Origin of the sequence: Pseudarthrobacter sp. PS3-L1 (assembly GCF_030063285.1) — a bacterium.
Lineage (GTDB): Bacteria > Actinomycetota > Actinomycetes > Actinomycetales > Micrococcaceae > Arthrobacter.
On sequence record NZ_JASISU010000001.1, the window covers coordinates 57,672 to 114,460 of the forward strand.

Annotated in this window: 53 protein-coding genes, 1 tRNA gene and 1 pseudogene (2 of these 55 cut by a window edge); 27 read left to right on the plus strand and 28 right to left on the minus strand. The window is 61.1% G+C overall.

Going from position 1 to position 56,789, the window contains the following annotated elements:
- Nucleotides 1-258, plus strand: partial view of a helix-turn-helix domain-containing protein gene (locus tag QMG79_RS00285; RefSeq protein ID WP_283536575.1) — the 3' portion only. 432 nt of this gene lie to the left of the window's left edge; 258 of the gene's 690 nt are visible here — the last part of the coding sequence; its start codon lies beyond the left edge, outside the window; its stop codon occupies nt 256-258.
- 531 nt (nt 259-789) lie between these two features.
- Here QMG79_RS00285 and QMG79_RS00290 read toward each other — a convergent pair.
- Together QMG79_RS00290 and QMG79_RS00295 are read right to left on the minus strand one after the other, a co-directional pair.
- Nucleotides 790-1,383: a DUF6036 family nucleotidyltransferase gene (locus QMG79_RS00290; protein WP_283536576.1), complete on the minus strand. Its 594-nt coding sequence runs from the start codon at nt 1,381-1,383 to the stop codon at nt 790-792.
- Nucleotides 1,370-1,915 (minus strand): hypothetical protein, encoded by a 546-nt coding sequence (locus QMG79_RS00295; RefSeq protein WP_283536577.1) that lies wholly within the window; start codon nt 1,913-1,915, stop codon nt 1,370-1,372. Before QMG79_RS00295 ends, QMG79_RS00290 begins: the two co-directional genes overlap by 14 nt.
- A 6-nt stretch (nt 1,916-1,921) precedes the next feature.
- Here QMG79_RS00295 and QMG79_RS00300 point away from each other — a divergent pair, with 6 nt between their 5' ends.
- Nucleotides 1,922-2,206, plus strand: coding sequence for a MerR family transcriptional regulator (locus QMG79_RS00300; RefSeq protein WP_283536578.1), 285 nt, complete (start codon nt 1,922-1,924; stop codon nt 2,204-2,206).
- Between the two features lie 382 nt (nt 2,207-2,588).
- Here the strand turns inward: QMG79_RS00300 and QMG79_RS00305 are convergent, their stop codons facing one another.
- Nucleotides 2,589-3,194, minus strand: coding sequence for a DUF6036 family nucleotidyltransferase (locus QMG79_RS00305; RefSeq protein ID WP_283536579.1), 606 nt, complete (start codon nt 3,192-3,194; stop codon nt 2,589-2,591).
- Entirely contained in the window at nt 3,191-3,769 is a 579-nt protein-coding gene (locus QMG79_RS00310) for a helix-turn-helix domain-containing protein (RefSeq protein WP_283536580.1), read from the minus strand. Before QMG79_RS00310 ends, QMG79_RS00305 begins: the two co-directional genes overlap by 4 nt.
- 126 nt (nt 3,770-3,895) lie before the next feature.
- Here QMG79_RS00310 and QMG79_RS00315 point away from each other — a divergent pair, with 126 nt between their 5' ends.
- The 7 genes and pseudogenes from QMG79_RS00315 (at nt 3,896) to QMG79_RS00345 (ending at nt 9,210) form a co-directional block, all read left to right on the plus strand.
- Nucleotides 3,896-5,008, plus strand: a complete 1,113-nt coding sequence (locus QMG79_RS00315) for a GTP-binding protein (RefSeq protein WP_283536581.1) — start codon at nt 3,896-3,898, stop codon at nt 5,006-5,008.
- 63 nt (nt 5,009-5,071) lie between these two features.
- Entirely contained in the window at nt 5,072-5,194 is a 123-nt protein-coding gene (gene ykgO / locus QMG79_RS00320; protein WP_283536582.1) for a type B 50S ribosomal protein L36, read from the plus strand.
- 2,158 nt (nt 5,195-7,352) lie between these two features.
- Nucleotides 7,353-7,625, plus strand: coding sequence for a glutaredoxin family protein (locus tag QMG79_RS00325; protein WP_283536583.1), 273 nt, complete (start codon nt 7,353-7,355; stop codon nt 7,623-7,625).
- Nucleotides 7,622-7,846 (plus strand): hypothetical protein, encoded by a 225-nt coding sequence (locus QMG79_RS00330; protein ID WP_283536584.1) that lies wholly within the window; start codon nt 7,622-7,624, stop codon nt 7,844-7,846. Before QMG79_RS00325 ends, QMG79_RS00330 begins: the two co-directional genes overlap by 4 nt.
- A gap of 63 nt (nt 7,847-7,909) precedes the next feature.
- Nucleotides 7,910-8,268 (plus strand): annotated as a pseudogene (gene ssb, locus QMG79_RS00335) (single-stranded DNA-binding protein); the annotation flags it as partial.
- Between the two features lie 300 nt (nt 8,269-8,568).
- Nucleotides 8,569-8,904, plus strand: coding sequence for a hypothetical protein (locus QMG79_RS00340; protein WP_283536585.1), 336 nt, complete (start codon nt 8,569-8,571; stop codon nt 8,902-8,904).
- A gap of 45 nt (nt 8,905-8,949) precedes the next feature.
- Nucleotides 8,950-9,210 (plus strand): ParB family protein, encoded by a 261-nt coding sequence (locus QMG79_RS00345; protein WP_283536586.1) that lies wholly within the window; start codon nt 8,950-8,952, stop codon nt 9,208-9,210.
- A gap of 405 nt (nt 9,211-9,615) precedes the next feature.
- On the opposite strand, the gene QMG79_RS00350 is transcribed toward QMG79_RS00345, so the two are convergent.
- Complete coding sequence (locus QMG79_RS00350; protein WP_283536587.1) at nt 9,616-9,900, minus strand: PDDEXK nuclease domain-containing protein; 285 nt, start codon at nt 9,898-9,900, stop codon at nt 9,616-9,618.
- 614 nt (nt 9,901-10,514) lie between these two features.
- On the opposite strand from QMG79_RS00350, the gene QMG79_RS00355 reads away from it, so the two are divergent.
- The 5 genes from QMG79_RS00355 to QMG79_RS00375 all read left to right on the plus strand — a co-directional run bounded on the left by QMG79_RS00355 (nt 10,515) and on the right by QMG79_RS00375 (nt 19,699).
- The gene (locus QMG79_RS00355) at nt 10,515-13,814 is read left to right on the plus strand and encodes a DUF5107 domain-containing protein (protein ID WP_283536588.1); all 3,300 of its coding nucleotides are present in this window, start codon (nt 10,515-10,517) and stop codon (nt 13,812-13,814) included.
- On the plus strand, nt 13,811-15,166 hold the full coding sequence (locus QMG79_RS00360) for a cellulase-like family protein (RefSeq protein ID WP_283536589.1): 1,356 nt from the start codon (nt 13,811-13,813) through the stop codon (nt 15,164-15,166). The genes QMG79_RS00355 and QMG79_RS00360 overlap by 4 nt, the downstream gene beginning before the upstream one ends.
- A 105-nt stretch (nt 15,167-15,271) precedes the next feature.
- On the plus strand, nt 15,272-17,530 hold the full coding sequence (locus QMG79_RS00365) for a beta-galactosidase (RefSeq protein WP_283536590.1): 2,259 nt from the start codon (nt 15,272-15,274) through the stop codon (nt 17,528-17,530).
- A 31-nt stretch (nt 17,531-17,561) separates the two neighbouring features.
- Nucleotides 17,562-18,449: a helix-turn-helix domain-containing protein gene (locus QMG79_RS00370; RefSeq protein ID WP_283536591.1), complete on the plus strand. Its 888-nt coding sequence runs from the start codon at nt 17,562-17,564 to the stop codon at nt 18,447-18,449.
- Between the two features lie 305 nt (nt 18,450-18,754).
- On the plus strand, nt 18,755-19,699 hold the full coding sequence (locus QMG79_RS00375; RefSeq protein WP_283536592.1) for an oxygenase MpaB family protein: 945 nt from the start codon (nt 18,755-18,757) through the stop codon (nt 19,697-19,699).
- 329 nt (nt 19,700-20,028) lie between these two features.
- On the opposite strand, the gene QMG79_RS00380 is transcribed toward QMG79_RS00375, so the two are convergent.
- On the minus strand, nt 20,029-20,514 hold the full coding sequence (locus QMG79_RS00380; RefSeq protein WP_283536593.1) for a MarR family winged helix-turn-helix transcriptional regulator: 486 nt from the start codon (nt 20,512-20,514) through the stop codon (nt 20,029-20,031).
- Between the two features lie 93 nt (nt 20,515-20,607).
- Here QMG79_RS00380 and QMG79_RS00385 point away from each other — a divergent pair, with 93 nt between their 5' ends.
- Together QMG79_RS00385 and QMG79_RS00390 are read left to right on the plus strand one after the other, a co-directional pair.
- On the plus strand, nt 20,608-21,183 hold the full coding sequence (locus QMG79_RS00385) for an NADPH-dependent F420 reductase (protein WP_283536594.1): 576 nt from the start codon (nt 20,608-20,610) through the stop codon (nt 21,181-21,183).
- Between the two features lie 129 nt (nt 21,184-21,312).
- On the plus strand, nt 21,313-22,254 hold the full coding sequence (locus QMG79_RS00390) for an aromatic alcohol reductase (protein ID WP_283536595.1): 942 nt from the start codon (nt 21,313-21,315) through the stop codon (nt 22,252-22,254).
- A gap of 147 nt (nt 22,255-22,401) precedes the next feature.
- Here the strand turns inward: QMG79_RS00390 and QMG79_RS00395 are convergent, their stop codons facing one another.
- From QMG79_RS00395 to QMG79_RS00455, 13 genes are all read right to left on the minus strand, one after another.
- The gene (locus tag QMG79_RS00395; RefSeq protein WP_283536596.1) at nt 22,402-23,910 is read right to left on the minus strand and encodes a glycoside hydrolase family 32 protein; all 1,509 of its coding nucleotides are present in this window, start codon (nt 23,908-23,910) and stop codon (nt 22,402-22,404) included.
- Nucleotides 23,911-23,974: 64 nt separating this feature from the next.
- Nucleotides 23,975-25,561, minus strand: coding sequence for a glycoside hydrolase family 32 protein (locus tag QMG79_RS00400; protein ID WP_283536597.1), 1,587 nt, complete (start codon nt 25,559-25,561; stop codon nt 23,975-23,977).
- Nucleotides 25,558-26,643 (minus strand): ATP-binding cassette domain-containing protein, encoded by a 1,086-nt coding sequence (locus QMG79_RS00405; protein WP_283536598.1) that lies wholly within the window; start codon nt 26,641-26,643, stop codon nt 25,558-25,560. Before QMG79_RS00405 ends, QMG79_RS00400 begins: the two co-directional genes overlap by 4 nt.
- Nucleotides 26,640-27,602, minus strand: coding sequence for an ABC transporter ATP-binding protein (locus QMG79_RS00410; RefSeq protein ID WP_283536599.1), 963 nt, complete (start codon nt 27,600-27,602; stop codon nt 26,640-26,642). Before QMG79_RS00410 ends, QMG79_RS00405 begins: the two co-directional genes overlap by 4 nt.
- Nucleotides 27,599-28,525 carry an ABC transporter permease gene (locus tag QMG79_RS00415; protein ID WP_283536600.1) on the minus strand — a complete coding sequence of 309 codons (927 nt, stop codon included), beginning with the start codon at nt 28,523-28,525 and terminating at the stop codon, nt 27,599-27,601. Before QMG79_RS00415 ends, QMG79_RS00410 begins: the two co-directional genes overlap by 4 nt.
- 10 nt (nt 28,526-28,535) lie before the next feature.
- Nucleotides 28,536-29,513 carry an ABC transporter permease gene (locus QMG79_RS00420; RefSeq protein ID WP_283536601.1) on the minus strand — a complete coding sequence of 326 codons (978 nt, stop codon included), beginning with the start codon at nt 29,511-29,513 and terminating at the stop codon, nt 28,536-28,538.
- Between the two features lie 138 nt (nt 29,514-29,651).
- A complete protein-coding gene (locus QMG79_RS00425) occupies nt 29,652-31,319 on the minus strand; it encodes an ABC transporter substrate-binding protein (RefSeq protein ID WP_283536602.1) in 1,668 nt (555 codons plus the stop codon).
- A gap of 79 nt (nt 31,320-31,398) precedes the next feature.
- Complete coding sequence (locus QMG79_RS00430; protein ID WP_283536603.1) at nt 31,399-32,469, minus strand: LacI family DNA-binding transcriptional regulator; 1,071 nt, start codon at nt 32,467-32,469, stop codon at nt 31,399-31,401.
- Between the two features lie 272 nt (nt 32,470-32,741).
- A complete protein-coding gene (locus tag QMG79_RS00435; protein ID WP_283536604.1) occupies nt 32,742-33,107 on the minus strand; it encodes a hypothetical protein in 366 nt (121 codons plus the stop codon).
- 153 nt (nt 33,108-33,260) lie between these two features.
- Complete coding sequence (locus QMG79_RS00440; protein WP_283536605.1) at nt 33,261-33,899, minus strand: isochorismatase family protein; 639 nt, start codon at nt 33,897-33,899, stop codon at nt 33,261-33,263.
- Nucleotides 33,900-34,188: 289 nt separating this feature from the next.
- Nucleotides 34,189-35,349 carry a N(5)-(carboxyethyl)ornithine synthase gene (locus tag QMG79_RS00445; RefSeq protein WP_283536606.1) on the minus strand — a complete coding sequence of 387 codons (1,161 nt, stop codon included), beginning with the start codon at nt 35,347-35,349 and terminating at the stop codon, nt 34,189-34,191.
- Complete coding sequence (locus QMG79_RS00450) at nt 35,346-35,486, minus strand: hypothetical protein (protein ID WP_283536607.1); 141 nt, start codon at nt 35,484-35,486, stop codon at nt 35,346-35,348. The genes QMG79_RS00445 and QMG79_RS00450 overlap by 4 nt, the downstream gene beginning before the upstream one ends.
- A 158-nt stretch (nt 35,487-35,644) precedes the next feature.
- Nucleotides 35,645-35,718, minus strand: a tRNA-Gly gene (locus tag QMG79_RS00455).
- Nucleotides 35,719-36,075: 357 nt separating this feature from the next.
- On the opposite strand from QMG79_RS00455, the gene QMG79_RS00460 reads away from it, so the two are divergent.
- On the plus strand, nt 36,076-36,513 hold the full coding sequence (locus QMG79_RS00460; RefSeq protein WP_349357238.1) for an SRPBCC family protein: 438 nt from the start codon (nt 36,076-36,078) through the stop codon (nt 36,511-36,513).
- 66 nt (nt 36,514-36,579) lie between these two features.
- On the opposite strand, the gene QMG79_RS00465 is transcribed toward QMG79_RS00460, so the two are convergent.
- Complete coding sequence (locus QMG79_RS00465) at nt 36,580-38,472, minus strand: CAP domain-containing protein (RefSeq protein WP_283536609.1); 1,893 nt, start codon at nt 38,470-38,472, stop codon at nt 36,580-36,582.
- A gap of 147 nt (nt 38,473-38,619) precedes the next feature.
- On the opposite strand from QMG79_RS00465, the gene dcd reads away from it, so the two are divergent.
- Nucleotides 38,620-39,195 (plus strand): dCTP deaminase, encoded by a 576-nt coding sequence (dcd, locus tag QMG79_RS00470; protein WP_283536610.1) that lies wholly within the window; start codon nt 38,620-38,622, stop codon nt 39,193-39,195.
- A gap of 18 nt (nt 39,196-39,213) precedes the next feature.
- On the opposite strand, the gene QMG79_RS00475 is transcribed toward dcd, so the two are convergent.
- The 3 genes from QMG79_RS00475 to QMG79_RS00485 all read right to left on the minus strand — a co-directional run bounded on the left by QMG79_RS00475 (nt 39,214) and on the right by QMG79_RS00485 (nt 42,370).
- Nucleotides 39,214-40,398, minus strand: a complete 1,185-nt coding sequence (locus QMG79_RS00475) for a cation:proton antiporter (RefSeq protein ID WP_283536611.1) — start codon at nt 40,396-40,398, stop codon at nt 39,214-39,216.
- A 4-nt stretch (nt 40,399-40,402) separates the two neighbouring features.
- The gene (locus tag QMG79_RS00480) at nt 40,403-40,885 is read right to left on the minus strand and encodes a cation:proton antiporter regulatory subunit (protein ID WP_283536612.1); all 483 of its coding nucleotides are present in this window, start codon (nt 40,883-40,885) and stop codon (nt 40,403-40,405) included.
- Between the two features lie 81 nt (nt 40,886-40,966).
- A complete protein-coding gene (locus QMG79_RS00485; RefSeq protein ID WP_283536613.1) occupies nt 40,967-42,370 on the minus strand; it encodes an MFS transporter in 1,404 nt (467 codons plus the stop codon).
- A gap of 192 nt (nt 42,371-42,562) precedes the next feature.
- Here QMG79_RS00485 and QMG79_RS00490 point away from each other — a divergent pair, with 192 nt between their 5' ends.
- From QMG79_RS00490 to mnhG, 6 genes are read left to right on the plus strand one after another with little or no spacing between them, the layout of a single operon-like run.
- Nucleotides 42,563-45,649: a Na+/H+ antiporter subunit A gene (locus QMG79_RS00490; RefSeq protein WP_283536614.1), complete on the plus strand. Its 3,087-nt coding sequence runs from the start codon at nt 42,563-42,565 to the stop codon at nt 45,647-45,649.
- Nucleotides 45,646-46,236: a Na(+)/H(+) antiporter subunit C gene (locus tag QMG79_RS00495; protein WP_283536615.1), complete on the plus strand. Its 591-nt coding sequence runs from the start codon at nt 45,646-45,648 to the stop codon at nt 46,234-46,236. The genes QMG79_RS00490 and QMG79_RS00495 overlap by 4 nt, the downstream gene beginning before the upstream one ends.
- The gene (locus tag QMG79_RS00500; protein ID WP_283536616.1) at nt 46,233-47,933 is read left to right on the plus strand and encodes a Na+/H+ antiporter subunit D; all 1,701 of its coding nucleotides are present in this window, start codon (nt 46,233-46,235) and stop codon (nt 47,931-47,933) included. Before QMG79_RS00495 ends, QMG79_RS00500 begins: the two co-directional genes overlap by 4 nt.
- Nucleotides 47,930-48,478: a Na+/H+ antiporter subunit E gene (locus QMG79_RS00505; protein WP_283536617.1), complete on the plus strand. Its 549-nt coding sequence runs from the start codon at nt 47,930-47,932 to the stop codon at nt 48,476-48,478. Before QMG79_RS00500 ends, QMG79_RS00505 begins: the two co-directional genes overlap by 4 nt.
- Nucleotides 48,475-48,753, plus strand: coding sequence for an MrpF/PhaF family protein (locus QMG79_RS00510; protein WP_283536618.1), 279 nt, complete (start codon nt 48,475-48,477; stop codon nt 48,751-48,753). The genes QMG79_RS00505 and QMG79_RS00510 overlap by 4 nt, the downstream gene beginning before the upstream one ends.
- Entirely contained in the window at nt 48,734-49,141 is a 408-nt protein-coding gene (mnhG, locus tag QMG79_RS00515) for a monovalent cation/H(+) antiporter subunit G (protein ID WP_502934678.1), read from the plus strand. Before QMG79_RS00510 ends, mnhG begins: the two co-directional genes overlap by 20 nt.
- 78 nt (nt 49,142-49,219) lie before the next feature.
- Here the strand turns inward: mnhG and QMG79_RS00520 are convergent, their stop codons facing one another.
- The 3 genes from QMG79_RS00520 to QMG79_RS00530 form a co-directional block, all read right to left on the minus strand.
- Nucleotides 49,220-49,477 (minus strand): DUF4235 domain-containing protein, encoded by a 258-nt coding sequence (locus QMG79_RS00520; protein WP_283536619.1) that lies wholly within the window; start codon nt 49,475-49,477, stop codon nt 49,220-49,222.
- Between the two features lie 93 nt (nt 49,478-49,570).
- Nucleotides 49,571-50,653, minus strand: coding sequence for a Gfo/Idh/MocA family protein (locus QMG79_RS00525; RefSeq protein ID WP_283536620.1), 1,083 nt, complete (start codon nt 50,651-50,653; stop codon nt 49,571-49,573).
- Complete coding sequence (locus tag QMG79_RS00530; protein WP_283536621.1) at nt 50,638-51,339, minus strand: ThuA domain-containing protein; 702 nt, start codon at nt 51,337-51,339, stop codon at nt 50,638-50,640. The genes QMG79_RS00525 and QMG79_RS00530 overlap by 16 nt, the downstream gene beginning before the upstream one ends.
- A 310-nt stretch (nt 51,340-51,649) precedes the next feature.
- Here QMG79_RS00530 and QMG79_RS00535 point away from each other — a divergent pair, with 310 nt between their 5' ends.
- Nucleotides 51,650-52,720, plus strand: coding sequence for a LacI family DNA-binding transcriptional regulator (locus QMG79_RS00535; protein ID WP_349357239.1), 1,071 nt, complete (start codon nt 51,650-51,652; stop codon nt 52,718-52,720).
- 40 nt (nt 52,721-52,760) lie between these two features.
- On the opposite strand, the gene QMG79_RS00540 is transcribed toward QMG79_RS00535, so the two are convergent.
- The gene (locus tag QMG79_RS00540; RefSeq protein WP_283536622.1) at nt 52,761-54,977 is read right to left on the minus strand and encodes a hypothetical protein; all 2,217 of its coding nucleotides are present in this window, start codon (nt 54,975-54,977) and stop codon (nt 52,761-52,763) included.
- A 146-nt stretch (nt 54,978-55,123) separates the two neighbouring features.
- Nucleotides 55,124-55,795 carry an NUDIX hydrolase gene (locus QMG79_RS00545; RefSeq protein ID WP_283536623.1) on the minus strand — a complete coding sequence of 224 codons (672 nt, stop codon included), beginning with the start codon at nt 55,793-55,795 and terminating at the stop codon, nt 55,124-55,126.
- A 143-nt stretch (nt 55,796-55,938) separates the two neighbouring features.
- Between QMG79_RS00545 and QMG79_RS00550 the strand changes: the two genes are divergently transcribed.
- Together QMG79_RS00550 and QMG79_RS00555 are read left to right on the plus strand one after the other, a co-directional pair.
- A complete protein-coding gene (locus QMG79_RS00550; protein WP_283536624.1) occupies nt 55,939-56,700 on the plus strand; it encodes an ATP-binding cassette domain-containing protein in 762 nt (253 codons plus the stop codon).
- Nucleotides 56,697-56,789 carry the 5' end (the start) of an ABC transporter ATP-binding protein gene (locus QMG79_RS00555; RefSeq protein ID WP_283536625.1) on the plus strand. Its footprint extends 702 nt past the window's final position, so the window shows 93 of its 795 coding nt (coding positions 1-93); its start codon is at nt 56,697-56,699; the stop codon falls past the right edge of the window. Before QMG79_RS00550 ends, QMG79_RS00555 begins: the two co-directional genes overlap by 4 nt.

Consider the following 56,789-nt stretch of genomic DNA (forward strand, 5'->3'; position numbering starts at 1 on the left):
GAAACCTTTGGCATGTCCGGCGGCGGCGGGATCGCCGAGGGTTACGTCATGTCCGGCGACGCGGCCGCGCTGGCCAATGCCTTCGGCCTGGTCGAAGACCCCGACGGCAACGCCATCATCCACGAGGTCGAGCTGGCCGAGCCTTTCACCGAAGGCCGGGCACCGGTCGCCGCGGTCGCGGTGGACCTGATGAGATCTTTGGCCACCCGCGAACGCAGCGCTGGCCGACGCGTCGTCGATGAGCTCCTCCACGTCTGAGCCGGCCATGGCTGAGGTGGCCACGATGTCCCAATAGCGCTCGATCATTGCCGTGTTGACGGTCTGCTGCGCTCGGTACTGCGCGTCCCGGACAAGGTGCTTCAGCCCCGACAGGACAGCGGCATAGTCTCCGGGAGATCGGGCTCAAGCTGGCTCATGAATCCACCCTAGCCCGCGGTCATTCAACCGAAGTGTCCAGAGACCGTCTGGACACTTTCCGCGACCCGGGGGTTTCCTACTGCGAGCCAGCTACTTCTCCCCGCGGACGCAAGGTTCGAACGCAGCCGCTCAGCAAGCGGGCCGCTCGGCTCTACCGGTCATCTGCCGCACCGGGCATCCAGGTTGGGTCCGCAAGAAGGTTCCCTGTAAATCTTATGAACTCCATGAGTTTCCGCAGCGACTGCCCGACTTCGGCGGCATCTAGTGAACCGAAACGATGGTTCCAAAAATGCCGAGCAGGAGGCTCCGGAGGCCAGGGGTCAGAAGGCCACCGTGTATTAACAGGCTCCCACACAGAGCCACGGCGCTCAGTTACTGGTTCTGCCCGGGATCAGGCGGGAGGACACCTGCAAGCCAGATGATGGACTGGCGCTGCCGGTATTCCAGCACATCTACATCCTGATCGCTTTCAACCACGCTTATGTCGATGGAGGCCAGCCGCTCTTTAAGGATGGCCGGATCGATCAGGCGCGCCAGCATCAGCGCCCGAACAAATTCAAAGTCCTTTTCACGGTGCGCCATCAGCTTCGCCGTGCACAGGTCGTGGGGTTCTAGGCACAAGCCTGTGGCGTTGTTTGTCGCTTCGTTGCGCACCCCGACTAGCCGGTACTCCCAGTCCGGGGGCAGTATTGCTGTTCTCTTACCCACCCCTTCGATATAAAAGCCGTAGGTGGCGTGGAACTCCGACCACTCCCCTGCGTCAAAGCTCAGTTGATCACTCAAAGCATCGGCATCAGCATCTCGCATCGGAGCGATGTCGACCTCCGGTGACATCGTCGCAGCTGCCGGCAGCTGGTCCTCACTGTAGGAACCTAAGATCGACTGGCTGCCGATGATAATGACCTGGTCGTCCCGGATGATTTGGGTTGCGGCACGGATAGCGTGCTCGAGTTCAACCCTTCGCAAGGAACTGCGCTTTTTTCATGGCAACTAGCCTATCTTCGCCACTCAAAGCTCCGGCGAAGGGACTGATCTGGCGCAGATCCCGGCCCTTTTCATCGTTAGCGAGCATTGCCTTTTCTAGTGATTCATCGGGCAGTTCGAGAAGTTCGTCCCACTCCTCAAGCCAACGTTCAGCGACGGCAGCACGCGGGGTGCTACGCATTCTTTCAAGGTTGCTGCGTGCCAGGTTGCGCAGCCGCAATGGCTCCTCATGCAAGCGCATACCAAGCATGACGTGCAGCTCATAAGGGAACCGTTCTTCGCGCCGGGCCTGTGGGTGCCGGGCTTTCGCCGTGCGGAGGGCATCCTGAATCACCGACGGGCTGCTTCCAAGCCGCGCAGCAATGGCCCGCACGGATAGCCCTGAGGCGCTGAGGCCCAGGATGCACTCCTGACGCCGACGTGCGCTCAGCAGCATTTGCTTCCGGGCATCTTCCGTCTCGGAGGCGGAGGCAGCCGCCTCGGTCGTCAAACGGTCGATAATGCTCTGATCCATTACTGTATGGTACCCCCATACAGTTTACAGGCAAACCTTGATGCCGCCGAACTCGTGGGGACCGGCCAGCAGAACCTCCAGCTGTATGAGCTCAAAGGCCTACTGGAACCCGGGCGGACTGTCGGAGGAACGCGTCGTTACAGTGAGCAGGACCTGGATACCCTGCGCCGGATCAGCTCATTGCTCGCGGACGGGTTGAATCTAGCCGGCATCCGCGTTGTCCTTGACCTTGAATCGGCCAATAAGCTCCTGCACAAGCAGCTGGCTGCAGCCCGGCACCACCGAGACTAGGCATCGGCGGCCCCCACCAGGCCATGGGAACCGGAGGCATGCGCGTCAGGCGGTGACATCCCTTCCGAAGCGGGTCGGCCAAGGGCGTTTAGGATCTGCCCCGCGCTGAAACCGCAACCGTACCTAACCGACCCACCCTATATCTCTCGCTCGTAGCACCTCAGTGGTTCGGAATCTGGGCGCAGCAACCTGGCCATACTCGGCGCAAGCCCTGAGAGGGCCCGACCTCATTGCCTCGGTAAACCACAGAACCGAGGCCACTCCCCCGGGCCGCTTTACGACAAGAAAAACACCAGAATCAGAAGCACATTTAGGGGTATGGGCCACGGTGCTGGATTGTTTTCCATCGTCAGCAAGCACTGAGAGCATCAGCTGGGCCGGGTTAGGCGTGAGGAGGGTGGTCGCGGACCTGACTGGCGGACTCGTGGTTGCGTCGGCGTAGGAGTATGGCGTCAGCGGCGGCCATCGCTTCTTCCGCGACGATCTCATAGTTGTCTGCTGGTGCACTCAGGGCGATGGAATTTTCGCCGTACTTGTCGAAGGCGAGTCGCACGAGGTCCTCGGCTCGTTCGATTCTCAGGGCGAGCACTATGTGCCCGAGGTCCTCGATGTCTTTGGCCCGTTCCGCAGCCATTTTCATGGCAGCCAAGGTGGGCAGGTCAGCGAGCCTGACGCCAGAGGAGGTTCCCGCGGGGCCCGCGATCCACTGAGCCTCATCGGGGAGAAATGCTGCAGCGTTACGGTTCAGCCAGTTCGGGGGAAGTCCGTATTCTGCGGCCATGCCCGCAGCGACCTCTTCGACAATGTCGCTAGAAGCGTACTGGGCATCAATGTCTCCAGTGGCTCGATCTAGCACGCCATGGAGCAGGAGCGCGGCCCCACCGACAATTTGAATATCTAGCGCAACGCCTCGCGTCGTGCGCCGAGCCTCAACCTCGCGGAGTAACTGTACGACGTCCTCGCACCGAAAATCACGTCCCGCGGTCAAAGCGTCGCCAGATCTCGTTCGCGGATCCACACGTTCAATGCAGCGATCTCGCGAGGAGTCTCAGCCCGGATGAGATCCTTCATTCGCTCGCTTACCGGATGAAGCTTTTCAGCTAAAAAGACCGGCTCCGAGGATACCTTAGCCCGCAGGGCCCATCCAGGGGTGGGAGTGTGCGTTTTCGCAGCCACCCAGCGAGTGACTGCTCCAAGGGCTGCCCGGTAGGCATCATCATCCATGGTCGGGGCGACAGGCATGAGTGCCCGACCGGCTGAGAGTGATGCGCTGGCGTACTCACCCATTAACCGGAGGGCGAAATGAAAGTCACCCTCACGGATTGTCCTGGCGAAGTCTTCGGCGAACTCACGTGTCTGTGGATCGTTTGTAGCTATGTCTAGGTTGAGGGCATGCATCACCTTTAAGGCCAAGCCGAAAGACGCTCCATCTTTTCCGGCTTCCAAGTCCACGATGAACTTCCGCGATGCCCCGATAGTGTCGGCCAGCGACTGTTGCGTAAAGCCTTGAGCTTTCCGTCGCTCGCGCAGTACACGACCAACGGCCTCAACGTTCATGTCCATAGCGCAAGTATGACACCATACGGTTACATTCACTGCCAAACGTGTCCAGCCATAGGGCGAGCCCTCTCGCGGAAAACGCACTGTCACTCATTGCAAATGAGAACAATTCTCATTAGTATCGTTTGCATGCGTCTTACTGTTCTCAGTTCCCTTGATGTCTTGTGTCGGCAGCAGGCGTGTGAGGTCCTTGCAGCCCAATACCCGGCGGCTGTCGTGGTTCTCCACGACCTCCTCGAAGACGGCGTGGTAATCCGCCGCATTTTTGGCCGGTCTGGGCCGATCGGGCGGGAGGAAACCTTGCTAGAACACGGCTGTTTGAGCTGCACGGTCCGCTTGGATGTGGTTCCCACGATCGAAGGCCTCCTGGCTGAGGGTGCGGAGCACATTATTATCGGTCTGCCCCCGGCGGTCCCTGCGTCCATGGCCGTTGATGCGCTCAAGAGCGGCCTTATAGCCCCGGTTGTTATCGATTCGGTGGTGTTGGCGTGTGCACCGGATGCTCTTGAAGACCACATTTGGGACCATCACACCATCTTCGAATCGGGGTTCACTGCGGCCCCTGATGATCAGCGGACTCCTGGGGAATTCATGATTGGTGAACTCGCCTTCAGCGACACCGTCCTCTTGAGCGAGCCTGAGTTGGTTCCTGTGGATCCGCGGGAGCGCGCCCGCGGCGTGCAGCTCCTTGGGCACCTGGCCCCGCACGCCCTCATCACCGAAAACGCCTGCGACATGGGTCCTGGCAGACACGACTATGAAGAGGCAACGGCCAGGATGGTTCCCGGCGTGGTGCGGGTTCCGGCCGGGTCGTCCGCGTCTGCTTTCATGACTGTCGCCCGAGAGCTCCAGCGCCCACTCCATCCCGAGCGGTTCCGCCACGCGTTATCTACCTTGGCGCAGGGCTGTTGCTGGCTCCGCGGCAGGCTATGGATCGCTGCGGTACCCGAACACCGGATCGTTATCCAAGGCATCGGACCGCGCATTTGGCTGGAGAACACCGGACCGTGGCTCGCCGGCCAGAGACCCGTTCCGGCCTCGAACCGGGCGAACAAGGATGGCATGGCACTGGACAGACGCTATGACTCTTTTGACCGAGGAACAGTCCTCGCAGTCACCGGCGAAAACATCGACGCCGCGGAGATCACCCGGCTACTCGCAGAATGCGAACTCACCGACGCGGAACTAGCTAACGGCCTTACCAGCCTGCAAGACCCCTTCGACCTCACCACAGCCCACTGACCACAACACCCTGACCACAACACCCTGACCACAACACCCTGACCCCTACTCAAGGAGCACCACATGAAAGTACGAAACTCGCTACGGGCACTGAAGAACATGCCGGGAGCGCAGGTAGTTCGCCGCCGTGGCAGAACCTTCGTCATCAACAAGAAAAACCCTCGCATGAAAGCCCGCCAGGGCTAACTGTTTCTGATAGTCCCGGCCGGGACCCTTCACCGTGCCCGGGCCTAGACATTTAAGCGGGTGAACACCGGATCTTGGGCCCGGAACAAGGACCCAAGAAACTGACCAGGTGATCGACCCCTTAACGGGCGAGGAAAGGTGACTGCAATGCGCAAGAAACGCACACCGACTAGCGGTACTGAACCCGACGGTCTCCTCATCGCCGTATGTGAAGGTCATCGATGCAATGCACTCCACCGGCTCGCCGACGCTCAAAAAGGTGCCGATCGGTTACGACCGGCCATCACGAGTAGTAGGGGCGCGGTACTAGTCTCTGCACAGTGTCTCGGCGCTTGCGCCAGCGGGGCCGTTGCAGCTGTCGCCCGCCGCGACGGAGCAACAGGCTCAACCGGCCCATCCTTATGGTTGGGCGGCATAGATCAACCAAGCGTCCTTGACGCCCTTCTAGGATGGATCACAACCGAGAGCACCAACAGCAGCGCCGACGCCCGCGAGACGCTGCCGCCGGCACTACACAACACAGTCATCGGAGTCGGCAACCCGATCCGTACTCACAGCCACAATTGAGTACACCCACCCGCATCCGGGCCCTGGCATTCTTGAGTCCAATAGTCCAAAGATCTTTGGACTATTGGACTCAAGCCAGAATCTAGCTAGACACCCACACCACAGAGATCTCGAAAACACCATCTGGGACTGCCCAAGTGAGACCGAAAAGATCATCATCGACAGCGACAAGTAACACCCACCGAGCATAGAAAAAGCCCGGACCCTAGATATCTGAAGTATCTAGGCTCCGGGCTTTCTCGTCCCGATATTCTACCGGCATCATCCGGCGAACCCCCAAGATTCACCGGGCCGGGAAAACGAGGGCACCGGAACCGCTGAAAATGCGGGCGGTCCGCCGCACCAAGGCTCACCTCACGTGCGGGCTCACCAGCGCCGGACCGCCAATAAACCGCGACACATCCTTAGCCTCACCCCGGGTACAGCGCAGCAGTTACCGCCACAGAGTCGTATAGGCGTAACTGTTTCCATTTGGAACACAGCCCTGAACTAAGCGCACGAAAGAACCAAAACCTGGGCGCAGCATTCAATCCTGCTTCACAGTTGGCCTTCGTGTTAAACGCATACAAGTGATACGTCGCAGCTTGCGCAGGTGCGGCCAAAGCGACGCCTCCCCCCACAATCATGGACGTGGCAACAGCAGCGGACGTGAGCTTCCTCTTCAGAGTCATCATTTCGTTAGACTAATTGCCGACAAAGGAAGGGTCAATGCGCTTGTCTGCTCCGGCCCTCGCGTGGGCTGCGCGCCCGGTCTCACCCCGGGGACAGTGCAGCAGCCTCATGGAACTGAACTACATCATCAAAACTTCGTACTCGTACCCGTTTCCGTTCCGCTCACAGCCATGAATCAGCCGCACAAAAGACCCAAAGCCGGGCATAGCAGCGGCTAGATTCGCCTCACACGTCGATTGATAACCTGACCAATAATGCTTGGACGTCGCAGCCTGAGCCGGCGCAGCCAAAGCAATACCCCCACCGGCCAACAATGATGTAGCAACAACAGCGGACGCGAGCTTCCTCTTCAGATTCATCATTTCCTCAAACTATGCGCCGCTACAGGAACGGGCAATGGGTACAACTCCCCACCACACCTCCAACCCCTCGCCCACCTGGGCACGGCAAAAGCTCACCCCTACGGGCTTTTCCCGCACACACCTGGACGACGGGACCCAAAAGGCCGGCTGACCACAACCACCAGGTCACCACCACCGAAGGACCTCACCACAGGTATGCCGGCGATCATGGACAGCCTCCCAAAATGCTCGGATACAAAACCCCAGACCTCAAAGATCCAACGATCAAAAGATGCCTGGACCATCCACCGGAGCCGCCATGGCTACGAACGCGCCAACGGTCAGGTTTGGGTGCGCGGTGCGGTCTTCACGATGCTCTCTTCCGAGGACCACGAACGGGACGGCTCACGCCACAAAAACGACGGACCCACCACCCAAAATTGTCGCCGAAAAATCAGATAGAAACTCCTAGAATACAAGTCCAAACCCTGTTTATTCAGGTCAATGATTGCTAGAATAGAAGTATCAAGTCAAGCAGTCGAACGCAACTAAAACTCATACGAAACCAGGTACTGACAATGACTTCCCCAACCACCGATTACACGGTCTACACCAAGCCGGCCTGCCCCAACTGCGAGAAGACCCGCGCGTACTTCGAGGCCAAGGGCATCACCTACACGGCCATCGACATCACCGAGAACCCTGCCGTCCTTGAATACATCACCGCCGGCCTTGGCTACTCACAGGCACCGGTCATTGTGAACAACACCGATGAGGCGGACCACTGGGCAGGGCTACGGATGAACAAGCTCGTCTCGGCAACCCTGAACATCAGGAAAGTCTCGGCATGAACAACCACACCAACACCACAGATCACACGGCATTCTTTGACACCTTCGGCGTCCCGGTCGAACACCGCACCGATCCGCAGATCCTTGCAGCCGCTGATGCAATCGCCGTGATCGCGGACAGCGTTGATCCAGAAGATCACCAGCACGCCGTGGCCACCAGAAACATCATCATCACCGACTATGTCGCACGTATCGGTGACCGGCTCGCGGAACTCTCCTAATCCACCCCCCCCACAGCCGCCGCTACTCACCGGGCGGGGCTCAATGGTAAGGAATTGATCATCATGACCGGCGAAACAACCATCACCCTCATCGGGAACCTCACTAGTGACCCCGAGCTGCGGTTCACCCCCAGCAGGGGCAGCGGTAGCAAACTTCACCATCGCCTCCACGAACCTTTGACCGCCAGACCAGTGAGTGGAGAGACGGCGACACGCTCTTTCTGCGCTCTAGCGTTTGGCGAGAAGCAGCCGAACACGCAGCAGCGTCGCTGACAAAGGGCACCCGCGTGATCGCCTCGGGGATCCTCAAACCCCGCACTTACGAAACGAAAACCAAAGAAACACGCACCGTCATCGAATTCGAGATCGAAGAAATCGGCGCATCCCTGCGCTACACCGACCTCGGCATCAACCGCACCCAAAGCAAAACAACCCGGACCCCAGAACCGATCAATGAAGAGACCAGCACCAACGCCGGTACGCACATGCTGGCCCCTGCCATCATCGATGAGTTTCCTCCCGGGGATCCATGGTTCGGGCAAACCGCGAACCCGTCCGGCCGCATCACGCCGAGGAATTAAAGAAGCCAGGTCGCCGGTACCTCACGGACCGGCACAAACATTTTTTGAAGACCCATGAAGGAGACACGCGATGACCGAAACAACTATCCACCCTGACGGACTTGGCATCATCCGAGGCGCCCATCCTGGATCGCTCCATGGATGGCCACAAGAGCAGCTGGCATCATGAACTGGTGGTTTACAGCGGGGATAGCCGCTGCTGCCACAGCGTCTTTATTCGCTGTAATAAGAATGTGGATCGAAACGCTTCGCAGTGGCCGCAGAACAATCCCCAATGAAATGCTCCCCAAGTACTACCCCGCCGGCATCACCCTAGGGTTCAGTATTTTGGGGTGGTTTTTCTGGATTCCCCATTCAGAACTCAGCCAAGCGGCAATCCTTTGGGCAGGTATTTCAGGCGTAGGAATCGGAACGCTAGTGATCTATGGAACCTACGTCGCAGCCACGTGGCGAACGAAGCGAGAGGCGAATAGGTGAGTTTCCTCAACCAAGAACTTCTGCGACTATTCATCACTTTCGACCATGACTAGGCCCACCGCGCATATCACCCCTTACTTCACTGCGGCGCAGGCAGACCAAGTCCGTGCAGCACTCCAAGCTACTGGGGCAGTGGAGGGTTACGCGTCAATATCTGATCTTGTTGTTGCCGCGACGATGCGTGAGGTCAAACGACTCCAACGCAAACACAACGCAGGCAGAGTTTGGGACGGCGTACCAGCCGGAGCACTGCGCCCCGGAATGCGGACCCGCGCCGAAACCGCAGCATCCGAGGACCGCAACTAGATTGCTATAAAACCACACCCTTATCGGTGATTTCGTGCACGAGGTTCAATTCCTCCGGTACGTGTGGCCTCTGATTTCTTGTCCACGTGTAACGAAGTTCAGGTGCCATGCCCGCAACGGCTAAGTCGTTCATCTGCCGGGTTAGATCCCTTTTGCTGTCAAGTGGCGCGCGGAGCCAATATCTATTGCTGCGTCGTCCCCAAAACATGTTCCACGCGGAGTTTTGCGACGGGTTTTTTGGATTAGATTTTGGGCCGATCACATGACGCGGAATCTAGCGTTTCTCCGGCGGGGGAGTGGCTCGGTTGGGAGTGTTCCAGTTCGAAGGACCTGAAACACAGCTGGTATCCTCGCAGTTCCCGGGACTTGAAATAGTTCTCAGTGAGGCTCCGAACCGGTGAGTAGCTAAGTATTCCCGGGGTCATTGGTGTAGTCGAGGATTGGTTCGCCGCGATCGTCGTAGAAGATGGTGGGGCTTGGGCGCTTCCCGAGGTGTTTCTGTTCGGCGGTGGGAATTTTGTTGTAGATAGAGGCGGCCGCAGCTACGGCCATGGACGAGGTATAGGTTCCATTGTGGTGGGCCCGGCGCAGGGCGTCATCGACGAGGGCGATGTAGAAGTTGAGTTTGCCGGCATGCGGCGGCTGAAATTTGCCGGTTTTGAGTTCGGTGACAACGTATCTGTTTTTCATCCAAGTGGAAGAAGTGCACCCGAGAAGCTCAGGAATTCAAGGTTGCAGGGCTCTTCCGCGATCTATTGTGCCAACTCGGAATCCTGCGCGGCAAGGTGTTGGTCTAGGCTCGATGGTGCCTTGCCGGTTCTTTCCAGCGTCCGATCCATGGTCATGTTCAGAAGAACCTTTCTTCACCGTTCGCCAGCGAACGTGGTCGTGTACTGCACGTTGCGCGGTGATAGACCATTTAACTCTGAAAATTCTCCCTGCAGGTCAGTGTGGAAACACTTGGTGATCCTGCTCCTCAGCCGTGGTGTTTCTGCTGGTGCCTTACGTCATTTCCAGTGGTCCAGTACAGCTCGATCAACTCTGTACTGACCGTGCGTAGGGCCTTAAATCGCGCAGTCCTACCGGTGGTTTTCAGATCGTCAACGAGTTCGGCAGAGCTTCGGCCCTCGGTAGCGGCTGATTTTCCGGGTCGGGCGGTGACTAAAGTACGGACGCGCCGGCGCTTACCGGGTTGGGAAACCTGCCGTGGAGAGGAGAAGCCAGGGGAAGCTTCTAGAAGAATGTTCATATAGTGGCTTTTTTCTGCCATGGGAAGCTGCGTCAGCAGTTCGTAGCCTTTAGAGGTGAGTGATACCAATAAGGACGACAGCCGGATATCCCTGCCAGATGCGCCGCCCGATCAACAAAGGATGCTTGATTCTGGGCGGGTCGCGTGCTGGAGTGAGCCCGTTGTCATCGATACCTATGCCCCGGGCGAGCCTGACAGGTATCCGCTGTTTTTAGACCGCCGGGTGTATCAGGGGTCGAAGGGCAAGGTGTACCCAATGCCCTTTATTGACAGCATCGCCACTTCGAAGGAACCACGGCTTTGGCAGGCAATCCATCTGGAGAACGAGTTTGTTCGGCTCATGTTGCTGCCGGAGATTGGGGGCAGGATTCATATCGGGTTCGATAAAAAAGCCGGTTATGACTTCTTCTACCGGAACAACGTGATCAAACCGGGCTTGGTAGGACTTGCCGGACCCTGGATTTCAGGAGGAGTTGAGTTCAACTGGCCCCAGCATCACCGTCCTGCTACCTTCCTGCCGGTGGAAACCGCGATTGAGCGCGGTGACAATGGCGATGTCACGGTGTGGCACAGCGATCTCGATCCTCTGCAGCGGATGCGCGGCACGCATGGCGTTCGTCTCCGTCCCGGGAACTCCCTCCTTGAAGTCGAAGCGCGGCTCTACAACTGCACGGACGTGCCGCAGACGTTCCTGTGGTGGGCAAACGTGGCAGCCCGGGTGCACGAGAAGTACCAGTCGTTCTTCCCCACCGATGTTCGCTTTGTAGCGGATCACGCACGGCGAGCCGTCACGGCGTTCCCGCGGGCCGACCGCCCCTACTATGGTGTGGACTACCCTGCTCTGGCCGGTCAGGGCCAGACGGACGCGGACCGCATCGATTTCTATTCCAACATTCCCGTCCCCACCTCCTACATGATTACCGACACGGAGGATAGCTTTTTTGGGGGCTACGACCATGAATCCGACGCCGGGTTCATCCATTGGGCTGACCGGTCCATTTCGCCGGGTAAGAAGCAGTGGACGTGGGGAGACGGTCCAGTGGGCAAAGCCTGGGACGCGCACCTCACGGATACCGACGGCCCGTACATCGAGCTTATGTCCGGTGTCTTCACCGATAACCAGCCTGACTTTAGCTACCTTGCTCCCGGGGAGACCCGAACGTTCAGCGAGTTTTGGTACCCGATCCGGAACATCGGACCGGCGCATCAAGCGAACCTGGACCTTGCGGTTTCACTTCAGTTGAACGGGGCCAAGTGCGAGGTCAATGTCGGGGTTTCCAGCACGGCCACCCACGAGCAGGTTACAGTCTTGCTCAAAGTCCAGGGCACGGTTGTTCACTCCTGGAACGTGGGGATCTCGCCAGCGGAACCCTTCACGGAAGTCGTCCAGTTGACGGCACCTGCGGACGAAGTTGACCTGACCCTGCAGGTCCTGGAGGGGTCCGACGAACTGATCTCATGGACTCCTCGTGAATCCTCCGCAAGCCACGAGGAACCCTGTGCTGCGACCGAGCCCTTAATGCCGGAGGCCATCGGGAGCCAGGACGAGCTCTACGTCACGGGCATCCACTTGACTCAGAATCGGCACCCGACCCGGTCGCCGCTTCCTTATTTCGAGGAAATGCTCCGCCGGGATCCATTGGACTCGCGCGCATCAGTCGCGCTGGGTTCGGCGCACTACACCACTGGCCGGTACGCCTTGGCGAAGGAGTTGTTGGAAAACGCACTGGCCCGGCTAACCCGTCGCAACTTGAATCCCCCCAGCGGCGAAGCGAGTTACCGGCTCGGGCTCGTGTTGGAGCGTAGCGGCCATTTGAAGGACGCCATGGAACGGTACGGAAAAGCAGCCTGGGATAAGGGCTGGGCGCATCCCGCGAACCTGGCGATGGCGCGAATGACACTCAGGTCAGGAAGTCCGTCCAAGGCGTTGCGGCACGCAGAATCCGCGCTGCGGCTTGACCCTGGAAGCCCCGAGGCGAAGCACCTGTTGTTCCTGGCACTTACGGGGTTGGGGCGCGGGGACGAAGGGTCCCGGCTGCTGGGGAGCATCCTCTCCTCCGATCCCTTGGATCCTGTGGCGTTGGCACTTGAGGGTTCATTGGACACTGCAGACCCCAAGACTTCTCTGACCGTTGGGTGCTGGCTTGCCCGAGCAGGGCAATGGCAGCTCGCGCTTGACCTTACCGAAAGGGACGCCTCTCCGGGCGCCAACAAAGCGTTCGGCAACCCGGAGCCTTTGCGCCGCTACCTCCGGGCTGCTTGGTTGGAGGAGCTTGGCAATAGAGAAGCGGCTTCAAGGGAACGGTCTGCGGCGCGGACCAGCGACACTACGTATGCGTTCCCATACGGGCTTGATGATGTCGATGCCCTCAACCGGGCGCTGAAAGCCGATCCCCGCGACACTCTGGCACACGGACTGGCTGGGTGCTGGCTGCTGGACGCTGGACGCACGAATGATGCGCTCGCCCATCTGGAAATATCGCTCTCGCTTGGTTCCGCAGACCCTGTGGTGTGGCGGAACGCTGCCATCGCCACGGTACGTACCGGAGGAGATTCCGCGCGAGCTGACTCATACTTTGCGCGCGCCCTCGCATTGAGCCCAGACGACGCCCGGCTGCTCTTTGAGCGGACCATCCTTTCCAGCCTTCGCGGAGTGCCTGCGGCGGAACAGCTTGCTGCCATTGAACGCCATGACCGTTCCGTCCTTGACCGTGATGATCTCGCGCTTGTCTATGTAAACCTCCTCCTCGACGCCGGCAGGGACAAGGACGCATGGCAGATCATGACGACGCGCCACTTCCAGCCGTTCGAAGGGGGCGAGGGGATGGCTTTAGCCGCGTACGACCGGGCAGTGGTCCAGCGCGCACGGAGGCTGATGGAGCAGAATCCCTCGGCAGCTGTCATGCTTCTGCGCGAAGGCATCGACGCACCAGCTAACCTCGGGGAGGGCCGGCACCCGGCCCACAGCATGGCGGAACGGCTCGTCGCCCTTGGTGACGCCTTAAAGCTGTCTGGGGACCGGACGAAAGCTGAAGCCGCCTGGAATCGGGCCTGTGGGGAGAGAACACCGCTTGCCGTAGATGCGGAATCAACCGGTCCAGTCGACTACTGGAGAGGCATCGCCTACACCAGACTCGGCAGACACGCGGAGGCTGAACTCGTTTGGCAGGACATCGAAACTCGGGCCGGTGAGCTGGAATCAGCTCCCGACGGCCCGGACTACTTCGCAACCTCGCTCCCCAAGTTACTGCTCTTCGACACCGATACCGCAACAACCCGGGCCAAACGGGCCAAAGCGCTGCGCGACGTGGCCGCACAAGGCCGAGAACACCAGAAAGAGACGGCAAACCTGTGACTGAAACCCCGAGGTACCTGGGCTCCGGAACGACCGACAGCGATACTGCCGGCCTGACAGGCGCACCGCCACGGCATCTTCCGCAGCGTTTGACCATCTCGCTCTGGGACTTCTCCTGGTACACCCGCGCTGAGGAAGGCGGCCCATACGCCGATCTGGACGCGACCTGCGCAAAAGCAGCGAAGCTGGGCTATAACACGATCCGGATATGCGCGGCCCCCCTGCTGCTCTTCGGCGATCTTGGCCTGGAGGACCTGGCCATAGACCTAGACATCGAAGGACTCGGAAAATCCCCGGACGGCGGCTTCTACGGCAGAGGAACACGTTGGTACGACGCACCGGGCGGGTATCGGATCAACCTGAGTGAGCGGCTTCTGGAGCTTTTCGAGGCCGCTGCTCAACACGGCCTGGTGATCATCCTGGCCAGCTGGGAATACCAGCAGTCAACAGTTTTCGCCGGTTCTTCACGGTGGTTCGACGCGATCGATGCTGTTCCGTTGGATAGCAGGTACCGTGCCCTTGCCGAGGCCTGGGACCGCCTCATCGGCACAGTCACCGCAGCCGGGTACCGCGAACGCATCGCCATGGTTGAACTGCACAACGAAGTGGACTTCTCCATCCTGCCTGCCCTGTCTGAGGGTGGTAGCCACGAACTGCACCGCCTTCGGGAACGTCACCCGGACCTGCTTGTCACCGCGAGTTACGGCAAACCCCCACACCTTGCGATGCACACCCTGCCCGAGGGATTAGGTGCTGCCCAGTTCCACGTCTATAGCTACGGAGTACTTGAGGCACTGCAGGAGCTGATCGACATCCGCTCCGAAGCTACCGCCGATTTCCCCAACTCTTCGCTGTCTGCCCTGTTGCGACCAGGGGCACCCTCTGTCGCGGAGTACGGCCGCCTTGCTGACTGGAAATACCGCGCTACCGTTGTCACCGACCAGATGTTCTATGGCTATGACTGGATTGACCCGGATGCGTGGGACACCTGGCTATACAACAATTACGGTCCATACCGGGAAGTGATGCGGCGCGAGATCGATTCGCGCGTAATAGCCATCGCAGCCTGGGCCCGCTGGAAGAATACCCCAGCAATAGTGGGCGAAGGATGGATTGGCTACACTCCGCTCCATGGCACCTTCGAGGAAGGCCCCATCGGGCGGGACCTGGCCGAGGGTGGCATCAAGACAGCGCTGGAACAGGGCGTGTGGGGTATGGTCCTGTGTTCCAACGCGGCCCCTCACCACCCGCTGTGGAGTGAGGAAGCCTGGCAGCAGCGGATGAACAGCTACATCCTGTCCCTTACGCCGGAGGGTCAGGACAGTCGGCCACAACAAGAATCCAGTGAATAACCATCCATATCGTGGAAAGAGCTTCCCATGCGTCCAGACCGAAGCAGCATCGAGCCGCTCAACGTGACCCATCGGCCTCACCAGAGGCCACTTCAGGATCCACCGATGAGCAATACAGTGGATCCTCACGGCAGGTGGCGCCTGACGAACCAATACCTAGAGTGCAACGGTATTCCCGCCATACCGGTGTCGGGAGAAATCCACTACAGCCGGCTGCCGCGAACCCGCTGGGAAGAGCGACTCCGGCTGATGAAGGCCGGTGGCATCACCGTCGTTGCCTGTTACGTTTTCTGGATTCACCACGAGCAAACCGAGGGCCAAGCACGCTTTGACGACAACTTGGACATAGCCGCATTCGTCCGGCTCTGTGCCGCAATTGACCTAGACGTGGTTCTGCGCATTGGGCCATGGGCCCACGGCGAGGTCCGAAACGGTGGCTTCCCAGACTGGGTGCAGGATGCCGACGTCGACCACCGCACCAACGACGCTGCTTACCTGGCCATGGTGAAGCGCTGGTTTAACCGCATAGGTTCGGAACTGCAGGGCCTGACCGGGCCGGACAGCAACGTCATTGGCATCCAGCTGGAAAATGAGCTGTATGACCAGCCCGACCACTTACGAGAGCTCAAACGTCTGGCTAGGGCAGCTGGACTCAGCGCGGCGATGTGGACAGCCACGGCTTGGGGCGGGGCCGAGGTCCCCGAGGACGAGGTCATGCCAGTTTTCGGCGGCTATGGCGATGGATTTTGGGTCGACGCAGAAGCCCCCTGGGACCCAACGTTCAGAGCGCACTACTTTTTCAGTGAGGAGTGGGATGACCCCGGCATCGGCGCAGACCTGCGCGCACACCTGTCCGGAGGTCAAATAGCGCCGCCGACGTCCATTTCTGCGTCCTACCCGCCAGCAACCTGCGAGCTGACCGGCGGGATGGCAACTGCCTATCAGCGCCGCCCCTGGCCCAAAGGCAAAGACGTGGCAGCAGTGGCCAACAACAAGATCGGCAGCGGCTCTGGGTGGCAGGGCTACTACATGTTTGCCGGTGGGACGAACCCATCGGATGGACTACAGGAGTCCCAGGCATCGGGCTATCCCAATGATCTTCCCGTGTTTGATTACGACTTTCATGCTCCTATCGGCGCGTCCGGGAGGCTGGCGCCAAGCTTCTCCGAGTTACGCAAGCAACACGCTTTCCTCGCGGCTTTTGGTAGCCACATAGCTCCGATGCCGTCCACGCTGCCGGATCGGATGCCCGCGGGCATCGAAGATTCCGGCACTCTTCGCTGGGCCCTGCGATCCGACGGTGACTCGGGGTTCGTCTTCATCACCTGGCACCAGCCCCACGTCCCGCTCCCGGATTACGATGAAGCCCAGTTCCGGCTGGCGCTCGCGAAGGAAACACTGACTTTTCCTCTGGCACTCCTCACTATCCCTTCTGGCACGATCGCCCGCTGGCCGGTGAACCTTGACATGGGTGGCGTTCGGCTGAGGTGGGCCACAGCATCAGCGATGACACTGCTGGGCACAGACACGGCACCCGTGCTCGTCCTTGCCGCCGAAACAAGCATTGAAACCCAACTGTGCTTTCCGAAGGGAAGTACTCTGAACGGTCCTGCACGCCAAGTGGGCGCCGATGTCTACGCAGTGGACGGCACAGAGCCAGTTACCTTGACTGCTAAATCTCGGCATGGAACGTTGGCTATCCTTGTACTTCCCGCTGCGCAGGTGAACCAAACATGGGTTTTAGAAACGGCGGATGGGCGCGAACTCGTTCTCTCCACAGAACCAGTATGGATCGGCGCTGACGGCCGACTGACCGGCAGATCCATCGGATTGCCTTCAGTCCAGCGTTACTCCACCACAGCCACGCGGTTTGAAACCGTAAAGACCGCCTTTGCCAGCTACGGACGCAGCCGGCAGGCTGTGACGGCTGAGCTGATTCGTGCAGCCAAAACTATTCCCTCCTCTTTTGGTTCCTTGGCCGGCCGGGCTGCCGCACCCACCGATCACGTCATTGATGACCTGGCACAGGTCTACCAGATATACCTGCCGGTGGCGGCGCTTACCGGCGACGGGCCGACGGAGCTTGAGATCAATTGGGCCGGCGACGTAGCCCGTCTCCTTGTAGATGGTCAGGTGGTCGCTGACCGGTTCTGGGACGGGTCCCCATGGGTGCTTGAAACCACGGACGTCGGGCTCCTTCATGCAAAAGACATCCAGCTCCAGATCCTTCCCCTGGCGAAGGCAGCGAGCGTTGGACTGACTCTGGAGGCTCAGCGTAGGCGTGACATGGTTGCTGGCGACCTAGCTGCCTTGGACAAAATGGAACTGCTTCAGTGGACCACCTGGGCAGAAGATCGCTCCTGATGGATGCCTTCTGGAATACCATGGACCTTTAGTGACGGAAGGGGCCTTGGTGGAGCGTGCCACGGGGTTCGAGAACCAGCGCCTTGTGGTGGTGCCCCGCCCGCTGATTCGGGAGGCACTAAGACGCCCCATTACACGACGGCTCGTTGTCACTGACGCCGGCGTTTTTCCCGTCGCTTCGAAACACGGACGGCACCGCCCCCAGGGCGCCAACGAGACCATAATCATATTGTGTGTTGCCGGGACCGGGTGGGTTGAAACTGGCGGTTCCCGGTTCGAAGTAGGCAAATCTACTGCAGTCGTTTTCCCCGGTGGAGCGGGACAGGCCCACTCCTATGGTGCTTCGAGTGAGGACCCCTGGACGATTTGGTGGTGCCATGTGAGCGGTTCGGATGCAGCCGAACTAATCGAAGAGTCCGTAGTGAGTCCGGAGCGTCCGCTCATTCCGCTGGTGGCCGTTGACCGGTTGACAGCCATGCTGGATGAGATCATCACGGCCTTGGAACGGGACCAGTCGCCGGCCCGCCTTGTGGCTACTGCCGGGATGGCGTGGAAACTGCTGACGACCCTAGCAGTGGACCAACGACTCCCCGTCCAGGGCAGTCCTCTGCAACAGGCGATGAAATTTCTGGAGGACAGGGTGGACGGCTCCATCCGACTCCCCGACCTGGCAAAAGTGGTTGGCGTTTCCTCCTCACAGTTGAGCAAGCTGTTCCGGGAGGCGACGGGAGGTGGAGTGCTGGCTCACCACAGGGCCCTGAAGATGGCCAGGGCCAGGCTCCTGCTGGATACAACAGACCTCACAATCGCCGAGGTGGGACGCGAAATCGGTCTTGATGACCAGTTCTACTTTTCCCGTCAGTTCAGCGGTATGCACGGGGTAAGTCCCCGGGCTTATCGTGCCGAACGGAAAGGCTAGGGGGACCTACCCCTTCGGAACGCTGGCTGTTAGGTCTGCCCGCAAGTCGCACTGCAGTCCAATCATGAGGTCGACGGGCAGGAGTGCCGAGAACGCGGGGGTCCCGCCGTAGTGGCGAGGTCCACAGCGTCAGGGCCAGCGATGGTCGGACCAGGGGAGGGATGACTCGGCCACCTCGTTACGTGCTGGTCGATTTGCGGGCGCCTGTCCGGTCGTTGAGTCCCCGCGTCGACCGCCGTGTTCTACGCTTTGTAGTAGATTCCTGTTTGGGGTGTCCGTCATACTCGACCTACTGTTGGAGCATCATGGCTGATCGTTCGATACCGCGCCCTGCAGACCTAGCCCTCCGCGTCCGCCGTGCTTTCCGCGCCCGAGTTTCCGGCGACCCTACCGGGGCGCCGGATTGGGTGCGCGACATTGCTCAGGTTGGGGAGGGGCCGGGCTGGTTCGAGCCCGACGGCGTTGTCTGGCGGGTCCACGGCGACCTGTCCACGCTCGTTGGCGGGGTTGCTGCCCTCCTTGGGCAGGGCGCTCACCCACTCGCGATGGCAGGGGTCTCGCGGCACTCTTCCTACCGCAGCGACCCCTGGGCCCGTCTCGCCGGGACCGCGCGCTGGCTCACCGTGAGCACCTTCGGCTCCGCGGAGCTTGCCGAGCGGGATTCGGCACGGGTCCGCGGCATGCACGGGCGGGTCCGCGGTACCACCGACGACGGTCGCGCCTACGCCGCCTCCGACCCCGCACTGCTTCGCTGGGTGCACCTGGCTTTCACTGATGCCTTCCTCGGGGCACACGAGGCCGTCGGCCACGACTTGGTTCCGCAATTCGGCCGCAATTGGGCTGACACTTACGTTGCAGACTGGTCCCGCAGCGCCCGGGCCCTCGGGGCCGAGGACCTCCCGACCAACCGCCGGGAGCTCGCCGAGGCCCTGCGCGCTCTGGAGCCCACCCTCGAACCCGTCCCCGCCGAGCTCCTCACCTTCCTCGCCGCCCCGGATGGGTTGAACCGGGCTGAGAAGATCTTTTACAACGGCCTCGCCGGCGCCGGGGCGCTGGTGCTCTCCCCGTCTGTGGCCCCCTTCGCCGGGGTGCCCGGCCGCGGCGATCGCTCGGCCGCGGCCCGTCTCCGCTTACAGCGCACCCGCTTGCAGCTCCGTGCCTTCCAGCTGGCCCTCGGGCCATATAGCCCTTCCGAGGACGCTGCGCGCTACCGGGTTGGCCTCGCCGGCCGCCCGGACTGGCTCGACTGAGCCACTGAGCCACTGAGCCACTGAGCCACTGAGGCGCAGACTAGCCGGGCGGAAGTGCTAGGGCCCGGGAAGAGATTTCCTTTTGCTGAGGGAAACCAGGAGAGCTGACCCCCACAGGGTACTGGCTCTTTTTCGCTGCGCTCAGCGGCGCGTTGGTCACTTGTGGGCTCTTTGGCCATGACGGACAAGACGATAATGTCGCCTACAGCGCGTAAAGCCACGCCGACAATGAGGACCACAGCGCCAGCGATGATCAGCCGCCGCCCGTCAGGCGCCCGGGCTAGGCCAACTCCAACACCACAAAATACCCCCGTTCTCCGCTGAACGCGTCAGATTATTGCTGTTGCAGCCATTCTGCTTTCTGGATCGAGTTTTTTCAGTAGTTTCGCGGAGATAGCCGAGAGATCGCCAAGTTCTTTTGCAGTAAGGGTCTCGATCAAAACGGTCTTCACCAGATCGACATGTCCCGGTGCTGTTGCCACCACCTTTTCCCACCCGGCCTCTGTCAGTGTCGCATCCGTTGCCCTGCGGTCTAGGCGGCAGGGTGCGCGACGGACAAAGCCGCGAGCCTCCAAATGTGAAATGACACGAGAAAGCCGAGGAAGTGTCGCATTCGTCCGCCCTGCCAGGACTGACATCCGCAACGTCTGCTCCGGCGCCTCGGAGAGCATCGCGAGCGTGAAGTATTCAAAATGGGTCAGGTCAGACTCGCGCTGGAGTTGAGCATCCAGCACGGCCGGGAAGAGCTGGAGAATAGCTGCGAAACGAACCCAGGCATTGAGTTGTTCACCGGTGAGCCACTGATCATCAGTCATGGGACCAGCCTATCAAAATAGTTGCGCCTACAACTTATTTGCACTATTTTAGTTATACATACAAGTAATCAAGCGATGCGAAAGAAGGCTGCCATGAGTTCAGTCAGTATTATTGGAACCGGCAATATGGCCACCGCGATCGGTGATATCTTCACTGCCGCCGGCGCTACGGTCCAGTCCATCAATCGGTCCGAGACGCCGGAGACGGTTACTGGCGCCGTCGTCGTCCTTGCGGTCCCTTACACGGCGGTGGAAGGAGTTCTGGGCCAGTACGCAGAACAGCTGGCGGGTAAAACGGTCATTGATATTACAAATCCTCTGGACTTCGAGACGTTCGATTCACTGACGGTGCCTGCGGGAAGTTCAGCGGCGGAGATCATTGCCGCGAAGCTTCCCCACTCCCACGTACTCAAGGCCTTCAACACCACGTTCGCCGGTACCCTGACAGCAAAAAGCATCGGCGCACTGCGAACAACGGTCCTGATAGCAGGGGACAACTCCGAGGCCAAAGCCTCTCTCGCAGCATCGATTGAAGCTGCTGGCATCAACGCACTTGACGCCGGGTCCTTGGCTCGCGCCCATGAACTCGAAGCTATCGGTTTCCTCCAGCTCACTCTCGCGGCAGGGGAGAAAATCTCCTGGACGGGCGGCTTCGGAACCATCCACTAAATGGATTTTATCTGGGTCTTGTGACTTTTTTGATGTGAATTTTATAGCCGATCTGGTGAGCACCGGATTTGCTGCACCCCGTGGGGCGCAGCAGTCCGGGGCGGACAGGTCAAGTGAGGAAAGCTGCTAATGACGAACGAAAGTACCATTCCAACGTCTCGATCGATCTTGGTGATTGGGGCCGGTGAGCTCGGCATGCCCGTGCTGCGTAATGTTGCGAGCCGGGCCCGTGACGTGGAGGGTTCAACCGTCAGTGTGATGTTGCGGGGGAGCGCCATCACTTCTGATGCGCCCCAGAAGCAACGTGATATTGCCGAGATCCGCAGTCTCGGAATAGCTGTTGTTGAAGGTGACCTGGTGGGGAACTCCATTGACGAGCTCGCGTCAGTGTTCTCTGGTTTTGACACGGTGATCGGTTGCGCCGGTATAGCCGCTGGCGTGGAGACGCCCATGAAGGTTGCTCAAGCAGCGCTACAGGCGAAACTCAGGCGCTATTTCCCGTGGCAGTTCGGCGTTGACTTCGAGGTCATTGGGCGGGGAAGCCCGCAGGATATCTTCGATGCGCAGCTGGATGTGCGTGAGTTACTCAGGGCTCAGGATGAGGTCGAATGGGTCATTATCTCCACCGGCATGTTCATGAACTATCTCTTCGACCCTGAAGTGGGGATGGTTGACCCTAAAAACGATACTGTCAATGCACTTGGCAGCCTCGATACAGCAGTCACCGTGACTACTCCTGAGGACATCGGGGTCCTGACGGCTGAGATTCTGTTTGACGAGCCCCGCATTCGTAACGAGATCGTGTACCTCGCCGGTGACACTGTTACCTACGGCGAGTTGGCGGATACGTTGGAGGATGTCCTGCAGCGTCCGTTCCGGCGCGCAGTGTGGAGTATTCCGTTTCTCCTGGACGATCTTGCGAAGGATCCGGAGAACATGACGAAGAAGTATCGTGCTGTTTTCGCGCAAGGTAGGGGAGTGGCTTGGGACAAGAGCCAGACGTTTAATGCGCGTCGGGCAATCTCGGTCACTAATGCCCGCGAATGGATTGGCAGCAACCTCAGGGCATAGGAAAGCATTCACCAGCACCGGCGTACACTCCCGGCGACCTCCGGATCTGGGCGCCCGCAGACGTTGCGTCGCACCGGGTTACCTGGGACGGTGGAAACAGGTCAACCAGGCCCGATGCCGAGGGCTTGCATGAGGGGCTGGGCCATTTCAGCCGGATGCACGGCTGGTTCCTGCGGCCATGCCGCGCTCCGAATGGTCATCCGTGGCCATCATCGTTGTCGCAGGTGCCGTCCCGGTGACTGCTTTGATGTCGTTGATGGTGAGATTGCGGAAGGTTGCGGTCCCTTCGCTCGCGTAGAGACGGATGCCGTTGTCCCCTTCGAGGGGGAAAACGCGGTGGGAGTGCACGGTTCGTCCGTCCCCCAGGAACATTTCGACGCTTGTGCGATCGACGAGAATACGAAGCGCAAGGCGCCCTGCCGAGGGGTCGATGGGGGTCTGGCTTTCACCACCGGTGGGGTTGATGGTGGGTCGCCGGTTGAGGTAGGCAAAAGGTCCGCGGAGGAATGCGCCAGCGGTAACGTGCCGGCCCCCGCCAGCTGCACGACAGATTTCGAGACCGATGTTGGACGGTGGGGTGGCTGGGTCCCATTCCAGCTCACACGTCAGATCGTAGGCCAGTGAACGGATATCGAGGTCATGCGTACCCGCTACAGTGACGTCACCAAAGCGGTGCCTGCGCTTGACGTAGCTGTCCAGGCCGGCTGTGGGGGTCGAGGCGAGATAGTAGCCTCCACTTCCCTTCCTGAGGCGGATGTCGCGCACCACCATGTCGTCGCCGTTGTAAGCGTCGGTCGCCAGGGTCGGAGTGTTGTGGGGGTAATCCCAGAAGTTCGCCCATCCGAGTACCCTGCGCAAGGTGTCGTCCTCTTTGCCGGAGGCGTCGTGATGGGGGTAAGTCACTGCTCCGTAGAAGTCATAGCCGTAATCCAGCCATTCCGGTTCGGCCTGGTCCGGAGTAAAGGCGGTTCCGTTGAAGACCCCTGTCCAGTACGCATAGGTCGCTGGCAAGCCGCGGCCTTTGCCGTTGGCGCTGGTGCCAAGAATCCAGTGGGACGTGCCGTCGTCGGCGGTCATACGGAAAAGATCTGGGCACTCGAGCACCCCTAGGTCAGTGCGGATGAATTCGCCGACGCACTGCCAGGAGCGCAGATTGGGAGATGTGTAGAAGCCAAGCCTTTGCCCCTCGGCGTTGAGCATGAACCACTGTTCCCGCTCGGCGTCCCAGATTACCTTCGGGTCGCGGAAGTCCTGCACACCGGGGTTTTGTAGTACTGGGGCTGTGCCGCCGGGTTGGAACGTGCGCCCGCGGTCCGTCGAGTACCAAAGGTACTGGGCCTGACGGCCCTGCGGCGCCTGTGTAACAAGTGCTATCACGGCATTTTTACCGTAGCCAGCCGTGTTTCGTTCATCGATGACAAGGCTTCCTGACCAGCAGTCGCCATTGTCATTGCTGAACTTTGGGATTGCGACGCCGTTGTCAGTGAATGCAACGTGATCTGTGGTTGTGGCACGGCGCCATGACGTGCCACCGCCGCCCTGCAAGTAGTCAGCGTTGTACAGGTAGTAGTAGTGGTATTCCCCGTCGATGTAGATAGGACGCTGAGGGTCGTTCTTCCAGTTGTCGGGAACGCTGAAGTGATAGGTCGGGCGCATCCGGTGGGATTCCTTTGAACGTGAGCCGTGAGGTGCGGGTGCAGGCGTCTTTTCCGACACGCTCTTAGCCAACCTGGGTAGGACTACCCGGCATGGGCGGGAAAAGGCACCTGGTATCCGCGAAAATTTCGGCCATGGTCCATGCCTCGAGGGAGAGTATTTCCGCCGTGCCCTCAGCAGAAAGGCTGATGTTTCCGCCACCGAGTGTGGGATAGGCGCGGGCCGTGAGTGGGATTCCATTGGCAAAAATTTCGATGGCGGATCGGTCCAGAATGACGCGCAGGTGCACTCGCCCTTCGGGCATGGGGACTGGTCCGGATTTGTCTTCCACATCAACCGTTGGATCGAGGCTGCTTCGGGTGCGGTCCAAGCGGAGTGTGCCATTGTTGTCGCCCTGAAGCGCCCTGACCAGCTCGATTGTCGTTTCCTCGTGGGGGATGTCAAAGGCGCCCCTATCGGTTGAGCCCAGTACGCCAAGCCGTAGCCGCGCACCCGGAGCGAGTTGCAGCTCCAGTTCAAGATCCAGCTCGGTGCCGGACAAGCCGATGTCCAGGGGTATGGAAGCGTCAGCCACGATCTGTCCTGGCAGGCTGGCATGGTCCCGCCGGAGCTTTTCGATTTCCGGTACGGGCGCGAACCGGAGAGTACCGTCATCCGCTACCGTGACGGTTCGGGGCAGGCTCATGACACCTGACCAGCCAGCTTCGACCATTGCTGCATCGCTTCGTCCTTCCTGCATCCAGCCGAACATGACACGTCGGCCGGACTCATCCTGGAACGATTGCGGGGCATAGAAGAACCGGCCTCCGTAGTCAAGCCGGTGGAGTGCCGTGGGCTCAAACGTATCCCCGGCGTACCGGCCGGTCCAGTACAGCGGGTGGCGGGTATCGCCGTCGTCCCAGGCGGAGAAGACCAGCACATCTGGAGAGGAATCAGAGGGTGCAGACCCCAGCGAGCCTTGCCCCGCCCGGAACAGGTCGACGCATTCCCACATGGTCCCGGTCCAGTCATTATCTGCAGGATCGCCATGCGAGGCATCGCCGATGAACAGCGGCCCGAGGTAGTCCCACGAGCGTAGATCCGGGGACTCGTACAGAAACGCCGTGCCGCCGCGCTGACGAATACCTGAGCCCACCAACTGCCGCCACTTCGTTCCTTCACGCCATACACAGTGATCGCGGTAGGCCGTGGTGTCTACCCCAGCTGGAGGTGCTGAGATCACCGGATTTTCGGAAACTTTGGTCCAGCTCAGAAGGTCCGGCGACCCTACGGCCACGCAGGGCAGCTCTTTGCCTTCGAACCTCCCCGAATACACCAGGGTGGGCGTTCCGCCGTCGTTTACCAAGACCCCTGACCAGCAACCCTCGGCGTCAGGTCCTGCGGACGGTTCCAGGGCAATGGGCTGGTCGGTCCACGTGACGAGATCGGTGCTGGTGGCGTGCCCCCACTGGATGCGGTGGTGGAAGGCGCCCTCCGGGTTGTACTGGTAGAAGAGGTGATAAATGCCGTTCCACTGGCTGACGCCGTTGGGATCGTTAAGCCAACCTGCTGGTGAGACGAAGTGGAAGCGTGGCCGGAGGGAATCGGCCTCCGCGCGGGCAACCAGCTCATCCTGAGGAATGGTGGCGAGCGGGTGAGCTTGTTCAGTCATGCGGAAGCCTTCATGTGAGTTCGTTCGGTGGCCAGCGTTGGTTCACTCGCCAGGGCATGGCCGTCGGCGCCGGCCCAGGGCTGGTAGAGGTGGCAGCGCACCCAGTGGCTGTTTTTGGGGTCACCAACCTGATGGCGCACTGGTTCTTCGGCCGAACAGGGTTGGTTCGGGTCGCCGTCGAATGCGCAGTTCGTCGAAGCCATCACCGCTTGCCGCAGTTCGGCCCGACGGACGGGGTCGTACGAGCCTGCCCGGGAGGGATCCGGGACGGCTGAAACCAGAAGCTGCGTATACGGGTGCGCAGGGTTTGCCAGCAGATCCAGGGACTCGCCTTCCTCAACAAGTTCACCGGCGAACATCACTGCCGTCCGGTCCGCCAGGTAGCGGGCGGACGCAAGGTCATGAGTGATGTAGAGCATGGAGATGCCTTGGTCATCGCGGAGCTTGCGCATCAGGTTCAGCACGCCGATCCGGACGGAAACATCCAGCATGGAGGTGGGCTCGTCGGCCAGGATTATCTGTGGTTCAACGGCCAGGGCCCGGGCAATTGCAACGCGTTGGCGCTGACCTCCGGAGAGCTCGTGTGGATAGGAGTTCAGCATGTCCGCCTGTAGACCCACGGTGACCATGAGCTCTTCGAGACGCCGCTGAATCTCCTGCTCGGAACTGCCGCCCTTGCCGTGTATCGCCAATGAACGCCGCAGGAAGTGCTCGATCCTGTGGGCTGGGTTCAGTGAACCAAAGGGGTCCTGGAAGACCATCTGCAGCTGGGATCGGAACGCACGGGACGCTTGGAAACGATCGCGTTTGAGGATGTCGACGCCGTCAATGAGAATTGCACCGGAGCTCGGCTTTTCGAGCCGGGCAACACAGCGGGCGAGGGTGCTTTTGCCGGAACCGGACTCCCCGACGAGCGCCACGATTTCGCCACGGCCTAGAGTCAGATCGACCCCGTGCAGGGCTCGCAACGATGCGCGGGAGAACAGCCCTCCAAGAGGGAACGATTTACCCAGGCCACGAATTTGGAGTGCGGGGGTGCTGGTGGTGGGCCCAGCCAGCGGGGACGTTGATGAGTGACTCATCGTGCGGCTCCTTCCAGGTTTACGGAGTCATTCATGGGCGCGCTTGCATCAACTGGAGCCACAAAATGGCCGGGTGCCACCTCGCTGAGGTCCGCGATGTTGCGGAACTTCACGCCGTCGGGCAGCCCAGTCAGGGGAACCCGCGGGCCGGACAGCGGCGGGAACGCGCCCATCAGCGCCCGCGTATAGGGGTGGCGGGGGTTGGCGTAGACGTCCTGGGCCTTGGCGGTCTCTACTATCCTGCCGCCGTACATGACGGCAATACGGTGCGAGAGCTCCACCATAAGTGACATGTCGTGGGTGATGAAGAGAACGGAGAACCCCAGCTCGCGCTGAAGGTCCTTGATCTGGGCCATGATCTCTTGCTGCACCACCACATCCAGCGCGGTGGTCGGTTCGTCAAGGATCAGGAGGGACGGCTTGAGCGCCACGGCCATGGCGATGACGGCACGCTGCCGCATGCCACCAGAGAGCTGGTGTGGGTAGGACTTCAAGCGTGCAGGGTCCATCCTCACCAGTTCAAGCAACTCACCGGCACGTCGCAACGATTCCCTGCGGGAGTAGCCTGCATGAGTGGTGAAAATGTCTACGATCTGCTCGCCGATGGTCAGCACTGGGTTGAGCGAGTTCATGGCCGATTGGAATACCATGGCGACGTCCTGCCAGCGGAATCGCCGCAGTTCCTCCGGGCTCATGGCCAGGACGTCCTTGCCACCGAAGGAGATGGTGCCACCGGCGATCGTCGCGGGATCCTTGAGGAGCCGCATGATCGAGTTGGCGATGGTGGACTTCCCACAGCCGGACTCGCCTGCCAGCCCGAACACCTCGCCGGTGCCGATGCTGAAAGAGACACGGTCGACGGCGGTGGTGGAGCGGGTATCGCCGATGTATCTGACGGTGAGGTTCTTGACCTCCAGGATGGGCTCGTGGGAGCCAAAAGAAACTTGGGAGACTGTCACTTGGCGGCGCTCCTTTCGGTAATTTTCGGGGTTTTGATTTTCCGCAGCCGAGGATTGGTGACCTCGTCCACGGCGTAGTTGATCAGCGCCAGCGCGAAGGCTACCAACGCGATGCAGACACCCGAGGGGACAAACACCCACCAGCTGCCGGTCAGCAGGGCTCCCTCGTTGCCGGCCCAGAAAAGGTTGTTGCCCCAGGAGACGGTGCTGACGTCACCCAGGCCGAGGAACTCCAGGCCGGCCTGGGCGCCAATGCCGTAGATCACGCAGGCCAGCAGGGTACCCATGACGATCGAGGCCATGTTCGGCAGGATCTCGCGGAACATGATTCGGCCCGCCCGTTCCCCGGACACCACGGCAGCGGCCACGAAGTCCTTGGAGCGGATGGACAGCGCCTGGGAGCGCAATACGCGCGCTGACCCAGCCCAGCCGGTGACCACGAGGACTAGGATCACGGTACCCAGGCCCGGCGGCAGAAAAGCAGCCAGGATGACAAGCAGCGGCAGTCCGGGCAGGAGCAGGAAGACGTTGGTTACCAGGGACAGTGCTTCGTCAATGAACTTGCCAAAGTACGCCGATGCTAGGCCCACCAAAATGCCGATGAAGGTGGATGCGAAGCCCACCGTCAACCCGACGAACAGTGAACTGCGGGAGCCGTGAACAGTGAGGGCCAGGACGTCTTGGCCTTTGGCCGTGGTGCCGAGCCAATGGTCGGGAGACGGTTCCAGCGAGGCCATCGCGGTGATTCGCGAGGGGTCTCCGGGAAAAAGTAGGGGGGCTAGCAGGGCGAGCGCAATGAAGACGAGCATCACGATCATGCCCAGCAGGGCCTTTTTATTGGTGATAAGTCCGTGGACGAAACTGCGGTTGGGCTTGCGGGTAGTTGCCGGTTGCGCGGGCTGCTTCAGGATTGCTGTTGTCATGGTGTGTCCCTCAGTTGCTGCGCACGCGCGGGTCGAGGCGGACGTACAGGATGTCCACCAGGAAGTTCGCCAGCAGTACGGCGGCGGTGATGGTCAAGAACAGGCCCTGCATAAGCGGGTAGTCGAGGCCTTGGACGGCGTTGAGGAGCTGGTAGCCCACGCCGGGATACGCGAACACCACCTCGGTGAGCAGTGCACCGCCCACCACGAAGCCCAGCCCCATGCCGAAGCTCGTGACCGACGGGAGCATGGCGTTCCGTGCCGCATAGCGGAGCATGATGCGGCGGGACCGCAGACCCTTGGCCTCAGCCATGGTGATGTAATCCTCCGAGTTGGTGGCGATCATTGTGTTTCGCATGCCCAACATCCAGCCGCCAACGGACACCAGCACAATGGTCAAGGCTGGAAGTACAAGGTGAGCGCCGACATCACCGATGAACTCCCAGGTAAACGCGGGCTCCAAACCAGCGGTGAACGCGTGGCGGATCGGGAACCAGCCCAGGACCACGCCAAAGAGGTACAGCGCACCCATTGCAAGCCAGAAATAGGGGAACGAGCCGATGAATACCAGCACCGGCGGCAGTGCCGAATCGATGACGCCGCCCCGCCGCCATGCAGCTAGGACGCCAAGAAGGTTACCCACGACGGCGGCAATCACCAGCGCGGTCCCGCCCAGCAGGAGGGTCCAACCGATCTGGGACGAGATGACCTCGGTGACCGGCGTGGGGAAACGGGAGATCGAAATGCCCATTTGCCCCGTGACGACATTGTGGAGGTAGCCGAGGTATTGCTCCCACAGGGGTCGATCGTCCACGCCGAGCAGCTTGCGGAGCGCCTCGATTTGCTCGGGCTGCATTCTGTCCTGGGAGCGGGCAAACATGCGGGAAACGGGGTCCCCTGGCATGAAGCGAGGGAGCATGAAGTTCAGGGTGATGGATGCCAGGAAGGCAATCAGGTAGAAGCCCAAGCGGCGAAGGATGAAGTGCACGGGTTCCCTCCATTTCGGGAATTGTGGAAGATGTGGGGGCACGCCCGGCTGGATGGTTCCCCGATGCGGCGAGGCACCGGCGGTTGTGCAATGTAGGACTGGTCGCCGGGAAGCCGGCGACCAGTCCACCAGGAGTCGCTACTTGCGCGGTTCCAGCGTGGTCAGAACCAGGACAGTGGTGGGTGCGCGGACCGAGAGGGTTGCGTACGGGTTGTCTTGGGTTGGCCAGCCGGTGAAGCGGGTGTCGTTGAAAGCGCCCCATTCCGGGCCGGAGAACAGCGGGACGAGCGGAGCGACATCGTTGTACTCCTCCTGAAGCTTGTTGGCGATGTCCTTCTGCTTGGACTCGTCGGCCTCGGCCGCGAACTCCGCCAGCAAGGCATCGGCCTTGGTGTCACCGAAGCGGTGGTAGTTGTCGAAGGTCTTGGTCCCTACCGGCTTCACCGTGGCGGTGCCCATGGTGGCGTTGAAGTACTTGTACGGGTTGGGGTCGTTGGCACTCCAGACGATCCCTGAGTCGAAATCGCCGGTCTCGTAACCGGCCACGACAGCAGCCCAGTCCGGCGAATCCACCTTGGCCGTCACGCCAACCTCGGCAAGGTTCTGTGAGATGACATTGGCCACGGACAGCCAGTCAGATGACGTCGCGCCTACGGAGATTTTGAAGTCAAATGGCTTGCCGTCCTTGAGTGTGCGCTTGCCATCGGCACCCTTGGGGTAGCCAGCCTTGTCCAGAAGGTCGTTGGCCTTTTGAACATCCAGCTTGGTCCAGGTGCAGTTGTCGCTAACCTCGTTGTTCTTCCACGTTTCGTAGTTGCCGGAGAGACCTGTGCAGTCGGCGGGCTTGGCGTAGCCGCTCATGCCGATCGTCGTGACTTGATCACGATCCACCGCCATGCTGAGCGCTTTACGGACGTCAACATCGTTGAAGGGGGCCTTGGTGGTGTTCAGTTGCCAGTTGACCATGGAACCCGTGGCTGGGAACCAGTACTGGCGGTGTTCCGGATCCTTGGAAACGAAGGTCTTTTCAATGTTTGGGATGTACTGCGGGGCCCAGTCAACGTCGCCGTTTGCGGCGGCCAGGTTGGCGCCGTCATTGCCCGCAAAAGCAAGCATCTTGATTCCGGCAATCTTCTGCTTTTCCGGCTGCCAGTAGTTGGGGTTCTTGGTCAGCACGAAGGACTGGGCCTGGAAGCTGTCCACCTCGGTGTACGGGCCGGTGCCAACAGGATTCGCGTTGGCGTCCTTGTCCGGGTCGGCTAGCACCGACCAGACGTGCTTTGGCAGGATGCTGAGCTGTCCGACCTCGTAGAGGGCAGGTGACCATGGCTTGTTGAAATTGAACGTGACCTTGTTTCCATCGGCGGTCACTGCGTCCAGGTACTCGAAGCCGCCCTTTAGTTTCTTTTGCAGCTCGAAGCTGTACGCGACGTCGTCGGCCACCAGCGGCTGACCATCGGACCACTTCACGCCGTCGCGGAGGGTGAAGGTGAGGGACTTGCCGTCTGCGGCAGCGTTCCATTCCGTGGCGAGCCACGGCGTGGTGTCACCCTTGGCTGGGTTGAAGATCAGCAGCGATTCGTAGATCGACTGCTGAACCATGGGGTTCACGGTGGGCGCAAAAGGGTTGAAGTTCTGCACGAACGTTCCCATATCCTCACGCGGAATGGTCAGGAAGGCGTTCGCCCCAGGGTCGGTGCCCGCGGAGTTATTTACAGTTGCCGTGCAGCCGGTCAGCAGCATTGCGCTCACGGCCAGTCCAGCCGCGGCGATGCGGGCAGACCTCAGGAATCGGGGTTGTGTCATGATGGTTATCTCTTTCCTATCTTCATCAGCAAGGTGAAGGGGTGGGTAAGGGTTAGCTCTTCGAAGCTTGATTTCGCGGTCAGACCGAAGAGCGTTCTAGCAGCGGACAGTCGACCAGTTGCTGATCGGCAATGATCGGCTGTCCTGCTGTAAGAGCGGCGAGCGTCTGGACTCCCAGAGCGCCCATTTTTTCGAACGGCAATGCAACAGTGGTCAGCTTTGGCCTGAGGTAGGCGGCAATGAGCTCCTGGTTGTCGAAGCCGATCACGGCAATGTCTCCGGGGATGGTTAGTCCCCGTTCCTTGATAGCGTCGTATGCGCCCATCGCCATGCGGTCATTGAGGCAGAACAGTGCAGTTGGCCTTAGTTCCTCCTGATAGCGGTCCAGGATGTGGCAAGCCGCCTCATAGCCACCATCCGCCGTCGCATGCCCGGAGACCACCAACTCTGGATCCAGTTTCAGCCCGGCCGCTGCGAGTGCTTCCTGCGCACCCTCCAAACGCCCGACGGCAGCAGGGATGTCCGGATCCAAATTGATGACTCCGATCCTGCTGTGGCCAGCCTGGAGTAAACGATTGATGGCCACCCTGCCGCCCGAGCGCTCGTCCGGGACAATCGAGGGCAGGCTCCCGTCCGCATCGAAACAATTGATCAGGACAGTGGGAACCTCGTGGGCGCTCTTCGGAACATGGACGCCGCGGTGGTAGGTTGCCGCGTACAAGAGTCCCTCAACGCGTTGTTCCAACAGCTTCTCGGTTGCTGCATCTTCCAGACCCCGGTTGGGCCCTACGGCATCGGCTTGGTCGGAGGGTGCGATGAGCAGAAACCTGCGGTCAAGCCAGGCCTGATCCTGGGCGCCTTTGATGATGTCCACGGCGAATGGGGCCGTCACGATCTCCGTGACGAGTCCGTACCAATCACTGCGTTGGGAAGCCAGCGCGCGGGCTCCCGCGTTCGGACGATAACTCAGTGCTTGCGCGGACTCGTTGATGCGGGTGCGCGTTTCCTCTGAGATGCTGGCGTTTTCACGGTTGCTCAGCACGAACGAGACAGCCGTGCGGGAGACGCCGGCATGCTTGGCGACGTCACTCATGGTGACACCCCGCTGGCGTGTGGACCCAACGTTGTTCGTGGTGGTGGTCTTCGCCATTGAATACTCCGGAGTTCGTCGTTAGTACGACCGTGGGGATAACCCGCGTTACTTGTGTCGCGTGAGTCACATTACGCGCGTTACTTTCTCGCTGTCAAGGGGGTGCTGGGGTTCACTCCGAATGTGAATGCAGCCGGGTAATTACGTCGGCGCTCGTCCTGGTCCGGAGCGCCCGTGCATGCTCCGCTGTGGACTCTGGTGTCCCGTTCTTGCCTGTGACGGAACGGTGTGGATCCCTGCGGTGGGGGATGGGGTGTGCATCCAGGGAGTTCCTAGTGGGGGAGGAAGGCGTACACGCGGCGGACGCAACTCCCGGCAATCATGATCGGGTTCCCTCGCAGCATGCCGCGGGTAAGGGTCGTGATGTAGAACTTTCTGTACTTTTTTGAGGGACCGAAAATTGCCATGATTTTTCCTCGTTTCAGCTCCTCTTCCTCCCCTACCTCGCTGCGTATCCACTGCTCCCCAGCGGTGTAGTCGATTCGTTGGATGCGTGGATGGGTGATCGTCGCGTCGTAGAAAGAATCATTTGTTGAGGTGTAGAGATATTCGGCCTGGGCAGGATCATCTGCATCGGGGACAAAAAACACTTTTGGTGTGAAGGGGCTGTTAAAGAAGTCGCTATTGGTGGAGGACATGGCCCCAACGTAGACCCATGGGCCCAAGGTGCGTAGAGCACACGGACCCTGGTGAGGGACTACACCGTATTTGTGGAAGCCGTTGCCCGCGGGGATGGGACTCGGCTTTGGCAGGCTCACGCATCACTGTCATGGGCGTTTTGCCGGGAGTCCTCAGGCGTGGCGTGCGCGGTCTGCGCCGGCGATTGCTGAACTGCCCAGATCACTGCCCTGGGTGGGCGCTCCTGCGGTGAGGGCCCTAACCCATTCATCGGCGTCCGAAACCCTCGCCCAGCTGGAGTTCAGTAGCGTCATCAGTGTTTGGTGGACGGTTTTTGCGTCGGCAAATCCTGCGTCGTTGGCGATGTTGATAGCGCCTGTCGCATCTGAGATGACCTCCGTGGTGAATCCGAGGAACTCTGCATCAACAGCTGAGGCAAGGATGCAGTTATTGCTCATGTATCCGACGAGGGTCACCGTGTCTACGTCCTTGCTACGAAGCCAGTCCGTGAGGTCAGTACCCGCGTAGACGGAGCTGTACTGCTTCGTCAGGTGCTTCCAGGACTCAGTGGTTCGTTCCTCCACCTCTGGGTGCACAGCAAATTCGGGTGTGTTCGGATCAAAAATAGGAGCACCTTCTCCGGCAGTGTGCTGAACCGCCACGACTGGAATACCAGCAGAAGTGGCCGCATCAATAACCTCGGTGATCTTCGCGAGAGATTTCTCTTTGGCGGGAAAATGAATCTCCAATGGGCCACTGAAGTACTGCTGCTGGATATCGACAATGACGAGCGCGCGCTTGGGTGTAGCCACAGTGATCTTCTCTCCTGGGTTTGTAGTAGCCGGAAGGGCTCCTGGGATCAATCTTCCAACGCGCGGCACAGGCAACGCCAGTGGCACAAAAGATGGAGGACCGAAGTGTTCCCTGGCCTGCACCAAGTCGCCGGTTACGTGAAGGAACAGCCCTGCCTGTAGGCCAGGGACCCCCAACCGGTCAACGGCCGAGGTATGGCCAGGGCGAACCGACAGTGAGAGCCACTGGCTCCGAAAACTGCGTCGGCCCGCCCCTCCACGGGTTGTTCAGGGTCATCACGGGGTGGTGTTACCCCTGCAACGGCGGGTGCGGGTATGCCGCGTCCCGCTTCTGGAATTCCAGGACGTCCGGGTTGCGGATCACTCCGTCCCGGATTTCGATGGCACGGGCAACCGTCTCGTTTTCCGCCCATGCATCCGGCCCGGCGAGGACACTCTCGAGGAACGGCAGCAACGCCTGGCTGATCTCCCACGTTGCGGAGTTCCATAGGTAGGAAGGGCTGTGGTCCACCGCGTAGTAGTTGGTGTGCTCTCCCACGGTCACCATCGGGTTGGTGAAGGTGGTGGAGTGTGCCCAGCTGAAGCCCATGCCGTCATCACACGAGACGTCGACAATCAGGCTGTTCGGATAGAAAGCGGAAAGGTCCTCGGTTCGCAGGTAAATCAGCGGATTATTCGGATCCTGCAGGGTGCAGTTGACCACAATGTCGTTCTCCGCAAGGAAAGGCGCCAGCGGTACCCGGCCCTTGTCGGTGATGACTTGGCTCTGGAAAGGAGCCTCGGCGTCGTGGTCGAACTGCACAATGTTCACCGAGTGGATCGGAGCACCGACTGCCGCCACTCCACGGTTGGTCAGCACCTGGACATCGTGGATGCCCTGGGCGTTGAGCGCTGTGACTGCACCTCGTGCAGTCGCCCCGAACCCGATCACCACGGCGCTGAGCCGGCGGCCGTAGTCGCCGGTGGACCCGGTCAGTGCCAGCGCATGAAGCACTGAGCAGTAGCCTGCCAGTTCATTGTTCTTGTGGAAAACGTGGAGGCCGAAACCGCCGTCGCTGGCCCAGTGGTTCATGGCTTCAAATGCAATGAGGGTCAGCTTCTTGTCGATGGCCAACTGGGTGATCTCGCGGTCCTGGACGCAGTGCGGCCAGCCCCAGAGGATCTGTCCGTCCCGCAGTTCCTCTAGGTCAGCAGGTTGCGGCTTGGGCAGGAGGACGACGTCGGCCCGCGCCAGAACCTCCGCCCGCGGTTCGATGGAACCCACCAGGGGAGCAAGGTCGGCGTCGGACATGCCGAATCTCAGCCCGTATCCCTCCTCGAGGATGATGCTTTTGCGGGTCTCTGGATCGATCCGCTCAAAGTGCCGAGGGTGGATCGGTAGCCGTAATTCGTCCGGCTTGCGGGTAGTTGCCAGGACCCCCAGGGTAAATTGCTTTCCGGGTTCAGTCATTTTTTCTTGGCAGACTTGCCAGCGGAGGTATCGATGGAGCTAGCCGGCGCAGCCGCGGCCCTCTTGTCGGCGCGCTTTTCCTTGATGGACTTTCCGGCTTTTTTGGATGCTGCTTGACGCGGTGACTTATCAGCCATGGTTGCTCCTCTGGCGGGACCGAAGGGGTCCCTGACTTCGAACCCTACACCTGGCTACCTAACGGTCCGGTGGAGCGCACGGTGCTGCGGAGAACCAGTGGCCAATCGCGGGTGGAGGGCGGGCACGAGGCTTGAGGAGTGTGCCGAAAGCGGCAAGATGGAGCGGCTGACGGGAATCGAACCCGCGTATCAAGCTTGGGAAGCTAGCGCTCTACCATTGAGCTACAGCCGCAGCGGGACCGTCCAATAAAGTGGGCGGTAATCCCTGCGAAACAACGAGATTTACATTACCCCAGTCCGGGGCCTTCCCCGAACAGCAGCTCCCAGAGGTCAGGGAATGTCCGCGGAAGCGCGTGGTGGCAATCTGTTGCGGAAGGTTCCACCCGCCACTGCTCATAGCGCGCCTTTTGCCGTCAATATGGCGTGCGGGTAACAGCACGGAGACCATCGGGTAACTCTTCGATAAAGGACGCCTCGGTGGCTGGAGACGTGCTGGTCTGGGCCGATATCCTGAAACGAGTCAGAAGCGCTCGGGGGATGCGGCCTTTGTCAGTACATTTTCCCGACGCGAATTGAGGATGCCATGGCTATGGTGGAGCACGAAGTGCTTGTCCACTGCGACGCCATGACTGTTTATTCCTATCTTCTGGACGGAACAAACCTCCCCCAGTGGCGCGAGGGTGTACGGAGCTGTCACCTCAGTGCCGGAGTCGCAGGAGGTGCTGGAGCCCGGTACCAGGTCCTGCTGACAGGACCCGGCGGGCGGGCTGTTGCCGGCGACTTTGAAGTAACACGGGCACGGCCTGGCGCCGAGATAGAGATGAACATCCTGGCTGGCCCTGTTCGGCCCAAGGGCGGGTACTACTTCAGTACCGAAGGCAACAACACCCGGGTCCGCTACGCCCTCGAATACCACCCCCGTGGACTCATGAGCCTTTTCGGCGGTGCGGTGCAGCGCGGACTCAAAACCGAAGTCGAGCAGCTGTCCCGCCTGAAGGACGTCCTGGACCGGCACCAGGTCCGCTGAGGAACCGGTGGGCCTTCCGCGCAGGCGGAGGCCGAGTCCGTCGCGGTATTCGCCTCCGCCAAACTGCTACTGGGCGATACGGATTCCGGTCCATGCTCCCGCAATGGATGACGGCGACGCCAACTTTCCGCTGCTGAGATCCCAGTACTGGACCACGCTTGTTCCCCTGCGCAGCGCCACGCCCGTGGAGTTGAGGCCCGTGACGTTGCGCAGGGCCCTGATGCCTGCCACGTCCTGCCAGCCCGATGCGATTGTTGGGCGTGCCTCCGCACGGGGTTTGGGGGAGCCATTGCCTCGATAGAGCTGCACTGTTCCGTCAGACCGGAGCGCCACCAGGTCCTGGAATCCATCCCTACTGGCATCCACCATGGCGAGCCGCTTAGCGGAGACTCCACCGACAGCAAGAGTACGGCGGAAAAGGTCCCCGGAACCCTGGTTTGGATACAGCCACACGTTGCCAGCGCCATCAAGTGCCAGAATCTGGGGCATCCGGTTATTTGCGCACCAACCACCTACCGCCAGCTTGAGGGGTGACCACCCGGACGTGCCCAGGATCAGGGGGGCCAGGAACCCACCGCCAACCTTGCCCCGGTAGAGAGCGAGTTTGCCACTCTTCCACTGCACCAAGACGTCATAGACTCCATCCCTATCCCAGTCCGTGACGAATGTTTCCTGTGCTGTTGAGAACCCGGTACCGATCACGGCTGGTGCGGCGAATTTGCGGCTCCCCAGGGAAACACTGTTCACCAATTTGCCTGCGGAGTTCACTCCCACAAGATCAGCGGGGCCCTTGATTGAGGCTTTGCTCAGGTTTTGGGTTTGCGGCATGATTTTGACCGTGGGATCGCAGAGATTCGCTGCCGGTGGAGCAGGAGGAACTGTTCCGCCGGAGCCGCCTGCACCAGCCGCTGGCGCCGCAGTGGTACCGGCGGGAAGTGTGGCGTAGCCGAAGAAGTTGACCACGCCCCACATGGTAAATCGGTTGGGAGTGGTCTGCCAGTTCCCGTCCGTGTACGTCACGCCGATGCCCATAACCGAGAAGCGTGGATCCAGCAGCGCTGCGTTGTGGCTCGGTGAAGTTTTCCACCACTCCACAAGCTGGGCTGCATCCCGATCCCAGCGAACGGCAATCACTTCACCCGCACCGTTGTTCGGATTAAGTGCTCTTGGATCAGTCCAAAAATTGGAACGATGTTCAATGACCTCACGCGACGCGATGGTGTTTGACCATTCCTGGGCCATGCCGGCAACAGTGGCGTGATACCTGATCGCCGGGAGGTTTCGTGATGCCCGGTAGGCGTTGATTGCGTTGAAGACGGTGGTTATGGCAGCGGCGTTGCTCTGCGAAACCAGTGCCTGGGGCGAAGCAACTGCTGGCGCGGAGGCTGCTGGCGCGGCCATGCGGGCCTGGGCCGTACCGGCCGCGGCTTGTGGCTCCGCTAGGGAATCGGGCCCCCAGAGCGGGTCCAGAACCGGTACAGCTGGAGGCTCCTCGCCAACCGGGGTTGCTGGAGGCTGATCAGTCGGTGATTCGCTCGGCTGGCTCGGCTGGCTCGGCTCGCTCGGCTCGGCAGTTCCGGGCAGACCGTCGGGCGACGTCGGAGCTGACCCAGGCGCTGCGCCGGCATCCGCCGCTGTGACGGTAAGGAGCTGTTCCGGTGGAACTGAAAGGGCTAGCTGATCTACGTCCGTGGTGGGCGCGGGCGTGCCGGTTTCATATGGTTCGGTGCCATCCGGCGTCGTCTGCGCCGTTTCCGGAGCTGGTTCCGGGACTGGTTCAGGCGCTGTGAACGCTGCGGGAATCGCGGAAGAATCTGGGCCGGCAACAACTGCGGGCGATTCGGCGTCCCGTGCGGCAGCAGATGCGGTAACCGCGGGTGTCTCCGCTCCCCGTGCAGGCACGCCAGCCCCGGTGCCAGCGCCAGGCAGGCATAGCGCCATCACGGCAATCGCAGCCATGACGGAAGATATCGTAAGTTTTTTCACTTTTCCCCAGCTTTTCAGGCGTCCCATTAAGCACGCAGCGGACCAGCAGCGGCAGGACAATTGAAAGCTACCTTAGCCGCGAGAACGGCCGGCAACAATGCATGCGGTATTTTGGAAGGCGTGCTGATCTCTGACCGCGATATTCGCGCCGAAATAGACTCCCAGCGGATTGTCCTCGAACCGTATGATCCGGCGATGGTGCAGCCGTCTTCCGTGGACGTGCGGATCGACCGATTCTTCCGGCTCTTCGACAACCACAAATACGCACATATTGATCCGTCGGAGGAACAGCCGGAACTGACGCGCCTCGTGGAAGCGGAGTCCGGCGAACCGTTTATCCTGCATCCGGGCGAGTTTGTGCTTGGCTCCACCTACGAGTCCGTGACGCTCCCGGACGATATTGCTGCCCGGTTGGAAGGTAAATCTTCCCTGGGCCGGTTGGGGCTGCTGACCCACTCCACTGCGGGCTTCATCGATCCGGGCTTTTCAGGCCATGTCACGCTTGAACTGTCCAATATGGCAACGCTGCCCATCAAGCTGTGGCCCGGCATGAAGATTGGCCAGCTGTGCTTCTTCCGGTTGACCTCTCCGGCCGAACATCCCTATGGGTCAGGCGAATATGGCAACCGCTACCAGGGCCAGCGTGGTCCTACCGCCAGCCGCAGCCACCTAAATTTCCACCGTACGCAGATCTAGCGACGCCAGGTGTGGCGCTCAGGCGGGGGCCGGATTGCGCCGCACCGGCCGGTGGGCCAGCTTCAGCTCAGGCTCCACGAACCGGGCGGCAAGGGGACCAGCGACAGCCATGATCAGCACGTAGGCAGTGGCCAGGGCAGCAAGTTCTGCCGGCACAATTCCTGAGGCGACAGCAAGGCCAGCAATCACAATCGAGAACTCGCCGCGAGCTATGAGGGCTGCCCCAGCCCGGAAGCGGCCTGGCCGGCCAATGCCCGCGCGCTTGGCAGCCCAGATGCCCGTGAGCATCTTGGTGGCTGCGGTGATGGTTGCCAGGGCCAGTGCCCAGCCCAGGACCGGAGGGATAGATGCGGGGTCAGTATTGAGTCCAAATGCCACAAAAAAGATCGCCGCAAAAAGGTCGCGGAGGGGCTCGAGGATCCTCGTGGCACTATGGGCGGTGGCGCCGGAAATTGCGATTCCCAGCATGAAGGCGCCCACGGCCGCCGAGACCTGCAGCGCTGAGGCAATACCAGCCACGAGCAGCGCCAATCCCAGGAGATTGAGCAAAAAGACCTCCGAATTCTCGCTGTGTACGGCTTTGGATACCCGGTGGCCGTGCCGCAAGGCCACCACCAGCACCAGGGTTACCACGGCCAGAGAGATCCCCACCGTCTGCAGGCCACCCAGGAAGCTGACTCCGGCAAGGGTGGCCGTCAGAATGGGGAGGTAGAGCGCCATGGCCAGGTCCTCGAAAACCAGGATGGACAGCACCACGGGCGTCTCCCGGTTTCCCAGCCGGCCAAGATCCGTAATCACTTTCGCAGCGATTCCCGATGACGATATATACGTCACGCCGCCCATGACCATTGCCCCGACTGGACCCCATCCCAAGACAAGCGCGAGTCCGGCTCCGGGCAGGAAATTCAGGACGAAGTCCAGGACTCCTGCCTGCCAGGACCGCCTGAGCCCTGTGACAAGTTCGGTGGCCGTGTATTCCAGCCCCAGCATGAGGAGCAGGAGGATGACACCAATTTCGCCGGAGAGGTGGGAAAACTCCTTCATCCCGTCCAGCTCGATGATTCCCCCAGCGCCGAAGGCGAGCCCGCCCAGAAGGTAGAACGGGATCGGCGACATGCCTATGCGGCTGGCCAGCCGTGCCAGCAGGCCCAGGCAGGAGACAACAGCTCCCAGCTCAATGAGCGTCAGTGCCAGGGGCGCCATGCCGTTAGCCGTTGCGCAGAATAGAGGCTGCTGAGTCGAGGCCCTGCTGCGTTCCCACCGCGACCAGAAGGTCACCAGGATGCAAGACGACGTCAGGCGCAGGAGAGGGCACAACCTCGCCTTCGCGCATGATCGCCACGATGGAAACGCCGCACCGGGTCCGGATCTGGGCCTTGCCCATGGGCTGGTTCTGGAACGGTGAATCCGCGGCAATGGAGAACTGCCGCGTAACAATCCCGGGGATGTCCCGGTGCGCCTCCGTGAGGGTCATGGCAAGGTGTTGTCCGCCGAGCAGGTTGCCCAGCGTGACCGCTTCGTCACCGGTCAGCGCAATGGACGCCTGGCACGTATCGGGATCATCCCAGGTGGAGACAATCAGCTCTGTCCTGCCTTCGCGCAATTCCACGACGCCGATCCGGCGCCCCGAAGCAGTCACGAAGTCTTTCCGGCGGCCAAAGCCCGGAAGGTCTGTTTCATCGACTTTCATGGTTCAAGACTAGTCCTCGGCTGGGAGCCGACGGCGGCTGCCCGGCAGCCGCCGTCGGCCCTCCTGCCCTGAGGCGGCGAGCTAGGAGTGGGGCACCACTGCGATGACGGTTTTTGCCGGCGATTTGACCGGCAGCAGCACCAACAGGCCCGCCAGCAGAACCACCATGATGCCCAAAATTCCCCAGCGTTGGGCTTCGCCTGGTCCCACCAACGGAACGGCTACGGCTATGGAAAGGGCAAAAAGTGTGGGCGCCAGAAAACTGACGGCCCGGCCCGTGGTGGCGTAGAGCCCAAACAGTTCACCGGATTCGCCGTCGGGAGCCAACCGGGCAAGGTATGCACGGGAGGACGACTGCGCCGGACCAACAAAGAGGCACAGCAGCAGGCCAAAGATCCAGAAAGTTGTGGTCCCTGACCACGTGAGCCCAAAAAGAGCCTGGTCTGCATTGCCAAACACCAGGATGGCGCTCCCAGAAAACAGCAATCCTATTAATGAACCTATGATGACCCGTTTGGGCCCGGCCCTGTCATCCAGGAACCCGCCAAAAACAGCGCCCAGGGCCGCCACGATGTTGCCGAAGATGGCAAAAAAGATGACCTGGGAGAGGCTGAACCCGAAGGTCCCCGCAGCGATGACGCCACCGAAGGTGAATACTGCCGCCAACCCATCACGGAAAATCGCGCTTGCCAGGAGGAAAAAAATGGTGTGCGGACTGGTCCGGTAGATCGCGGCTATCCTGCGGAACAACAGCCCGTAGGACGCCAGAAAGCTGGGACGTTCCGCCTGGTTGGGGCGAGGGACTTCGGGCAGTGCAAACAAGACCGGCAGCGCAAAGATCATGAACCACAGTGCTGAGAAAACGGCCACGAGCCGGATGTTGAGGCTGTCCGCCGTTGAAGCCCCAAACCAGTCGAAGCTTGGCTGGACAAAGAGCTGAAGGACCAGCAACAGGGCAACGATCCCGCCCACATACCCCATGGCCCACCCGAAGCCGCTGATCCTGCCCACATTCTGCGGAGTGGAAATCTGCGCCAGCATCGCGTTGTAGTTCACGTTGGCGAACTCAAAGAACACGTTGGCCAGGGCTATCAGCGTCACGCCGAGAAGGAGGAACTCCGGGCCTGGAAAAACAAAGAAACACAGGGCGGTCAGGATGCCGACTGCAACAGTGTTCACGCCAAGCCATTTTTTACGGCCTCCGCCGCTGTCCGAGCGCTGCCCCGTGATGGGGGCCAACAGTGCCACGGCGAGGCCCGCGACAGCCAAGGCTGCTCCCAGCATGGCCGAGGCGGCGTCTTTGTCACCAAAGGCCTCGGAGGTCAGGTAGACCGTGAAGACGAAAGTGGTCATCACGGCATTGAAGGCTGCAGACCCCCAGTCCCAGGCCGCCCAGGCAACAATCTTTCCTCGAGTGACGGTGCCAGGCCCCGCAGCGAGTTCCGACAATCTGGTGCCTGGCGGGGATGCGCTCTCCGGATTCATAGGCTGATGGTATCCGCCCGTGGCGAACGTGGGGGAAACACGCCCTCGCCAGCAACGGACTGGAAGGTCCTGCGTCAATGGTGTGTGCAAAAACGTTTGCCAGCTCTTGATAAAGTTGAAGGACTGACATCTTACGAATGAACCGCCTGCTCTTACCTTGATAATCGAATCCCTGACGTTGCGGAGATACCAGTGATCACAGTTCTTGCCCTGCACTTTGTGGTGGCTGCTGTGGCACCGTTTATCTTCCGACGGTTCGGCAGGAACACGTTCTACGGCCTCGCGCTGGTACCGGCGGCATCGTTTGTGTGGCTCGTCCTGCAGTACCCGGTCATCTATGCAGCAGACGCGCCAGTCACTGGTGGCTCCATCAGCCAGGTTCTGCCCTGGGTGCCAGGGCTCAAGCTGGAACTCGCCTTCCGCATGGACGCCCTGGCCTGGGTGATGTCCCTGCTGGTGCTCGGTGTTGGTGCGCTTGTTCTGGTGTACTGCGCCAGATACTTCAAGAACAAGGATGAGGACCTGGGCGGGTTTGGCGCCCAGTTGCTGGCGTTTGCTGGCGTCATGTTCGGCCTCGTGATGTCGGATGATCTGCTCCTGATGTTCATTTTCTGGGAACTCACCACCGTCCTGTCCTACCTGCTGATTGGTTACGCCCGGACCAGGCTCTCGGCGCGACGCTCTGCCCTGCAGGCCCTGATTGTCACCACAGCCGGCGGACTCACCATGATGGTGGGCTTGATCATGATCGGCTTCACCGCCGGAACCTACAGGATTTCAACCATCCTGGAGATGGCGCCCCAACTGGTCTCCGGAGGAAGCGCAGGCCTCATCGCTGCCGCGGTGGTGCTGGTTCTGGTGGGTGCAGTCACCAAATCTGCGCTGGTACCGTTCCACTTTTGGCTCCCGGGCGCCATGGCCGCTCCCACTCCAGTCAGTGCATACCTGCATGCGGCCGCCATGGTCAAGGCCGGCGTCTACATTGTGGCGAGACTCGCTCCAGCGTTTGCCGTAACGGCGTACTGGGAGCCGGTAGTTCTGGGACTTGGACTGGCCACCATGCTGGTGGGTGGTTACCGCGCCCTGCGGCAGACGGACATCAAGCTCATCCTGGCGTATGGAACGGTCAGCCAACTCGGGTTCCTGACCATGGTGGTGGGCCTGGGAACGCCTGACGCGGCGCTGGCTGGGCTGGCCATGCTGCTGGCTCACGGGCTGTTCAAAGCGACGCTGTTCCTCGTGGTGGGGATCATTGACCACCAGGCCGGTACTCGCGATATCCACAAGCTTTCCGGCGTTTTCCGCTCTGCTCCTGCGCTCGGTGTTGTAGCCGCTGTGGCAGCAGCGTCCATGGCCGGCGTCCCCCTGGTGGCCGGGTTTGTAGCCAAGGAATCCGTCCTTGAAGCTTTTGTCCATCATGTAGAGGTCACCGGGGGCAGTTTCTGGTCAGTGGTGATCCTGGTGGGAGTGGTGGTGGGTTCCATCCTCACGTTTGCTTACAGCGCCAGGTTTATGTGGGGCGCGTTTGCGGTCAAGGACAGTGTCAAACGCACCAAATTCAAGGCCATCAAACCAGCGTTTGTGGCAGCTCCGGCCGTGCTCAGCGTTTTGACCATTGTGTACGGACTCTGGCCCGCTCCTGTGGATTCCTGGATCCAGCCCTATGCGGCCCAGTTCGCCAGTACCGCGCCCGACGCCGGCACTCCCGCCGAACAGGCGGGGTACCTGGCGCTGTGGCATGGTCTCACCCCGGCACTGGGGCTCACTGCCATCACTTTTGCCCTGGGTCTGGCCATGTACTTTGGCCGGGGTGCGGTCTCCCGCGCTCAGTCCAGGGTGCCGGGCTGGGTGGATGGCGACCGCAGCTACCAGCTCACCATCGGCGCGCTTGATGACGTTGCCGTCTGGGTGACGGGACGGACCCAGCGTGGTTCGTTGTTCTTCTACCTCGCCGTGATCTTGACAGTGGCCTTTGTGCTGCCGCTCACGGCCATACTCATCGCGAACAAACCATTGCCTGGCGGCCTATATTTCATTGACCCAAATTCTCCACTCCAGCTGGTGATCGCAGTAGGAATCGTCATGGGTGCGCTCGCGGCGGTCAGGGCCAACAAGCGGTTCCTGGCAGTGCTGATGGTGTCCGTCACCGGATATGGAATTGCCCTGATCTTCGCCCTCCAGGGCGCGCCAGACCTTGCGCTGACGCAAATGCTGGTGGAGACCATCATCCTGGTGGCGTTTGTCCTCGGGCTGCGCAGCCTGCCCGCGCAGCTGCGTGACAGAACCGGCGGCAAGTACCGCGTGGTCCGGGTGATCATCGGTGCCGCCTTTGGCCTGACAATGATCTTCACGGCCATCTATGCCATGGGCGCTCGTGTGGCGATGCCTGTCTCCCTGGAATTCCCCACACTTGCCTACGAGGGCGGCGGTGGGCTCAACATTGTCAACGTGACGCTCGTGGACATTCGCGTGTGGGACACCTTCGGCGAAATTGCCGTCCTGGCACTCGCGGCCACGGGAATCGCCAGCCTGATCTTTGTCCGGAACCGCGGCGAGCACATCCGGGCCACCAACACAGTTGCCGAGGGAACTGTTGGCCGGCGCAGCTCTGCGCAGCCGGGGTCCAAGGACGCTGCCGTTCTGGCACTCAGCCGCAAGTTCGCTGCCTCTACCCGGGATGCCTGGATTGTTGCGGGCCGGACGTTGGCGCCAGAACGCCGCTCCATCATTTTCGAAGTGGTTACCCGGCTGATCTTCCATTCGATGATCATCTTCTCCATCTACCTCCTGCTCGCCGGCCACAATCTTCCCGGTGGAGGCTTTGCCGGTGGGCTCATGGCTGGACTGGCCCTGACCATCCGCTACCTTGCAGGCGGACGCTTCGAGCTCCGTGAAGCCACGCCCATCAGCGCTGGCACCCTGCTGGGCGTCGGGTTGGCAGTCGCCGCGATCTCCGGTGTGCTGCCGCTGATGATGGGTGGCCAGGTCTTCCAGACAGCCATCATCGAATTCTGGCTGCCAGTTTTTGGTGACATCAAATTTGTTACGTCCACCGTTTTCGATATTGGTGTCTACATAGTGGTGGTTGGGCTGGTCCTGGATGTGCTGCGCAGCCTCGGGGCAGAGATCGATGAACATATTGAAGATGAGGAATCGGGAGCAGTGGAGGCGGACGACGCCGGTGCTGAGGGCAGTGATTCCCGTCAGGTCCGCGGGGAAGCCTCAGCGGACCAAGAAGCTGACAGCACGGTTGGCACCATTCCCGGAGGCACCCCATGAGCGTCAACCTGACCCTGCTCTCCGTCATGGGGATTCTTTATGCCTGCGGGATCTACCTCATCCTGGAACGCAGCCTCACCAGGGTGTTGCTGGGGCTGATGATGCTGGCCAACGCCACCAACCTCCTGTTGCTGGCCACCGGCGGCTATTCCGGGCTTGCCCCGCTGTACGAGAAAGATATACCGGCGGGCGAATACAACGATCCGCTACCCCAGGCGCTGATCCTGACGTCAATCGTTATTTCCTTCGCTGTCACGGCATTCATGCTCGGCATCATCTACCGGACCTGGGTCCTTGCCCGGCAGGATGAAATCCAGGATGACGTCGAAGACCTCAGGGTGGCCGAAACCCCCAGCTTCGACGCGGAGGACGACGCTGAGATACCACTCGAAACGTCCGAGTTTCCGCTGACCATGCTGGGCATTGACGGAGACCAGATATCCAACTACCCGCCGGTGGGCTCTTCTGAGGGTGCAGAAGAGACCATCGAGGCTGGGGGTCGGGAGATCGCAGTCAAGGATGCCGATGCAGAAGAAAAGCCAGGCTCCCAGAACGTCACTCCCGGACCCGAAGGCGGACTGAAATGAACCTGACCGATCTGGCCCCCCTCGCAGTGCTCCTGCCCATCCTGGGCGCGGCGCTTACCTTTGTCCTGATCCGCCATTCCCGGGCGCAGCGCACAGTGAGTATTGCGCTGCTGTCCCTGACCCTGTTGCTGGAATGCCTACTGCTTGCCTCCGTGTGGAATGGGGGAACCACTGCTGTGACAATCGGCGGATGGATGCCACCCTTTGGCATTGTCCTGGTGGTGGACCAGTTCTCTTCGCTGATGCTGGTGGTTTCCTCAGCGGTCAGCCTGGCTGTCCTCATCTATGCCACCGGCCAGGGCATGGCGGATGGCGACCAGGACGCTCCCGTTTCAATCTTCCACCCCACCTATCTCATCCTGGTGGCCGGTGTCTCCAATGCCTTCCTCTCAGGGGATCTCTTTAATCTCTATGTGGGCTTCGAGATCCTCCTGACAGCCAGTTACGTGCTGATGACGCTGGGTGGCACTGGCCCCCGCATTAGGGCCGGAGTGACGTATGTGGTGGTCTCCGTGGTGTCATCCGTATTGTTCCTGATTGCCATTGCCATGATCTATGGGGCCACGGGCACCATCAACATGGCTGATCTGGGGATAAAACTTGCCCAGCTCGACACTGGGACGCAGGCTCTCCTGCACGTCCTGCTGCTTGTGGCGTTCGGGATCAAGGCAGCAGTCTTCCCGCTGTCATTCTGGCTTCCCGACTCGTACCCAACAGCACCTGCGCCGGTGACTGCCGTGTTCGCCGGACTGCTCACCAAAGTCGGTGTCTACGCTATTGTGCGGACGGAGACGTTGCTGTTCCCGGGCAATACCCTCAACTCACCGTTGATGGTGGCCGCGTTACTGACCATGGTGGTGGGGATTCTGGGTGCGCTGGCCCAGAGCGACATCAAGCGAATGCTCTCCTTTACCCTGGTCAGCCACATTGGCTACATGATTTTCGGACTTGCCCTCTCGTCCGTAGCAGGTCTCGGTGCGACAGTCTTCTACGTGGCACACCACATCACCATCCAGACCAGCCTGTTCATGGTCACCGGCCTGATAGAACGCCGCGGCGGAAGCTCCTCCGTGGACAGACTCGCTGGCCTGGCAAAGCTCTCGCCACTGTTGGGATTCCTGTTCTTCATCCCAGCCATGAACCTAGCCGGGATTCCGCCCTTCTCTGGATTCCTGGGCAAGCTCGGCCTGCTTCAGGCCGGCGTTGAGCTAGGAACCCCACTTGCCTACGCGCTGGTCATTGGTGGCGTCCTCACCAGCCTGCTGACCCTGCTGGCCATTGCCAGGGTCTGGAACCGCGCTTTCTGGCGCAAACCCGAAGACGCCGAGAATCCCGATGCCCTGCTGCTTGCGGGCACCACGGCCGATGGTCGCCACGACAAGGCCGATGCCAACGGTGCACCCGCAGTGGCGCAAAGCACTCCGGAGCAGATCAGCGAGGCTGCCAGCGTGCTGGGTGTCTCCACGGCCACAATGCGGCGAAAAGCCAACGGTGCCGTCCTGCTACCGCGCACCATGGTGGGGTCCACTTTGGGCCTTGTTGTTGTAGGTGTTGCGCTGACGGTTTTTGCCGGGCCCCTCTTCCAACTCTCCGACCAGGCTGGACAGGAGATGCTGGACCGCACCGAGTACATTCATGCCGTCCTGGGTGATACCGCCGAAATACCACCAGCGCAGATTGTGGGTGGTGACAAATGAGCCGTCGTCGAGTATCCCTGCGCCAGGAGCTGCCGCTGCTGGTCTGGCTCATCGTTGTTTGGGGGGCCCTCTGGCAGGACTTCAGCCCAGGCAACCTGGTGTTCGGCGCCCTGATCGCGATCGCCGTCGTCAGGATGTTCTACCTTCCGCCCGTGGAACTTGGCGGACGGTTCAACGTCCTGCGCGCCATCCCGTTTGCCGTAATTTTTGTGGGGCGGGTGTTCCTGGCGAGTTTTGAGGTCATGTACCAGGCCGTGGTGCGAGGGCCCCGGGTCAGTAATTCCATTGTTGCGGTGCCCCTGCGGAGCCGCCAGGACCTTATGGTCACCGCCACTGGGCACGTGATTTCCCTTATTCCGGGGTCGCTGGTGGTGGAGGTGGACAGGTCCACCTCCACCCTGTATCTGCACGGCCTCAATATCGAGTCCGCAGCCGATATCGAAAACCTTCGCAGCGATGTGCGCAATATCGAGGCGGGGTTGATCCGGATTATGGGCACCAAGGAAGAAGTCGCGGCACTCAACCAGGAACAGGTGGCGCCATGATGGACATTGTTGTGGTTGTGACAGCAGTAATCTTGTCCCTGGCTGCTGCCGGGGCCATTATCCGGATTGCGCGCGGTCCGTCCCTGCTTGACCGGGTACTCGCTGCCGACGTCCTGCTGGTGATTGTGGGAGCCGGCCTCTGCATCGACATGGCCGTGAGCCGCCATCTGAACAACCTGGTGCTGGTAGTGGCAATATCCTTGATCGGATTCATTGGATCCGTGACCGTTGCCCGGTTTGTCGCCGATCGAAGGGATGAGCCCGTTGAACCCTGAGCCAGCAACTGTAGACCTGGTCATTGATGCAGCTTCTGCTGTGTGCATGATTCTGGGCGCACTCATGTCACTCGCCGCGGCCATTGGGCTGCTCAGGTTTCCGGATCTGATGAGCCGGATGCATGCAGCCACAAAACCCCAGGTGCTGGGGCTCTTCCTGCTGTTGGTGGCGCTGGGCCTGCAGATGCGTACCTGGTGGGTATGGCCAATCCTTGTTGTGGCCTGGCTTTTCCAGCTGCTGACAGTCCCCGTGTCCGCCCACATGGTTGGCCGGGCCGGCTACCGCACCAAGCACCTGCACAAGGAGCTGCTGGTGACGGATGAGCTGGACGCAGTGGTCCAGAAAGCTGCAGGCAAAGTCGCCAGGGACAACAAAACCCCCAACTGACCTCACAACACAAGCTTCGAAAAGGGGATTTTTCGACGTCGGTTGCGGGTCAGTTGAGGGCTCTTGGAGCGCCTCGGGTCAGACAATGTCCTGCGTCTTGGCGAAGCGCGAGATGGCCTTCTGGGTGCCCTGGTTGGCCAGGACCTGGATGACGGTGCTGATCAGTGACGAGATAAGGGCGAAAGTCAGCGCAGACCGCAAGGTGGTCTCGGTGTCCTTGTCGGTGGGGGGCTTGTCCCCGGTGGACTTTTCCCAGATGGAATTGACGATCTTAGTACCCACCAGGCCAGCAACAATGCTGATACCGGTGCCAAGAAGTTTGATGAGCAGGTTCATGGGGGTGCTCCTTTAGGGCATTGAACAGGTTTTCCCTTTCAGCGTAGCGCGACGTTCGGGCCACTGTTGCTCACCTGGACACCCAAGGCCCAATCAAGCTGTCAGCGGAACACCCAGGGGCCGGTCAACCGTGCTTCCGATCTTTACGCTGTGCCCACTCCGCGCGGACTCGAGCACGGACTCCATGATGTCCAGGCTGTGAAAACCAAGGGCTCCGCCAGCGCGGGGTTCCTGGCCGGCGGGCGTATCCGCAAGGTCGGCGATCCCGATTCCCCGTCCGCCATCGATGTACCCCGCAGAGACAGGCAGGACAGTCCATTCGTTGCCGCCCAGTGCAAAGAGGCTTACTTCGCCGTCAAAATGGTTTGGATCGGGCACAATGAGGGACCCTGCCGTCCCATGGACCTCAATGTTGGAGCTCTTGGTTGCGACGGCGTCGAAGCTCATCACCAGTGTGGAGAGTGCTCCCGAGGCATGGGTGAGGACACCCGTGACGTGGGTCTCGACGCTGACTGGGATCTGTTCGCCCGCGCGGGGTCCGCTGCCCACGGTCCGCTCCGGCCGCGTATGGCTGGCGGCACCCACCACGGAAGCTACGGGCCCAAGGAGGGTCACGAGGGCTGCGACGTAGTAGGGGCCCATGTCCAGGAGCGGGCCGCCGCCTGGCTGGTAATAGAAGTCCGGATTGGGGTGCCATTGCTCGTGCCCGGCAGTCATCATGGTGGCTGTTGCGGCGACAGGCGTTCCGATCACGCCATCGTCCAGGGCCTTGCGTGCTGTCTGGATTCCCGTCCCCAGGACTGTGTCCGGTGCACAACCAACCCGGACACCGGCCGTGCGCGCAGCGTCGAGGACTTTGCGTCCGTCAGCGGTTGTGGTGGCCAGCGGCTTCTCCCCGTAGACGGATTTGCCGGCGGCGATGGCCCGCAGGGCAATGTCCGCGTGAGCTGCGGGGACGGTCAGGTTCAGGACGAGATCGACGTCGGTCGCGGCCAGGAGTCCGACAACGTCCACGGCACGGACACCAGGATGGCTGTTTGCTACGGACTGCGCCCGCTCCATGTCCAGATCCGCAACTGCGACCAGATTGACTGCGGTGAGCCGCTCGAAGGTGGCGAGGTACTGGGCGCTGATGGCTCCGCAGCCAATGATTCCGACGTTCAGCGGGATGCCCATAGCATTCCCCTTTCAATGATGGTGCGGACGTTGGGATTGTCCAGGATGTCAATGCGGTGTCCTGGAGTGCTGACGAAGATCCGGCCCTTGCCCCAGAGTCTCGTCCAGAGGGCGGGTGAGGTTACTTCGCGGTGCCACGGGTCCGCGTCCCGGACCTTTTGCGTGGTGGTCGCCAGGACATCGACATAGCTGTCCGCCAGGATCCAATACTGTTCGCTGGTGAGCTCAAAATCCTGGATCCCAGCAGTGATGGGATGGGCTGCTGCTGCCGGAAGCATGGTGATCATGTGCGGCACGTAGTTGTCGGACTGCTCCCCGGTCCGTTCCGCTGCCGGCTTGCCGGGGTGACTGGCGAACTGGCCGCCAATCAGATGAAGGTAGTCCGAGGAGTTCCGGAACGAATCTGCGATTCCGCCATGCCAACCAGCCAGGCCCGTCCCGTTCTCCACAGCTGTCCGCAACCCCTGGAACTCGTCCTGTTCAATGGTGGACATGGTCACGCACTGGACAATGAGGTCGACGCCGGAGAGGTAGTCCGTTTCTGCGTAGACGGCCGGTGAGTCTTCCACCCGGAGGCTGTAGCCGTTGTCCCTGAGGAACGGCATGAAGCTGTCGGTGGCTTCGACGGGCTGGTGACCGTCCCAGCCACCGCGCACAATGAGTGCGGATTTCGGAGCGGCGTTCATGGGATTCCTTTGATTGGCGTGATGGTGTGCCGGCGCGATATCTGGCGACGCCAGCGGGAGTGCGCTGCCCCCATGAAGGCGTCCCGGCCATGCTCACGTCGAGCGGTTGGGAATGCGTCAGGATGTCCTGATTTTTCGAAAAGTTTCGGCAATGAAATTTCTTCCGTAGTCAAACTAACGTCTCGTTGGATTACCGTCAAGGCAAAATGCATCTAAAGTTTAGAAAGAAAACTAAAGAATTGCAGGGTCTTGACCACACATTCGGATTGCCAACCTTTCCGAAATTTTTCGAAGCGGCTAGGCTCTGGAGGTGAACGAAAGTACGAAGCGTGTGCATACCGAGCCGGTGCCGCCCAATATGGCGGCAAAGCCGACCCTGGCCGAAGTGGCAGCCAGGGCGGGTGTCTCGGTGCCAACGGCGTCCAAGGTGGTCAATGGCAGGGCAGATGTCTCTCCGACGACACGTGCCACGGTAGTGGAGGCGTTGGAGGAACTGGGCTACAGGTCCCCACTCCAGCGTAAAAATCGCGCAACTCAAAGCACGGTAGTGGAGGTCCACTTTGATGCTTTGGGCTCCACCTACTCCCTTGAGATCCTGCATGGGATCATGGCGGCTGCGGCCTCTTTGGGTGCAGAAATTATCCTCAGCGTGGCTCCGGCGGACCTTGCGTTAGCCATAAGTCCAGAGCGCAGGGCCCAGCGCATGGCAGATGAGGGCCGTGGTGGCCTGATCGCAGTCACATCAACCTTTGATGCCGCCCAGTTGAGTGCTTTTCGGCGCAAGAGGATTCCGGTCGTAGCTATTGATCCACTGAATCCACCGCCGGCGGACGTGGTCAGTATCGGTGCCACCAACTGGGCGGGCGGCAAGGCCGCGACAGAGCACCTGGTGGCCCTGGGGCATCGCAGGATCGCTCACCTGGGTGGCCCGGAAGCGGTGGAATGCAGCCAGGCGCGACTCCACGGCTACCTTGCCGCGATGCGATCCCATGGACTGCCGGTGACCGCCGCAGAGGTGTTGATGGGGGAGTTTGGGCAGGATTGGGGCGTCGAGGGGCTTCGCCGCCTCTTGCGTCTGCCGGCACCACCCACTGCCATCTTTGCCGGAAATGACAGTATCGCCCTGGGTGTCCTGGCCGAATCGCGGCGGATGGGGATTACGGTCCCTGAAAGTCTGAGCGTGGTGGGTTTTGATGGTGTTCCGCAGGACGTTGATAGCGCTCCGGCCCTGACTACTGTTGCGCAACCGCTGCGTGACATGGGAAGCGCCGCGCTCCGGGCACTGCTGCGCCAGTTTCATGGCGAGGTCCTCGACTCCCGCAGGGTGGAACTTGCCACCAGGCTCGTGGTGCGTGGCTCGACGGCTGCTCCAGCCCGATGAAGGGCGCCGGGCCGGGTCACCTGCTGCGCTGGGCGCTGCATCACGGGGCCGGTACCAGGCCTTCCCAGTCCACTGTCCAATAGTCGGGAAAACCAGGAGCATGCGTTTCTGGGCCACCGTCCCATCCCGCTGCCATCAGTGCAACTGCACTCAGGAGCCCTCCGTTGCCGGGCAGGTAGAGCGGCAGTGCAGGTGTCTGGCGATTGTGCCCGTTAGCCAAAAATGTGTTCTTCTCGGCATTGAGCAGAAGCGCCGAAACGGCCTTGCCGGGTTGGCCCAGGCGCGCTGCCGTCATGGCAAGTACCGGATAGTCCCAGCCCCACGTGCTGTCCCAGTCCCAATCAGCCAGCACCGCATCGAGGGTTGCGGCCATGACGGCCGGATCAATCAGGTCTGTCTTCGGGACAAGGCCCAGGGCGCACAGCATGGCGGGATGATCCGTGCGGATGGTGAAGGATTCCCCGTCGATTCCCTGATAGGCGCCGTCCAGGATGCGGGGGGAGACCATGGAGTCTGCAACCTCCGTCCACAAGGGCGGAACTGGCAGGCCGAGGCGCTCACGCCATGCCGCGGCCGTCCGCAGGCCCCATTGCCAGTACGCCAGTTCGAAGGTGGGGTTGGAGTTCGCGCGGCGGGTGTGGGCGTAGCTTTCCTGGGCGGGTATCAGGGGTGCTCCCAAAGCGAATCCCCGCTCCGTCCTGACGGCCAGGGACGCCATGAAATCCGCTGATTCGAAGACAACGTCTGCAAATTCCGCCAGGAGTTCCGGGGTGGGTGCTGCCCGGTAGGCCAGTTCCGCAAGATGGATGGGGTGCGGTTGCTGCCAGATCAGAAAGGTCCCAATGGGGCTGGGGCTCTCCCGTCCGTCCGGGGCCACCTGCTTGGGCCACCTTGCGCCGTCGAACCCTTGGGACCTTGCCCTTTCCTGCGATGATTCCAGGGCCGTGCGGTACCACCGTAAGGAGGGAAGCAGCAGCTCTGGCCTTCCCCAGTGCGCAAAGTGCGCAGCATGCCACCAGTGCATTTCCAGGTGGAAGCGCCCGCGCCACGAGTTGCAGACCAGGCCTGTTTCCTGGGGTGGCAGGGACCCGGCGCAGTTGACGGCCGTTAGGTATTGCGAGAGGACAACGCGGCGTTCCAGCTCTGCTGCCTGCGGATCTACCGTTCCGTCCGGGGTCTTGGTGTGGTGGAGGTCAAGGGCGCCGCCACTGGCCCAGAATCGGGGCCAGTGGCGGGCTGAGGCGAGCATCACGGGGTGGTGCGCGGCCCTTGAGCGGTCATCAGCAGGATCCGGCCACGCCTCGGTGCCGTGCAGGGATGGTGTGCACGCGCCGTTGGCCACGGGCTCAAACGCTATGGACAGGTCCATCCGAGGCACTGTTGTCCGAGGACCCGTCGCGGCCCAGCGGATCGTCACCTGATGGTCGGATTGCTGGTGTACGTGGAGGCCGGAACCGTCCACAAGGACCGTGTACCGGGTCTCATCAAGGTGGCGATGGATGAGCCAGGCTGAGGCTTCCGCAGTGGAGCCAACGTGCTCCAGGCGCGTGAGGTGAGCGCCGGGAGAATGCCACTCGGCGGCGTTGTGCCACTCCTGTGAGCCGTAGGGAAAAGCGGCCGTGACTACCAGCCCATGCCGCAGGGCCTCTGACGTCACCTCGATGCCAAGCTGGTCCCGCTCCGGGTGGCAGGCCGTGTGGACTGTAACGCGGTGGCCAAGGGCCGTAAAGGTGCTGGTCAGGACACCCGTCCAGAGGTCCAGGGTCTGTGTCGGGGCACTGACATCAGCAGGGTCCAGGGCTGTTGTCGCTCCGGCAGTCTCCAGTGCAAAGCCAATTCGCCCAAGGTCAAGGCGATGCGGGTTGGCCCGCAACCATTGTTCTGCCGCAGCAGCGGGGCCGGTGTAGAGCGGGTCTGCACTGAGCTGGTCAACGTACGGGACGCGGCCCCTGGCTGATTCGAACAGGATTGTCGATCCTGAGAGGTCGTAAGGCTCAGGCGGTGGTGTGGAGTGCCAGCCCCACTGCGACTGTGTCCCCAGGAGCGTGCCGGGAGTGCCGGCGTCGTGCATTTTTTCATAGACTGCCACCGGATATGAGTCCGGAAACGATTGCAGCCCCGTCAGATCCACGGTGAACGCGATTTCGCCATTTCCTACCGATACCGGGCTCTGCGGATCCAGATGGTCCTGGATGATGTTGTGCCGCGCCACGAGCTCCCTGCGGTTGATGCGGTGATCTTCGGAGCGGCGTGCCACGCGTGCCTTTCGACGGGGAGGGGAACGTCCCGCCCCGGAACGCTGGAGACCGACTACGTGACAGAAAGCGTTTTCTCACTCCTGATCCTTGTGCGCCTGATCGTGGTTGTCAAGGGGGGTGGGTCCCGGTGGCCCGTTCCATGCCCTTACTCCCTGGCGGAACGCGAGGCAAGGCGCTGGCGGAAGAAGTGGTCGTCGTCGCCGGGCTGCGGGAGGACCGGGTGAACTGGCCGGGGCGCAATACGCGTGGCCGGGCCCATGGCCACCAGCTCATCCAGCAGGACAAGTGTTGGTGGCATTAGCTTGAGCTCGCCTCGATCCTCGGCGGCAAGGATGTCCTCGGGCCGCATCCACCCGGAGTGGGTGGCTTCGGTGGTCTGGTGCAGCGGCTCCAGGTTCGCAGGGAGGATCGTGACATAAAAAAAAGTATCAAAACGCTTGGGTAGATTGCTGGGCGTGACCCAGTTGGCCCAGGGTGTCAGGGTGGCTGCGGGTAATGCCACCCCTGTTTCCTCGAGTACCTCACGGAGTGCAGCGGACAGTATTCGCGCCGCGCCGGCGCCGGCGTTGTCACCACCAATGCTGGTGTGAGTCCAGGCGCTCGCATGCTCCGCAAGGAGTTGCTGGGGAAAATCCCGGTCCACAGAATCAGCGGGGTCGACCCGCCCGCCCGGAAAGACCACCATGCCCGCCGCAAAATCCATGGATGCCACCCGGTGCTGGACAAAAACGAGGCGGCCGTCAGGATGGTCACGCAGCAGGATGACGCTGGCGGCCTCACGTGCGGGCGTGGCGGTGGATTCCGAGGCGTTGTGCACTGGCTTTCCCCTTGTCTAGATGTCCTATGGCCATTGTGGCACCTGGGGCGGAGTGTCCGGGGCGGCACTACAGCTTGGTTGTTATTGAGAATGATTATGGATAGCATTGAAAATCCGTCGTCCCCACCAGCAAGGACCCCTGCATGCCTGCCGCCCTTTCGCTCCACAACCTGTGCGTTTCGGTCGGCAGAAGGATGGTGGTGGAGAACCTCAATGCCATTGTCGAACCCGGTGAGCGGGTGGCGCTCCTGGGTGCGTCCGGCTCGGGAAAGTCAGTGACGTCCGGGGTGATTATGGGCTCCTTACCCCCGCATTTCAGTGTCACCGGCAGGCTCACCGTTGCTGGAGTGGGGATCGATCCGGCACTCCCGGCAGCGCGCCGGCCAGCTGGAATTGCGGCCGTCCACCAGGACTCGGCCACTGCACTCAACCCCTTGGTGAGCGTTGGGCGCCAGCTCAGAGTGCCCCTCAGGCAGTCCGGATTCTCTAGACCCGGAGCCCGGCAGGAAGCAGCCCGCCTGCTAGCGGCAGTCGGAATGGATGATCCGGTCCGGATCCTGTCCGCCTACGCCGGCGAGCTCTCCGGTGGCCAGGTCCAGCGCGTCTGTATTGCCCTGGCACTGGCGTGCCGGAGCCGACTGCTCGTCGCGGATGAGCCAACAACGGCACAGGATACGGTCAGCCAGGCCTTGGTCCTGCGCGCACTGACTGCCTACTCCGGCACGGGTGCCGCACTGTTGTTCATCACCCACGATGTCGCAGTTGCGGCGTCACTGTGCCATCGAGTCCTGGTGATGCAGGACGGGCACGTGGTGGAGTCAGGTGCCATGGATCAGGTCCTTGGCCGCCCGCACCACCCGTACACCCAGGCCCTGGTGCGCATTGCGACAGGGCCCGCTGCATGAATACCTCCCTGTCTGCCCACGGACTGCACCACACGTATCGTCGTCGTGGCGTGTTTGCTGGCCGGGGGCAGCTGCCCGTGACCGCCCTG

Bases quoted from the DNA above. Each gene is read 5' to 3' on its own strand.
- QMG79_RS00295 (WP_283536577.1), bottom strand. From the start codon at position 1,915: ATGGATCAGAGCATTATCGACCGTTTGACGACCGAGGCGGCTGCCTCC.
- QMG79_RS00300 (WP_283536578.1), top strand. From the start codon at position 1,922: ATGGTACCCCCATACAGTTTACAGGCAAACCTTGATGCCGCCGAACTC.
- QMG79_RS00310 (WP_283536580.1), bottom strand. From the start codon at position 3,769: ATGGACATGAACGTTGAGGCCGTTGGTCGTGTACTGCGCGAGCGACGG.
- QMG79_RS00315 (WP_283536581.1), top strand. From the start codon at position 3,896: ATGCGTCTTACTGTTCTCAGTTCCCTTGATGTCTTGTGTCGGCAGCAG.
- ykgO (WP_283536582.1), top strand. From the start codon at position 5,072: ATGAAAGTACGAAACTCGCTACGGGCACTGAAGAACATGCCGGGAGCG.
- QMG79_RS00325 (WP_283536583.1), top strand. From the start codon at position 7,353: ATGACTTCCCCAACCACCGATTACACGGTCTACACCAAGCCGGCCTGC.
- QMG79_RS00330 (WP_283536584.1), top strand. From the start codon at position 7,622: ATGAACAACCACACCAACACCACAGATCACACGGCATTCTTTGACACC.
- QMG79_RS00340 (WP_283536585.1), top strand. From the start codon at position 8,569: ATGGCCACAAGAGCAGCTGGCATCATGAACTGGTGGTTTACAGCGGGG.
- QMG79_RS00345 (WP_283536586.1), top strand. From the start codon at position 8,950: ATGACTAGGCCCACCGCGCATATCACCCCTTACTTCACTGCGGCGCAG.
- QMG79_RS00350 (WP_283536587.1), bottom strand. From the start codon at position 9,900: ATGAAAAACAGATACGTTGTCACCGAACTCAAAACCGGCAAATTTCAG.
- QMG79_RS00365 (WP_283536590.1), top strand. From the start codon at position 15,272: ATGAGCAATACAGTGGATCCTCACGGCAGGTGGCGCCTGACGAACCAA.
- QMG79_RS00375 (WP_283536592.1), top strand. From the start codon at position 18,755: ATGGCTGATCGTTCGATACCGCGCCCTGCAGACCTAGCCCTCCGCGTC.
- QMG79_RS00380 (WP_283536593.1), bottom strand. From the start codon at position 20,514: ATGACTGATGATCAGTGGCTCACCGGTGAACAACTCAATGCCTGGGTT.
- QMG79_RS00385 (WP_283536594.1), top strand. From the start codon at position 20,608: ATGAGTTCAGTCAGTATTATTGGAACCGGCAATATGGCCACCGCGATC.
- QMG79_RS00390 (WP_283536595.1), top strand. From the start codon at position 21,313: ATGACGAACGAAAGTACCATTCCAACGTCTCGATCGATCTTGGTGATT.
- QMG79_RS00395 (WP_283536596.1), bottom strand. From the start codon at position 23,910: ATGCGCCCGACCTATCACTTCAGCGTTCCCGACAACTGGAAGAACGAC.
- QMG79_RS00400 (WP_283536597.1), bottom strand. From the start codon at position 25,561: ATGACTGAACAAGCTCACCCGCTCGCCACCATTCCTCAGGATGAGCTG.
- QMG79_RS00405 (WP_283536598.1), bottom strand. From the start codon at position 26,643: ATGAGTCACTCATCAACGTCCCCGCTGGCTGGGCCCACCACCAGCACC.
- QMG79_RS00415 (WP_283536600.1), bottom strand. From the start codon at position 28,525: ATGACAACAGCAATCCTGAAGCAGCCCGCGCAACCGGCAACTACCCGC.
- QMG79_RS00425 (WP_283536602.1), bottom strand. From the start codon at position 31,319: ATGACACAACCCCGATTCCTGAGGTCTGCCCGCATCGCCGCGGCTGGA.
- QMG79_RS00430 (WP_283536603.1), bottom strand. From the start codon at position 32,469: ATGGCGAAGACCACCACCACGAACAACGTTGGGTCCACACGCCAGCGG.
- QMG79_RS00435 (WP_283536604.1), bottom strand. From the start codon at position 33,107: ATGTCCTCCACCAATAGCGACTTCTTTAACAGCCCCTTCACACCAAAA.
- QMG79_RS00445 (WP_283536606.1), bottom strand. From the start codon at position 35,349: ATGACTGAACCCGGAAAGCAATTTACCCTGGGGGTCCTGGCAACTACC.
- QMG79_RS00450 (WP_283536607.1), bottom strand. From the start codon at position 35,486: ATGGCTGATAAGTCACCGCGTCAAGCAGCATCCAAAAAAGCCGGAAAG.
- QMG79_RS00460 (WP_349357238.1), top strand. From the start codon at position 36,076: ATGGTGGAGCACGAAGTGCTTGTCCACTGCGACGCCATGACTGTTTAT.
- QMG79_RS00465 (WP_283536609.1), bottom strand. From the start codon at position 38,472: ATGGCTGCGATTGCCGTGATGGCGCTATGCCTGCCTGGCGCTGGCACC.
- QMG79_RS00475 (WP_283536611.1), bottom strand. From the start codon at position 40,398: ATGGCGCCCCTGGCACTGACGCTCATTGAGCTGGGAGCTGTTGTCTCC.
- QMG79_RS00480 (WP_283536612.1), bottom strand. From the start codon at position 40,885: ATGAAAGTCGATGAAACAGACCTTCCGGGCTTTGGCCGCCGGAAAGAC.
- QMG79_RS00485 (WP_283536613.1), bottom strand. From the start codon at position 42,370: ATGAATCCGGAGAGCGCATCCCCGCCAGGCACCAGATTGTCGGAACTC.
- QMG79_RS00495 (WP_283536615.1), top strand. From the start codon at position 45,646: ATGAGCGTCAACCTGACCCTGCTCTCCGTCATGGGGATTCTTTATGCC.
- QMG79_RS00500 (WP_283536616.1), top strand. From the start codon at position 46,233: ATGAACCTGACCGATCTGGCCCCCCTCGCAGTGCTCCTGCCCATCCTG.
- QMG79_RS00505 (WP_283536617.1), top strand. From the start codon at position 47,930: ATGAGCCGTCGTCGAGTATCCCTGCGCCAGGAGCTGCCGCTGCTGGTC.
- QMG79_RS00510 (WP_283536618.1), top strand. From the start codon at position 48,475: ATGATGGACATTGTTGTGGTTGTGACAGCAGTAATCTTGTCCCTGGCT.
- mnhG (WP_502934678.1), top strand. From the start codon at position 48,734: ATGAGCCCGTTGAACCCTGAGCCAGCAACTGTAGACCTGGTCATTGAT.
- QMG79_RS00520 (WP_283536619.1), bottom strand. From the start codon at position 49,477: ATGAACCTGCTCATCAAACTTCTTGGCACCGGTATCAGCATTGTTGCT.
- QMG79_RS00525 (WP_283536620.1), bottom strand. From the start codon at position 50,653: ATGGGCATCCCGCTGAACGTCGGAATCATTGGCTGCGGAGCCATCAGC.
- QMG79_RS00530 (WP_283536621.1), bottom strand. From the start codon at position 51,339: ATGAACGCCGCTCCGAAATCCGCACTCATTGTGCGCGGTGGCTGGGAC.
- QMG79_RS00550 (WP_283536624.1), top strand. From the start codon at position 55,939: ATGCCTGCCGCCCTTTCGCTCCACAACCTGTGCGTTTCGGTCGGCAGA.